General features: G+C 51.6%; 54 protein-coding genes and 2 pseudogenes (1 of these 56 cut by a window edge). 24 read left to right on the forward strand and 32 right to left on the reverse strand.

Annotated features, from left to right (window positions below):
* Positions 1–1,857: the 5' portion of a ferrichrome porin FhuA gene (gene fhuA / locus RAHAQ2_RS18000; RefSeq protein WP_015698597.1), read on the reverse strand. It extends 372 nt beyond the left edge of the window; the window shows 1,857 of its 2,229 coding nt (coding positions 1–1,857); its start codon is at positions 1,855–1,857; the stop codon falls past the left edge of the window.
* A gap of 458 nt (positions 1,858–2,315) precedes the next feature.
* Between fhuA and RAHAQ2_RS18005 the strand changes: the two genes are divergently transcribed.
* Positions 2,316–3,275, forward strand: a complete 960-nt coding sequence (locus RAHAQ2_RS18005; RefSeq protein ID WP_015698598.1) for a nucleoside hydrolase — start codon at positions 2,316–2,318, stop codon at positions 3,273–3,275.
* 20 nt (positions 3,276–3,295) lie between these two features.
* Complete coding sequence (locus RAHAQ2_RS18010) at positions 3,296–4,528, forward strand: NupC/NupG family nucleoside CNT transporter (RefSeq protein ID WP_015698599.1); 1,233 nt, start codon at positions 3,296–3,298, stop codon at positions 4,526–4,528.
* A gap of 74 nt (positions 4,529–4,602) precedes the next feature.
* Here RAHAQ2_RS18010 and RAHAQ2_RS25590 read toward each other — a convergent pair whose 3' ends face one another.
* From RAHAQ2_RS25590 to hrpB, 5 genes are all read right to left on the reverse strand, one after another.
* Positions 4,603–4,758: a MerR family transcriptional regulator gene (locus RAHAQ2_RS25590; protein WP_015698600.1), complete on the reverse strand. Its 156-nt coding sequence runs from the start codon at positions 4,756–4,758 to the stop codon at positions 4,603–4,605.
* Positions 4,759–4,885: 127 nt separating this feature from the next.
* Entirely contained in the window at positions 4,886–5,479 is a 594-nt protein-coding gene (locus RAHAQ2_RS18015) for a hypothetical protein (protein ID WP_015698601.1), read from the reverse strand.
* Positions 5,466–7,748: a hypothetical protein gene (locus tag RAHAQ2_RS18020; protein WP_015698602.1), complete on the reverse strand. Its 2,283-nt coding sequence runs from the start codon at positions 7,746–7,748 to the stop codon at positions 5,466–5,468. The genes RAHAQ2_RS18015 and RAHAQ2_RS18020 overlap by 14 nt, the downstream gene beginning before the upstream one ends.
* Before the next feature lie 471 nt (positions 7,749–8,219).
* Positions 8,220–10,844 (reverse strand): bifunctional glycosyl transferase/transpeptidase, encoded by a 2,625-nt coding sequence (gene mrcB, locus RAHAQ2_RS18025; RefSeq protein WP_015698603.1) that lies wholly within the window; start codon positions 10,842–10,844, stop codon positions 8,220–8,222.
* 207 nt (positions 10,845–11,051) lie between these two features.
* Positions 11,052–13,496, reverse strand: coding sequence for an ATP-dependent helicase HrpB (gene hrpB, locus RAHAQ2_RS18030; protein ID WP_015698604.1), 2,445 nt, complete (start codon positions 13,494–13,496; stop codon positions 11,052–11,054).
* A gap of 96 nt (positions 13,497–13,592) precedes the next feature.
* Between hrpB and thpR the strand changes: the two genes are divergently transcribed.
* From thpR to folK, 6 genes are all read left to right on the forward strand, one after another.
* A complete protein-coding gene (thpR, locus tag RAHAQ2_RS18035; protein WP_015698605.1) occupies positions 13,593–14,135 on the forward strand; it encodes an RNA 2',3'-cyclic phosphodiesterase in 543 nt (180 codons plus the stop codon).
* A gap of 48 nt (positions 14,136–14,183) precedes the next feature.
* Complete coding sequence (sfsA, locus tag RAHAQ2_RS18040; RefSeq protein WP_015698606.1) at positions 14,184–14,918, forward strand: DNA/RNA nuclease SfsA; 735 nt, start codon at positions 14,184–14,186, stop codon at positions 14,916–14,918.
* A 230-nt stretch (positions 14,919–15,148) separates the two neighbouring features.
* Positions 15,149–15,604, forward strand: a complete 456-nt coding sequence (gene dksA, locus RAHAQ2_RS18045; RefSeq protein ID WP_013576943.1) for an RNA polymerase-binding protein DksA — start codon at positions 15,149–15,151, stop codon at positions 15,602–15,604.
* A gap of 62 nt (positions 15,605–15,666) precedes the next feature.
* Positions 15,667–16,548, forward strand: a complete 882-nt coding sequence (gene gluQRS / locus RAHAQ2_RS18050) for a tRNA glutamyl-Q(34) synthetase GluQRS (RefSeq protein WP_015698607.1) — start codon at positions 15,667–15,669, stop codon at positions 16,546–16,548.
* Between the two features lie 513 nt (positions 16,549–17,061).
* Positions 17,062–18,387, forward strand: a complete 1,326-nt coding sequence (gene pcnB / locus RAHAQ2_RS18055) for a polynucleotide adenylyltransferase PcnB (protein WP_037040330.1) — start codon at positions 17,062–17,064, stop codon at positions 18,385–18,387.
* The gene (folK, locus tag RAHAQ2_RS18060) at positions 18,384–18,863 is read left to right on the forward strand and encodes a 2-amino-4-hydroxy-6-hydroxymethyldihydropteridine diphosphokinase (protein ID WP_015698609.1); all 480 of its coding nucleotides are present in this window, start codon (positions 18,384–18,386) and stop codon (positions 18,861–18,863) included. The genes pcnB and folK overlap by 4 nt, the downstream gene beginning before the upstream one ends.
* Before the next feature lie 5 nt (positions 18,864–18,868).
* On the opposite strand, the gene qseC is transcribed toward folK, so the two are convergent.
* Positions 18,869–20,227, reverse strand: coding sequence for a quorum sensing histidine kinase QseC (qseC, locus tag RAHAQ2_RS18065; protein ID WP_193785529.1), 1,359 nt, complete (start codon positions 20,225–20,227; stop codon positions 18,869–18,871).
* A 23-nt stretch (positions 20,228–20,250) separates the two neighbouring features.
* Positions 20,251–20,937: a quorum sensing response regulator transcription factor QseB gene (gene qseB, locus RAHAQ2_RS18070; protein WP_015698611.1), complete on the reverse strand. Its 687-nt coding sequence runs from the start codon at positions 20,935–20,937 to the stop codon at positions 20,251–20,253.
* Between the two features lie 158 nt (positions 20,938–21,095).
* On the opposite strand from qseB, the gene panB reads away from it, so the two are divergent.
* The 5 genes from panB (at position 21,096) to RAHAQ2_RS18095 (ending at position 24,730) form a co-directional block, all read left to right on the forward strand.
* Positions 21,096–21,890, forward strand: a complete 795-nt coding sequence (panB, locus tag RAHAQ2_RS18075) for a 3-methyl-2-oxobutanoate hydroxymethyltransferase (RefSeq protein WP_015698612.1) — start codon at positions 21,096–21,098, stop codon at positions 21,888–21,890.
* Positions 21,891–21,904: 14 nt separating this feature from the next.
* Positions 21,905–22,759: a pantoate--beta-alanine ligase gene (gene panC / locus RAHAQ2_RS18080; protein ID WP_015698613.1), complete on the forward strand. Its 855-nt coding sequence runs from the start codon at positions 21,905–21,907 to the stop codon at positions 22,757–22,759.
* 108 nt (positions 22,760–22,867) lie between these two features.
* The gene (gene panD / locus RAHAQ2_RS18085) at positions 22,868–23,248 is read left to right on the forward strand and encodes an aspartate 1-decarboxylase (protein ID WP_015698614.1); all 381 of its coding nucleotides are present in this window, start codon (positions 22,868–22,870) and stop codon (positions 23,246–23,248) included.
* Positions 23,249–23,396: 148 nt separating this feature from the next.
* A complete protein-coding gene (locus tag RAHAQ2_RS18090) occupies positions 23,397–23,903 on the forward strand; it encodes a transposase (protein WP_015696340.1) in 507 nt (168 codons plus the stop codon).
* Positions 23,903–24,730 (forward strand): IS3 family transposase, encoded by an 828-nt coding sequence (locus RAHAQ2_RS18095; RefSeq protein ID WP_238532073.1) that lies wholly within the window; start codon positions 23,903–23,905, stop codon positions 24,728–24,730. The genes RAHAQ2_RS18090 and RAHAQ2_RS18095 overlap by 1 nt, the downstream gene beginning before the upstream one ends.
* A gap of 55 nt (positions 24,731–24,785) precedes the next feature.
* On the opposite strand, the gene RAHAQ2_RS18100 is transcribed toward RAHAQ2_RS18095, so the two are convergent.
* Positions 24,786–25,556, reverse strand: a complete 771-nt coding sequence (locus tag RAHAQ2_RS18100) for an ABC transporter permease (RefSeq protein ID WP_015698615.1) — start codon at positions 25,554–25,556, stop codon at positions 24,786–24,788.
* Positions 25,556–26,479: an ABC transporter ATP-binding protein gene (locus RAHAQ2_RS18105; RefSeq protein ID WP_015698616.1), complete on the reverse strand. Its 924-nt coding sequence runs from the start codon at positions 26,477–26,479 to the stop codon at positions 25,556–25,558. Before RAHAQ2_RS18105 ends, RAHAQ2_RS18100 begins: the two co-directional genes overlap by 1 nt.
* A gap of 133 nt (positions 26,480–26,612) precedes the next feature.
* On the opposite strand from RAHAQ2_RS18105, the gene can reads away from it, so the two are divergent.
* On the forward strand, positions 26,613–27,269 hold the full coding sequence (gene can / locus RAHAQ2_RS18110) for a carbonate dehydratase (protein WP_015698617.1): 657 nt from the start codon (positions 26,613–26,615) through the stop codon (positions 27,267–27,269).
* Positions 27,270–27,377: 108 nt separating this feature from the next.
* Here can and RAHAQ2_RS26230 read toward each other — a convergent pair whose 3' ends face one another.
* Positions 27,378–27,752: a phage integrase gene (locus RAHAQ2_RS26230; RefSeq protein ID WP_476645823.1), complete on the reverse strand. Its 375-nt coding sequence runs from the start codon at positions 27,750–27,752 to the stop codon at positions 27,378–27,380.
* On the opposite strand from RAHAQ2_RS26230, the gene RAHAQ2_RS26315 reads away from it, so the two are divergent.
* Together RAHAQ2_RS26315 and RAHAQ2_RS18120 are read left to right on the forward strand one after the other, a co-directional pair.
* Positions 27,668–27,958, forward strand: a complete 291-nt coding sequence (locus tag RAHAQ2_RS26315; RefSeq protein ID WP_476645824.1) for an STM2901 family protein — start codon at positions 27,668–27,670, stop codon at positions 27,956–27,958. The genes RAHAQ2_RS26230 and RAHAQ2_RS26315 overlap by 85 nt on opposite strands.
* Positions 27,958–28,272: a DUF1493 family protein gene (locus RAHAQ2_RS18120; protein WP_015698618.1), complete on the forward strand. Its 315-nt coding sequence runs from the start codon at positions 27,958–27,960 to the stop codon at positions 28,270–28,272. The genes RAHAQ2_RS26315 and RAHAQ2_RS18120 overlap by 1 nt, the downstream gene beginning before the upstream one ends.
* Here the strand turns inward: RAHAQ2_RS18120 and RAHAQ2_RS18125 are convergent.
* Positions 28,269–28,705: pseudogene (locus RAHAQ2_RS18125) on the reverse strand (Hcp family type VI secretion system effector); the annotation flags it as partial. The gene RAHAQ2_RS18120 and the pseudogene RAHAQ2_RS18125 sit on opposite strands and share 4 nt — an antisense overlap.
* A 434-nt stretch (positions 28,706–29,139) precedes the next feature.
* Here RAHAQ2_RS18125 and RAHAQ2_RS18130 point away from each other — a divergent pair.
* Entirely contained in the window at positions 29,140–29,595 is a 456-nt protein-coding gene (locus tag RAHAQ2_RS18130) for a DUF5680 domain-containing protein (protein ID WP_015698619.1), read from the forward strand.
* 1,496 nt (positions 29,596–31,091) lie between these two features.
* Here RAHAQ2_RS18130 and RAHAQ2_RS26245 read toward each other — a convergent pair.
* The 10 genes and pseudogenes from RAHAQ2_RS26245 to cueO all read right to left on the reverse strand — a co-directional run.
* Positions 31,092–31,208, reverse strand: a pseudogene (locus tag RAHAQ2_RS26245) (STM2901 family protein); the annotation flags it as partial.
* Positions 31,209–31,460: 252 nt separating this feature from the next.
* A complete protein-coding gene (gene hpt / locus RAHAQ2_RS18145; RefSeq protein WP_015698621.1) occupies positions 31,461–31,997 on the reverse strand; it encodes a hypoxanthine phosphoribosyltransferase in 537 nt (178 codons plus the stop codon).
* Between the two features lie 143 nt (positions 31,998–32,140).
* Complete coding sequence (locus RAHAQ2_RS18150; RefSeq protein WP_015698622.1) at positions 32,141–32,749, reverse strand: hypothetical protein; 609 nt, start codon at positions 32,747–32,749, stop codon at positions 32,141–32,143.
* Positions 32,742–33,515 carry a glucitol operon DNA-binding transcriptional repressor SrlR gene (gene srlR / locus RAHAQ2_RS18155; RefSeq protein WP_015698623.1) on the reverse strand — a complete coding sequence of 258 codons (774 nt, stop codon included), beginning with the start codon at positions 33,513–33,515 and terminating at the stop codon, positions 32,742–32,744. Before srlR ends, RAHAQ2_RS18150 begins: the two co-directional genes overlap by 8 nt.
* A 79-nt stretch (positions 33,516–33,594) precedes the next feature.
* Positions 33,595–33,957 carry a transcriptional regulator GutM gene (gene gutM, locus RAHAQ2_RS18160; RefSeq protein ID WP_015698624.1) on the reverse strand — a complete coding sequence of 121 codons (363 nt, stop codon included), beginning with the start codon at positions 33,955–33,957 and terminating at the stop codon, positions 33,595–33,597.
* Between the two features lie 52 nt (positions 33,958–34,009).
* A complete protein-coding gene (gene srlD / locus RAHAQ2_RS18165) occupies positions 34,010–34,789 on the reverse strand; it encodes a sorbitol-6-phosphate dehydrogenase (RefSeq protein WP_015698625.1) in 780 nt (259 codons plus the stop codon).
* Positions 34,790–34,811: 22 nt separating this feature from the next.
* Positions 34,812–35,174, reverse strand: coding sequence for a PTS glucitol/sorbitol transporter subunit IIA (gene srlB / locus RAHAQ2_RS18170; RefSeq protein WP_015698626.1), 363 nt, complete (start codon positions 35,172–35,174; stop codon positions 34,812–34,814).
* Between the two features lie 9 nt (positions 35,175–35,183).
* Positions 35,184–36,173 carry a PTS glucitol/sorbitol transporter subunit IIB gene (gene srlE, locus RAHAQ2_RS18175; protein WP_015698627.1) on the reverse strand — a complete coding sequence of 330 codons (990 nt, stop codon included), beginning with the start codon at positions 36,171–36,173 and terminating at the stop codon, positions 35,184–35,186.
* 48 nt (positions 36,174–36,221) lie between these two features.
* Positions 36,222–36,770, reverse strand: coding sequence for a PTS glucitol/sorbitol transporter subunit IIC (gene srlA, locus RAHAQ2_RS18180; protein WP_015698628.1), 549 nt, complete (start codon positions 36,768–36,770; stop codon positions 36,222–36,224).
* Positions 36,771–37,027: 257 nt separating this feature from the next.
* Complete coding sequence (gene cueO, locus RAHAQ2_RS18185; RefSeq protein WP_015698629.1) at positions 37,028–38,632, reverse strand: multicopper oxidase CueO; 1,605 nt, start codon at positions 38,630–38,632, stop codon at positions 37,028–37,030.
* A gap of 210 nt (positions 38,633–38,842) precedes the next feature.
* Between cueO and RAHAQ2_RS18190 the strand changes: the two genes are divergently transcribed.
* The 5 genes from RAHAQ2_RS18190 (at position 38,843) to yddG (ending at position 43,390) form a co-directional block, all read left to right on the forward strand.
* Complete coding sequence (locus RAHAQ2_RS18190; protein WP_013576967.1) at positions 38,843–39,190, forward strand: YacC family pilotin-like protein; 348 nt, start codon at positions 38,843–38,845, stop codon at positions 39,188–39,190.
* Positions 39,191–39,403: 213 nt separating this feature from the next.
* Complete coding sequence (speE, locus tag RAHAQ2_RS18195) at positions 39,404–40,279, forward strand: polyamine aminopropyltransferase (protein ID WP_015698630.1); 876 nt, start codon at positions 39,404–39,406, stop codon at positions 40,277–40,279.
* 28 nt (positions 40,280–40,307) lie between these two features.
* The gene (gene speD, locus RAHAQ2_RS18200; protein ID WP_015698631.1) at positions 40,308–41,102 is read left to right on the forward strand and encodes an adenosylmethionine decarboxylase; all 795 of its coding nucleotides are present in this window, start codon (positions 40,308–40,310) and stop codon (positions 41,100–41,102) included.
* Between the two features lie 430 nt (positions 41,103–41,532).
* Positions 41,533–42,408, forward strand: a complete 876-nt coding sequence (locus RAHAQ2_RS18205) for a hypothetical protein (protein WP_015698632.1) — start codon at positions 41,533–41,535, stop codon at positions 42,406–42,408.
* 103 nt (positions 42,409–42,511) lie between these two features.
* Positions 42,512–43,390, forward strand: a complete 879-nt coding sequence (gene yddG / locus RAHAQ2_RS18210; protein WP_015698633.1) for an aromatic amino acid DMT transporter YddG — start codon at positions 42,512–42,514, stop codon at positions 43,388–43,390.
* Between the two features lies 1 nt (position 43,391).
* On the opposite strand, the gene yacL is transcribed toward yddG, so the two are convergent.
* Positions 43,392–43,757: a protein YacL gene (gene yacL, locus RAHAQ2_RS18215; RefSeq protein WP_015698634.1), complete on the reverse strand. Its 366-nt coding sequence runs from the start codon at positions 43,755–43,757 to the stop codon at positions 43,392–43,394.
* Between the two features lie 76 nt (positions 43,758–43,833).
* Entirely contained in the window at positions 43,834–46,431 is a 2,598-nt protein-coding gene (acnB, locus tag RAHAQ2_RS18220; RefSeq protein ID WP_015698635.1) for a bifunctional aconitate hydratase 2/2-methylisocitrate dehydratase, read from the reverse strand.
* Positions 46,432–47,011: 580 nt separating this feature from the next.
* On the opposite strand from acnB, the gene RAHAQ2_RS18225 reads away from it, so the two are divergent.
* Positions 47,012–47,527, forward strand: a complete 516-nt coding sequence (locus RAHAQ2_RS18225) for a hypothetical protein (RefSeq protein ID WP_037040341.1) — start codon at positions 47,012–47,014, stop codon at positions 47,525–47,527.
* Positions 47,528–47,603: 76 nt separating this feature from the next.
* On the opposite strand, the gene RAHAQ2_RS18230 is transcribed toward RAHAQ2_RS18225, so the two are convergent.
* The 8 genes from RAHAQ2_RS18230 to RAHAQ2_RS18265 all read right to left on the reverse strand — a co-directional run bounded on the left by RAHAQ2_RS18230 (position 47,604) and on the right by RAHAQ2_RS18265 (position 56,606).
* Entirely contained in the window at positions 47,604–48,590 is a 987-nt protein-coding gene (locus RAHAQ2_RS18230) for a fimbrial protein (protein WP_015698637.1), read from the reverse strand.
* 7 nt (positions 48,591–48,597) lie between these two features.
* Positions 48,598–51,105 (reverse strand): fimbria/pilus outer membrane usher protein, encoded by a 2,508-nt coding sequence (locus tag RAHAQ2_RS18235; RefSeq protein ID WP_015698638.1) that lies wholly within the window; start codon positions 51,103–51,105, stop codon positions 48,598–48,600.
* An 8-nt stretch (positions 51,106–51,113) separates the two neighbouring features.
* A complete protein-coding gene (locus RAHAQ2_RS18240) occupies positions 51,114–51,827 on the reverse strand; it encodes a fimbrial biogenesis chaperone (protein WP_015698639.1) in 714 nt (237 codons plus the stop codon).
* Between the two features lie 105 nt (positions 51,828–51,932).
* Positions 51,933–52,457, reverse strand: coding sequence for a fimbrial protein (locus RAHAQ2_RS18245; protein WP_015698640.1), 525 nt, complete (start codon positions 52,455–52,457; stop codon positions 51,933–51,935).
* 261 nt (positions 52,458–52,718) lie between these two features.
* Positions 52,719–53,774 carry an extracellular solute-binding protein gene (locus tag RAHAQ2_RS18250; RefSeq protein ID WP_420802819.1) on the reverse strand — a complete coding sequence of 352 codons (1,056 nt, stop codon included), beginning with the start codon at positions 53,772–53,774 and terminating at the stop codon, positions 52,719–52,721.
* Positions 53,775–53,831: 57 nt separating this feature from the next.
* On the reverse strand, positions 53,832–54,668 hold the full coding sequence (locus RAHAQ2_RS18255) for an ABC transporter permease (protein WP_015698642.1): 837 nt from the start codon (positions 54,666–54,668) through the stop codon (positions 53,832–53,834).
* Positions 54,665–55,528, reverse strand: a complete 864-nt coding sequence (locus RAHAQ2_RS18260) for an ABC transporter permease (RefSeq protein WP_015698643.1) — start codon at positions 55,526–55,528, stop codon at positions 54,665–54,667. Before RAHAQ2_RS18260 ends, RAHAQ2_RS18255 begins: the two co-directional genes overlap by 4 nt.
* Positions 55,515–56,606, reverse strand: a complete 1,092-nt coding sequence (locus RAHAQ2_RS18265; RefSeq protein WP_013576980.1) for an ABC transporter ATP-binding protein — start codon at positions 56,604–56,606, stop codon at positions 55,515–55,517. Before RAHAQ2_RS18265 ends, RAHAQ2_RS18260 begins: the two co-directional genes overlap by 14 nt.
* A gap of 229 nt (positions 56,607–56,835) precedes the next feature.
* Between RAHAQ2_RS18265 and RAHAQ2_RS18270 the strand changes: the two genes are divergently transcribed.
* Entirely contained in the window at positions 56,836–57,666 is an 831-nt protein-coding gene (locus tag RAHAQ2_RS18270; RefSeq protein ID WP_015698644.1) for a glycerophosphodiester phosphodiesterase, read from the forward strand.
* Positions 57,667–57,671 lie beyond the last annotated feature (5 nt).

Consider the following 57,671-nt stretch of genomic DNA (forward strand, 5'->3'; position numbering starts at 1 on the left):
GAAATTAGTGTCATGCGTATATTTTGCATCGGTGTAAGTGTAAGACGCCGTGACGTTGATGTTGGCATTCACCGCGGCTTTAGCTTCCAGCTCCACACCGCGCGAACGGATTTCACCGGACTGAACGCTAAAGGCGGCGTCAGACGGGTTGGCTGTCAGGTTTTTGTCTTTTGTCAGCTGGTACACCGCTGCCGTCAGGCTGACCGGACGATCGTTGGGGATGTATTTGATCCCGGCTTCATACTGTTTACCCATTGATGGATCGAACGGCTTACCTTCTTTGCTGGCACCCGCGGTCGGTTCAAAGGATTCGCTGTAGCTGAAGTACGGAGAAACACCGTTGTCGAACAGGTAGTTCAGACCGCCACGCCAGGTAAACTGCTGGTCGTTGATCTGCGATGCGCTGTTGGTAGTACGGGTATAGGTTGAGCTTTTCGCGAAATCGTAACGGCCGCCGAGGGTCAGGATCCACCTGTTCCACTCCGCCTGATCCTGCGCGTACAGACCGGTTTGTTCCTGACGGTTGAGGATCTTATACGGGAAATAGAGCGAAACATTGCCGTTACCGTATTGCGGATTGGCCAGGTTCAGATTACTGGCGCTGCCGTAATCGGCATTAATGTCGTTACGCATACGCATGTAATCGACACCCACCAGCACGGTATGATCGACATCGCCGGTACCGAATTTAGCCTGAGCCTGTGTATCGACATCAAAGTTCGCCAGCTTCTCTTTGGACTGAACATAGCTGCGCGTGATGTTGCCGTTACCCAGGTAACCGAAGCCGTAAACTGATTTATATTCCGTGTCGAGTTTGGTGTAACGCAGGTTCTGGCGAACCGTCCAGGTATCATCAAACTGATGGGCGAAGCTGTAACCGACCATTTTCTGAGTACGGGACATGCGGTTACCCGCTTCACCTTCGTTGAAATCTGTCGGCAACTTATGCGCTTTACCGTTAGCGTCGTAATACGGCACCACGGTCCCTTCACGAGGTAACCATCCGTAGAATCCGGCATCCGGATCGTTCTGGAAATTGCTCAGGAAGGTAAAATCCGTTTTATCATCAGGACGCCATGAGAAAGACGGCGCGATTGAATAGCGTTTCTCTTTCGCCATTTCCTGCTGCGCATCCTGGCTGCGCGCCACGCCGGTCAGGCGGTAGGAATAGACGCCGGCATCATCGATAGCATCGCTGAAATCAAAACCGGTCTGGTACAGGTTATCTGTACCCATTTTGAACTGCACTTCTTTCAACGGTTCAGTGGTCGGGCGTTTGCTGACCATGCTGACCACGCCGCCGGGGTTGCTCTTACCGTACAGAACGGAAGACGGGCCGCGCAGGACTTCAACGCGCTCCAGCATGTACGGATCCATCGACACTTCAGAGTAGTTATCACCCTGAAGTTTGATGCCGTCGAGATACTGGTTGGTGTTAACAGAGGTGAAGCCACGGATGGCCATGGCGTCAATGGTGTTAGAGCTGCCACGACTGGCGAAAACACCCGGCGTATAACCCAGTGCTTCTTTCACCGTCACAGGCTGCCTCATGTCCATTTCTTCGCGGGTGACCACAGAAACAGATTGAGGTGTCTTCACCAGTGGCGTGTCGGTTTTCGTGCCGGTAGCGCTGTGTTTTGCTGCGATGGTGGCCGCTGGCCCCCATGCGGATTCCGGTGCCGCTTCGGCTGTTGCCTGGCTGGTCACGTTAATGGTGTCTTCTTTAGCCGCAGCCGGGGTGGCGGCACCGGCATAAAACGCGGCAGACCCGAGCGCAGCGGTAATGGTTAAAGCTAACGTCCGGCGCCTGAATGCGCCTTGCCGGACTGAGGTTGAAAGCAAGCATTGAGAAACCATTGCATAATCTCTGGAGGAGTAATGGGAATGTAAACGATAATTATTATTATAACCGTCGCATATTATGCTCAATGTCTGGCCTTCTGCAAGTCCATTTAGCAGGTGCAAAGGGTGACAGAATAAAAATTAACCCTATGTGAATCAGGGGTAAAACTGATGAAAGAATGTTCTAAACAGATTGTGATACACATGTGGATATAAGGCGCAGAATGTAAACGATAAGAAGCAATTCTTTCATTCTGTGGTGTCTTCACTTTATTTTTATTCCCGAATTTGAAGTATTCGTCATATTTTACTTTCTGATTTGCGAACAAAATCCAAAATTATCCGATGGGTGAGCGGTAAACTGTCCGTCGGGTAAAAAGTTAAATCATGCCCCCCCCTTGAGTGTCATTAAGCCTTTCGAAAGCAATGACGAGGACATATAACCTCTTATTTTCTACGCACGGAGCATAATAATGAAAATAGTTAACTGGCCTGAATTAACATTAAGTAAAAGAATGAAATTGCTGGAGCCGCCAACGGGAAACGCCATTCCGGTAGTGATTGACAGTGACACCTACAATGAAATAGACGATCAAATAGCGATTGCCTGGGCAATGTTACATCCGAAGAAAATTGATCTGCAGGCACTGTATGCGGCTCCTTTTACCAACAGCTTTTTTGGTAAAGAAAATACCCATACTTATGTCGAGTCTGCCGAACAAGGCATGTCTCTCAGTTTTGATGAGATGCACAAGGTGATACAAAAAGTTCCTCATACTCAAACGCCAGCCATTTTTAAAGGTTCGACTGACTATCTGAAGAATCGTCCTGTCCCCGAAACCTCTCCGGCAGTACAGGATTTAATTGAGCGTGCATTACGCTGTGAAAGCACATTGCAGGTATTATGTATCGCCTCCCCCACCAATATTGCTAATGCGCTTAGCCTTGAGCCTGAAATCATCCATAAAATCCACGTCACCTGGTTAGGGGGGAATAGTTTTGACTGGAAAGATAATAATGAATTCAATCTGATGCAGGACATTTCAGCGAGCCGGGTATTGTTCGACAGTGGCGTGGCATTAACTCATATACCCTGCTTTGGTGTGGCCAATACGTTAGCCACCTCCGTGCCGGAATTACAATATTACTTCGCCAACACCAGTACCATCGGAAAATATATTGCCAACATTGCCCCGAACTGTCCGTGGATCGGTTTTGCCTCGCGTAAAGTTATCTGGGATATCGCCGCTGTGGGTTATATTTTGGATCCCCAATGGTTCACTGCCCGCTTTCATGCCTCTCCGCTTATCAATGATAATTTTAGCTGGAGTTTCGATAACCGCCGCCATCCTGTCCGTGTCATACAGTTTATTGAACGCGATGAGTTGTTTCGGGATCTGTTCCGGAAAATAATCGACGCTGATAATCAATAAATTAAAACATTGAGGATACTATGCCACAAATACTCCTTGTCGCACTGGGCATGATGGTGTTGATTATTATAGCCCTTATATTTTCTGAAAACAGGAAAGCGATAAATTTTCGCACGGTGATCGGCGCATTTATTATTCAGGCGTCATTAGCGGCCTTTGTTCTTTTTTTTCCTGCTGGCGAGAAAGCCTTATTTGAAATATCGGGTTCACTTAGCAGCCTGATGGGTTATTCGGGCGAAGGCATCAATTTTATATTTGGTGATATCGGGAAGTTTAAATTCGGCTTCATTTTTGCATTCCATGTACTGCCCATCATTATCTTCATGTCCGCCCTTTTCTCGGTGCTCTATTATCTGGGTATTATGCAATGGGTGATCCGTATTATTGGTAAAGGCATTCAGGCTTTGCTGAAAACCAGTCCGGCAGAATCGATGTCCGCCACGGCCAATATCTTTGCAGGCAATACCGACGTCTTCTTGCTGATGAAACCTTACGCCGCCAGAATGACTCGCTCGGAGCTTTTCGCCCTGATGACCGGCGGTGTGGCCTCTATCGCCGGCTCCGTTCTCATTGGCTATGCCAGCATGGGCATTGAGCTACGTTATCTGGTTGCGGCAGCCTTTATGTCCGCACCGGGAGGTTTGCTGATGGCAAAACTCCTGTATCCCGAAACAGAGTCGGATCAGATTGCGGATATATCCTTTACCCACACGGACGAGGAACGGCCAATTAATATCGTCGAAGCGGCGACAAATGGTGCCAGCAGCGGTTTAAAGCTGGCAGCGAATGTCGGCGCCATGTTACTGGCTCTGATTGCTCTTATTGCCATGGTTAACGGAATGCTGGGATGGGTATGCAGTGTTTTGGGGTTTGATGGGATCACCCTGCAACTGATCTTCAGTTATATTTTTGCCCCTGTGGCCTGGCTGTTAGGCGTACCGGGCCATGAAATTTTACAGGTGGGCAATTTGCTTGGGCAAAAACTGGTGCTTAATGAATTTGTCGCTTACAGCAGCTTTCTTCCTTTAAAAGATTCTCTGACGGAATACTCGCAAATCATTATCACCATGGCGCTTGCCGGATTCGCTAATTTATCTGCGCCTGCGGCGTTAATTGGCGTACTGGGAGGTTTAGTCCCCGCGCGGAAAAGCTACATTGCTAAAATGGGCATGAAGGTCATTCTGGCCGGTACACTCTCAAACTTAATGAGTGCCGCACTGACCGGATTTTTTTATTTAATCGCCTCTTCATGATCAAGGGATAAATAAATATCCTCCGGCATAGCCGGAGGTTTTCCATATGCGCCTGGGCTTTGTTATCAGCCTGTTCAGGGAATGACAAACTGATTTGTCGCTTTCTGGTCTGTCACGCTTGCGTCAATTTTACCGCCTACCAGCACAAGCTCCCCTCTGGCTATCCAGTCGTAAACAGTCTGACGGCTTACACCTTTGTGCCAGGCGTAGGCGGCTTTGGTCATCAGCATGATTAATTCTCCATATCATTGTTCTATTATTGAACGATTTAGTTTAGGCAGAGTTAAATTGTAAGTAAAAAGGAACAGTGACATTCCTTTTTACTTTATTTTGTCCTTCCTAAAATAAATATTACTATCAATGTCCATAAATAACTTTTGGCTCGGACAAATTACAGCCATTACTCATTTCATTGACTTTATCAAAGTCTGAACCATTAAAGCGATACGTAATCAACCGACATTCAGGAGCTTCAAAATCTCCATTCTCACTCTGTAGCGGTGCGTTAGCGGCCCGGCCTTGAATGGTTAATTCTGCACTGCTTTCTTTGGCGGTATATTTAAATTTCAGCCCCGTAGAAGTACCATCATCAACCGCTTCAACATAGCTATTTCCCCCTTCAGGAGATCGGGGGAGTGTAGCTACAATTTTACCCGTTAACTTGTCAATAACCCATCCACAGACCCAATAATCGTGCAAACATTCACTACCATGCCCTCCAGAGGTAACAAATAGTCGGTAATGACCAGCAAAGTTCACGGGCTTATTCAATTGTAAATTTATTTGTTTTTTCCACCAGCTTGAGTAGGTTTCTTGCTCTGAGTTAAGAGATACTGATTGCGCGAAAGGTCCCTCGCTAATATACACTGCACTTTCAATACTTCTGGCATCTGCCATAACCGAACATAGCAAGAAGAATAGACAGAAAGATATATTCTTATTTTTTCCCATTTTTTGAAACCTCTAGTACTGAAACCATCTCATCTGGCATGATATGGGATCTATTTAAACCATCTCCAGAGTAATAAGATACACCTTCAATGTGAGCAGTGTGTCCTTTACTAATTATCTTACCCTTTCTTACCCCAGCAGAAGCGAACTCCATTGCCCAAGCGTAAATAGCATCTTCTACGCTACCACCACCTTCAAGATAATTAATAATAGGTTCACGCTTAAGTTTAATGAGATATTCTTCAAAGATTTTATCCTGCATTGCCTCGTCATACAGCGCATTCGTATCTAATTGAAGCTTTTCGACCGCTTCTTTTAAAGTCGGTGTTATTATCTGAAAACGTCCGGTCGCGAACATGTCATGATTTTTTTGAGCATCCATAACTTCACCAAGCGTCATTGACGTCAAATTCGTCTTGTAGTGTGCCTCCGCATGTGTGGGATGAGGATGCGGCCATGTTCGGTTATACGCCGTATAGTCATTTTTCGATTCAACATTCCCCAGCAAATCCGCAAACGGTGAATGCGCCCATCCGCTGGCTTTTGGCGCACTGATGGCATCCAGGAACATTATCGGATGCATATGCCATAATTCCGTCGGAAGATTCACCTTCGACTTATCAAGGTCGGGCATCCATACCTCATTTTTCAGCACAGAGTCCCAGTATTCCGCTTCACCAGGCTCATTTTTACGGTAGTCACTCAGATGCTCTTCTTCCCACATGGCATGGCTGAAATAGGCCCATGCGCTGGTATGCTTTATTATCAGCCTGTTCAGGGAATGGCGCAGCATCGGCACATATAACCAGCTCAGAATATGATGGCGGTCATATTCCCTGTCGGCATCAATATCCCGCAGGAATCGCTCATACTCATACTCCATCGCCCCGTATTTCGTCCGCTGCTCCTGTTTAGAAGCAAAATGCAGCACTTCCATCAGCTTATGAATAAAACCTTTGCGTGAGCGATTCTCACCCAGATATTTAAAGCCGGTGGTGGGAATATCCACCCGCTCAAAACCCTGACCGGCAAGGTCATAACGGGAGAGTTTTTTCGTGTCTTCATCCCGTATCCAGTCCATTTTCTGGCCCGAGCACCAGTAAAGCTGTCCTGTATGACCGTCTTTTGCACTCCGGGCCTCATCTGCCAGCCGTTGCACCGCATCCAGTGTGCTCGGTGCCTTGCGGGGTTCAAACTTCATAGGCCAGTCGCTGTAATCGTAAGCAGTCACGCCCGGAATAAATTTAAGCCAGGCGGGTTTATCATTGCCCACCTGCTCCGGGTTTGTCAGGAAATGCGCCAGATTGTCATCCGCCGTGAAGCACTCGATATGTACCTGATACTGCCCTTTATGCTTCATCGAGAAGCGGCTGTTTGACAGATGGCCCAGATAACCCAGATGACCAATAGCATCACCCGCTTTAACCGGGACAGGGTCAGGGCAAACCACTTTATCCAGCTCCAGCGTATGCTGGTGGAGAGGCAGCAGCGTTTCCCACCAAACGGGGCGCTTCGCCCCGCTAAATTCAGGCTTAAGGTTGGCGGCATCCCTGACGGATATCCAGACTTTATCCCCGCTCTGTAAATCCATATCCGCTGTGTGCACATTCTGCTGCAGGGTGACGAGCCCCATCACGGTGCCGCCCTCGTCGCTTTTCAGCGCCGGGTCGGTATTGTCCCAGGTGATTTTTGTTCCGCGAGGGAGGGTGCCCGTTTGCCAGGCTCTGGATTTATCCGCAAAAGACTTTAACCCCGAAGGCCAGTTAACGGTCCAGTTATGCGCATTGTCGTTTGTGTAGGCACTCCAGGGCGCAAGGTTCATGTACAGCGTGTAAAACGTCAGGCCGCTTTGCGTCGTTTCACCTGGCTGTACATAGTGGCGAATAAGCACAAAAGAGCAGGCGTGTGGAACGGGGTTCCCCCACCAGCTGGCTTCTTTCAGATCGCTGCATACCCGGCAGGCAACCACTTCACCGTCCGCCATATTGCGCAGCGGTTGCTGCCCGGTGAACGGGGTCGGGTGACTTTCCTGCTCTGCCACTGAGGGGCTGCTCAGTGCACACCACGGGGCGGACGCATGGGTGATATGGATAGCACCGTGCCACAAACCATTACGGCCCACGGGCCAGAATCCCCCGGCTTCGCTGTTGTCCAGATGGTCAAGAAATTCTTCGCAGTGTGCAAACTCGCCGCCCTTTTCGTTTTTTGCTACCGGAAAACGAAAATGCAACGGGACACGGGCTGTTTTTCCCCCGGCTTTATCGGTCATATGTTGATCCTTTAACATTCTATATACGGGTATTCATCAGGGAAAATCAGTCAGAGGGCTGGCGCTTTTTGATATTTTCCTGTCGACCGGGTTCCCTTACTGCGTATTTCGCTCTATTCGAACATGGATTGGCATCGAAGTTCGATCAGCGATTCGCATTTATTCGATCAACCGGGAACTCAACTTTTCCTACTGCTTTTTAACCTGTTTTTTCCTCGCTTTCCTCTATCCGTGAGTTTTTCCTCATCGATTCATCCTGCAGGACCACTCTGGATAGGTGCCTTCGACTTCAGCGGAGGAATGCGATGAATACTAAGAAAGATCACCAGCGGAGGAGAAAGTTCAAAAAAATCCCCGGCAGTAAGGCCGGGGATTTGTGTATAAGAGACAGAGCTAGGCTGTTTTTTTTATAGCCAAAAAAAGAGCGCGATCCTCATCGCGCTCTTTATGACTCATCGGCTCTGGCTGAACTTAATTACCTGAACCGAACATATCCTTAATCCAACCCGCAACACCGTTGCTGTCTTTCTTCTCATCCTGAGGCTGTTGCTGTTGCTGCCCGGATGGCTGCTGTTGTTGCTGTTGCTGCTGGATTTGTTGTTGCTGCTGTTGCTGAACGGCGCTCACAGACGCCTGACACATGGCGTCCGGTGAATCAGTCCAGACCGGAATTGAACGCACCGCGCCACTTCCGCCCAGCAAGCCACCGCTGTTGCCACAGACAAAGTTACCGCTGCCATCAATATTCATCGTACTGATGCCCTCCGGCATTTGCAGATCCAGTGGCTGCGGTGTGCCGTTTTCCAGATAGCGTCCGTAAAGTACCAGCGCACCGGTAGAACCCCACAGTTTGGACGGGCCGTTGTTGTCACGACCTACCCAGGTGATCGCCACCTGATTGCCATCGATGCCGGCAAACCAACTGTCACGCAGTTCGTTCGAGGTCCCGGTTTTCGCCGCCAGATGCAGTTTCGGGAACTTGTTCGCCAGCGCACGGGATGTGCCTTCCTGCACCACCTGCTGCATCGCATACAACGTCAGATACGCTGCCTGCGACGGGATCACACGAATCGCCTGCGGGAAGCTCTGATAGAGCACCGTGCCGTCTTCCGCAATCACCGAGCGCACTGCGGACAGCGGCGCTTTGTTGCCGCCGCTGGCAATGGTCTGGTATTCCTGCGCGACTTCCATTGGCGTTAACGCAATGGCACCCAGCAACATGGATGGCGTCTGGTTCAGGGATTCTTTAGGGATCCCCAGATCAATCAGCGTCTTGGTGATGTTGTCGAGACCAACGGCCATCCCCAGATTGACCGTCGGGACGTTCATCGAACGCGCCAGCGCATCCACCAGCAGAACCTGACCACGGAACTGATGGTCATCGTTTTTCGGCGACCATGTCTGGCCGTTCGCCAGTTTCAACGTCAGCGGCTGGTCAGCCAGAATGGTGTTCAGACGGTATTTATCCGGCTGAGACAACGCGGTCAGATAGGTCGCCGGTTTCGCCAGCGAGCCGACCTGACGTCGCGCCTGCATGGCACGGTTGAAGCCAGCAAACTGCGTTTCCGCGCCGCCGACCATCGCCCGCACTTCGCCGGTATAACGGTCAACAATGACCATCGCCGTTTCAATGTCATTCAGGCCGCTTTTCTTACGCAGTAACGGAATGCCTTCCTCGACCGCTTTTTCCGCCGCATCCTGAGAAATCGGATCCAGCGTGGTGAAGATTTTCACCCCGGACATGTCCTGAACTTTATCGCCCAGTTTGGCCTGCAGTTCCTGACGCACCATCTGCATAAACGCAGGCTGTGGCGAAATCACCCCGCCTTTCGGCTGCACGCCCAGCGGACGCGCGCTCAGCATGTCATACAGCTCCTGATCGATAACTTTCTGCTCAACCAGCAAACGCAGCACCAGATTACGGCGTTGCAACGCCATCTGCGGGTTACGCCACGGGTTATACAGTGAGGCACCTTTCACCATGCCCACCAGCAATGCCTGCTGATCCAGACTCAGTTCATTCACCGGACGGCCAAAGTAATACAGGCTTGCCAGCGGGAAACCGCGGATCTGATCAGAACCGCTCTGGCCGAGATACACTTCGTTCAGATACAGCTCAAGAATGCGATCCTTGCTGTAATCCGCGTCCAGCAGGATTGCCATCACCGCTTCACGCGCTTTACGGCTCAGCGAGCGTTCGTTGGTGAGGAACAGGTTTTTCACCAGCTGTTGTGTCAGCGTGGATCCCCCCTGCACCGCATGACCGGCGGTGAGGTTAGCCACCACGGCACGGCCGATAGAATAGAAGTTGATACCGTCATGCTCATAGAAATGACGGTCTTCCGTAGCCAGCAGCGTATCGACCAGCAAATCCGGGAAGCCGGAACGCGGCACGAACAGACGCTGTTCCCCGTTAGCGTTAGACGCCTGCAACATGGTGATCAGACGCGGATCAAGGCGGAACAACCCGAAATCACGCTGGTTATCCAGGTTTTTAATCTCTGACAGGCTGTTGCCGTCAAACATCAGGCGGGCATTGACCTGCCCTTCTTTCCCTTCCGGGAAATCAAACGGACGGCGCAGCAAATCAATATAATTCGCGTGAACCGTAAACTCGCCCGGCCGGGTGATGCGCGTCACTTCGCGATACTGCGTGCCTTCCAGCAAGCCGACCATTTCCGCTTTGCTGATTTGCATGTCCGGTTCAAGATTGACCTGACGGCCATACACCGCCGCAGGTAACTGCCAGACTTTACCGCCATCGATGCGGTCATGAATTTGCTTATTGAGATAAACCGCGTAAATCCCCAGCAAAATCAGGAAGACGACAAACAGTTTGACTAACAACCAGAACAGACGGCGCTTCTTGCTTTTCTTCCCGCCTTTGTTCGCTTTACGCGGCGGGGCTTTACGGCTCATGCGCGACTCCCGTTCTTCTTCGTAGTCATCATCATCCTCATACTCGTCATCGATTTCCTCTTCGTATTCTTCGTAGTCGTCATCCCGGCGGCTACGACGAACGGGACGAGCCCGCGCAGGCTTGCGCCCGGCAGGTTTACCTTTACGGCCAATCGGCTCGCGATCATCGCCAGACATCAGTCAATCTCCCCACGTGCTGCTGTGTTCGTCATAATGATTCTGCTTAGCTGAGTCATTTTCATTTTTTATTTCAAAAAACACTATATTTCAAAAGGATAGTCTATCTGGCCTGAAGTTCAGGCCGCAAGGCGCTTACTCTGTGCCCCGCTTTAGGTTTCGCCCAGAAGAAATGTCTGAAAAATAGTTCTTTCCCTGCACATTTCATCATGGCGCTGAAGACTTCTTGGTACGGCGCGTCGGCAATGCCTCCGCCGGATTGTCCGGCCACGGATGTTTCGGGTAGCGGCCTTTCATTTCTTTCTGCACCTCGCGATAAGATCCCAGCCAGAACGCCGCCAGATCGGCGGTGATCTGCAATGGCCTCTGCGCCGGTGACAGCAGTTCCAGTACCACAGCAACGCGCCCTTCCGCCAGTTGCGGACTGCGCTGCTCGCCGAACATCTCCTGCATCCTCACCGAGAGCGCCGGTGGCTGGTCTGCATGATAACGGATTGGCAGACGACTGCCAGTCGGCACGGTGTAATGTGTGGGCAACGCGCTGTCCAGACGCTGGCGCTGTTGCCAGTCAAGCAGCCTTAACAAGGCATCATGTAAATCAACCTGTTGCAGTGATTTTAACGAACGGACACTCTGCAAAGACGGCTGCAACCAGCGCTCTAAACCGTCGAGCAATGCCTGCTCGTCAACCGCTGGCCATTCAGCCTCCGGCAGCCATTTCGACGCGCACATCAGCCGCACGCGCAATTGCTCCGCCGCGACCGACCAGTTCAGCGCCTGCAACCCCTGCGTGCGGATCCAGTCGATCAGCGCCTGTTGCAGCTCTTCATCGTCCGGCTTTGCCAGCGGACTGGCTTTCAGCACCAGACGCCCGATCTGCCAGCGTCGCCAGGCGCGGAGCGTGCCTTTTTCTTCATCCCATTCCACCGCCGTCTGCTCTTTTACGACACCGGGCAGACGCGACGGCAGTTGCGTGATATCCAGAGCCATCGCCAGTAAAATTCGGGCATCCGGACTGTTGTTGCCCTGCAATAACTGCGGGGCGACCAGCCACGGCGCGCGGGTTAATCCGTCATCCTGCGGCAAAGATGCGCCCAGCCCGTTCGCCAGTAGATAGCGGCCATCGTCGCCGCGCCGCCGGGCAATACGGTCACTGAATGCCTGCGCCAGTAACCACGGCGCGAGCGAGGCATCCGGCGCACCGGCGTTCCCGCCGGTGCGCTGCGCCAGTTGTTTTGCCCGGCGCTGCCAGTTGCCTTGCGGGCGGCTGAACCAGTAATCCATATCCGGTAATCCGCCGCGTGGGGGTTCTTCGAGCATGGCCGCCAGCAGCGCCGCGGTTGCCAGCGCATCGGGGCTTTGTGCTGCCGCAGAAATCAGCATCGCCGCCAGCCGTGGATCGCAGCCCAACTGCGCCATACGTTGTCCGGCAGCGGTGAGCGTGCCCCGCGCATCGGTCGCGCCGAGCTGTTGTAACAGGTTTTTGGCGGCAGACAGCGCGGCAACCGGCGGCATATCCAGCCACTGTAGCTGTGCCGGTTCCTGACAGCCCCACTGTAATAATTCCAGCCAGAAACTGCTCAGGTCGCTTTGCAGAATTTCGGCTTCCGCCTGTGCACTGGCGCGTTCTGCCTGATCTTTGCTGAACAAATGCCAGCACAGGCCCGGTTCCAGACGCCCTGCACGACCAGCACGTTGGGTCATTGACGCCTGACTGATACGTTGCGTCACCAGCCGTGTCAGGCCGCTGCGAGGGTCAAACTGCGCGCTGCGTTCCAGACCGCTGTCGACGACCAGACGGATACCTTCGATGGTCAGACTGGTTTCGGCAATATTGGTCGCCAGTACCACTTTGCGACGTCCGGCAGGCGAAGGCTGAATGGCTTTTTGCTGCTGATCTAATGACAACGCGCCGTACAGCGGGCAGAGATCGACATCCTGCGCCAGCCTGCCGGTCAGCAGATTTTGTACGCGGGTGATTTCCGCCACGCCCGGTAAAAACAGCAGCATCGAGCCATGATTTTCGCTCATCAGACGGCTGACAACACGCGCCACGCCCTCGTCCAGCCGTTCATGCGTGGCCAGGGAAAGGTACTGGCGATCCACCGGAAAACTGCGGCCTGCGGATTCAATCACCGGTGCATCCGGCAGCAAGTTCGCTAAACGCAGGTTGTCGAGCGTGGCCGACATGATCAGCAGTTTTAAATCGTCGCGCAGGGCATTTTGCACATCAAGCAATAATGCCAGCGCCAGATCGGCCTGCAAACTGCGCTCATGGAATTCATCGAGGATCACCATCGACACACCGGTCAGTTCAGGATCAGCCTGTACCATGCGGGTCAGAATGCCTTCGGTCACCACGTCAAGGCGGGTCGCCGCGCTGGTTTTGCTTTCAGCACGCATGCGATATCCCACCGTCTGCCCCGGCGTTTCGCCCAGTTGCTGTGCCAGACGGAAAGCGACGTTTTTTGCCGCCAGACGGCGCGGTTCAAGCAACAGGATCTTGCCCGGCAGATTGGCCTGTTTCAGCAACTGCAACGGCAACCAGGTGGATTTACCGGCACCGGTCGGTGCCAGCAGCAGGACCTGCGACGCCTGTTGCAATGCGGCTAAAAGCGGTTCGAGTACGGCGCTGACCGGCAAAGAAGACAATGAATTCTCCATGAGAGTTAACTTTAAACGGCGGGCATTGTAGCATTTAGCCCCTAATCCGGCATGTTGCCGTGATGTGTCTTCACAGGAAACGCTATGTCTGCCGAACGCCGCCTGTTTTTCGCCTTATCACTGCCCGCAAAAATGCAAAAGCAGGTGATTAAGTGGCGTGCGGACAACTTCCCGCCGGAAACTGGCCGCCCCGTGGCTGCCGCTAACCTGCACATTACGCTGGCGTTTCTGGGCGAAATCAGTGATCTGAAAGTCCGGGCACTGACCGGCGTCGCCGGGCGCATTCAGGCGCAAAAATTCAGCCTGCAACTCGATGATATCGGCCACTGGCCGGGGTCCGGCGTCGTGTGGATGGGGACAAAGCGCGCGCCGAATGCACTGTTACAACTGGCGTCCGTATTGCGATCACACGCAGCGCGTAACGGGTGTCACCAGAGTACACTGCCGTTTCATCCGCATGTGTCGCTGTACCGCAGCGCGACCCGTCCGGTCGCGGTTCCTCCGGCCACACCTGGCTGGCAACTGGACGCCACAGAATTCAGTTTGTACGAATCCCTGTTTGAGCGGGGACGCCCCCGTTATCACTGCCTGCAAACCTGGCCGCTGGGCGATGCGCAGGAAACCTGATCCCTTTTAGCCCTCTTTTTAACAAGAGCATTTCACACGGAAACTTTCATGGACTTCGAGCCTGCGCTTCAACCGGCCACGCTGATCAAACGTTACAAACGGTTTCTTGCCGACGTGATCACGCCAGACGGCACCGAACTGACCCTGCACTGCGCCAACACCGGCGCGATGACCGGTTGTGCGACACCCGGCGACACCGTCTGGTATTCCACTTCGGACAATCTCAAACGCAAATATCCGCACAGCTGGGAGCTGACCGAAACCCAACAAAAGCACTGGATTTGCGTGAATACGCTGCGGGCCAATCAGCTGGTACGCGAAGCGATCAATGAACAGCGAATACCGGAATTATCCGGTTACAGTAAATTAACGACCGAAGTAAAATACGGCGCCGAAAACAGCCGTATAGACTTGATGTTACAGGCAGAAAATCAACCTGACTGCTATATTGAAGTGAAATCTGTCACGTTGCTGCAGGAGGGGCTGGGATTCTTCCCCGATGCAGTCACTCTGCGCGGTCAGAAGCATTTACGCGAGTTACAGTCAATGACAGAGCAAGGGCAGCGCGCAGTACTTTTCTTTGCTGTTTTACATTCAGGTATTGAAAGCGTATCCGCTGCACACCATATTGATCCGCGTTATACCGATTTACTGAAGTATGTACAAAACAAGGGTGTTGAAGTGATGTGCTACGGTGCTGAACTTTCTGCTGAGGGTATGCGCCTCACAAAAAGAGTACCGCTGCTGACACTGTCAATCAGTGAACATAAAACGTTCGGATAACCCTGTAATACCCTGTCGGCGGCATAAAAAACCGGTCGCGAATACGCTTTTCCTCACAGGCTTGTCAAGCACCTGCGAGGAATAATTGCCAACCTCGTTGCCTTCTGTTATTTATAGCGGCCTGATTTTTTCCCCCGTTGGGGATCGAAATGTTCGAAGCCTGCACATTGCGGCCATGCCGGAATGTGAAAAGTGGATGAACATAGTGCGTGTTATGTAGGAGAAGCATCATGCAAGAAGGCCAAACCCGTAAGACGTCGTCCTTGAGCATTCTCGCTATCGCTGGGGTGCAGCCGTATCAAGAGAAGCCGGGCGAAGAGTATATGAACGACGCTCAGCTGGCTCACTTCAAAAAGATTCTTGAAGCATGGCGCAATCAGCTCAGGGATGAAGTCGATCGTACCGTTTCACACATGCAGGATGAAGCCGCAAACTTCCCTGATCCGGTCGACCGTGCCGCTCAGGAAGAAGAATTCAGCCTCGAACTGCGCAACCGTGACCGTGAACGTAAGCTGATCAAAAAGATTGAAAAAACACTGAAAAAAGTGGAAGACGAGGATTTCGGTTATTGCGATTCCTGTGGCGTTGAGATTGGCATCCGCCGTCTTGAAGCTCGTCCTACCGCTGATTTGTGTATCGACTGTAAGACTCTGGCAGAAATCCGCGAAAAGCAGATGGCTGGCTAAGTCCGGGGTTCCACGCGGTGCGTCATGCACCGCGTTCCCTTTTAACGCTGTCCCCCATTCTTATGCCGCAAAAAAAATACACAGGCCGTTTCGCCCCCTCACCTTCCGGTGACCTTCATTTCGGTTCGCTGATTGCCGCGCTTGGCAGCTATCTGCACGCCCGTTCGCAAAACGGCACCTGGCGGGTACGCATCGACGATATCGATCCGCCGCGGGAAATTCCCGGTTCTGCTGACCGAATCCTGAGAACACTGGAACGTTACGGACTGGAATGGGATGGCGACGTGCTCTGGCAGTCAAAACGTCACGGCGCTTATCGCGAGGTGCTGGACTGGCTGTATCAGCAGCAAAAAAGTTATTACTGCACCTGCACCCGCCAGCGTATTGCGCAGATCGGTGGCACCTATGACGGCCACTGTCGCGACCTGCAACTTAGCCAGGAAGATGCAGCCATCCGCCTGCATCAGACGCTGCCCGTGTACGGTTTCGACGATGATTTTCAGGGGCATTTGCAGGCCAGCCATAAACTGGCCGAAGAAGATTTTATTATCCGCCGCCGCGACGGGCTGTTTGCCTATAATCTGGCGGTGGTGGTCGATGACCATTTTCAGGGCGTGAATCACATTGTGCGCGGTGCGGATCTGATTGAACCGACCGTGCGCCAGATTTCGCTGTACCGGCATCTGGGTTATCCGCAGCCGGGATATCTGCATTTACCCCTGGCGGTGAATGCGCAGGGCGATAAGCTTTCCAAGCAGAATCACGCACCACCGCTGCCGGCAGGCGATCCGCGGCCGGTTATCATTAACGCACTGAAATTTTTAGGGCAAACGCTGCCGGAAAACTGGCAGGATTACACTTTACCTTTATTATTACGCTGGGCGACAACGCACTGGACGCCGTCGGGGATACCCCGTCAGAGCGCTAATGCGCAGCAGATGTGACTTCGGCATTCTCAAAGCGTCTGTCGTAAGCTATGATTAGCCGCTGTTTTTGCGTCACGCCAATTTTTTCCGTCACTATCGAGGTGTACCATTTTTACCCGAGTAGCCAATTTTTGCCGTAAGGTGCTAGTTCGTGAAGATAAAGTCGTTCGTGAAGAAAAGGCTGTTCATGACGAAGCCGCGCTTCATGGAGAACCTAATCGCGAGGAAAATTCCCGTCGTGATCCGTCTCCTGTAGCCGAAGGCAATGTGAAGGCAAACAATCCTGAACGTCGTGAGAATCGCGGCCGTCGGGAAGACAATGCGAACAGAGGCGAGCGCCGCAATAACAACAACCGCCGCTCTTCTTCATCTTATCCGCCTCGTGGTGAACGCAGCGATAGCCGGGGTGATCGTAATAACGACCCGCGCACTGACCGCAACCCGCGCAATGAACAGCGCGCTCCGCGCCCTTCTGTCGAACACATACAGAAACCGCGACCTTCATTCGATTACGCCGGTGAAACCCGTGCGATGACCATTATTCCCCGCGATGAGCACAACATCTCTCGTCGTGATATCAGCGAAAACGCCCTGAAAGTCTTGTACCGCCTGAACAAGTCTGGCTTTGAAGCCTTCCTGGTCGGCGGCGGCGTGCGTGATTTGCTGCTGGATAAAAAACCTAAAGATTTCGACATCACCACCAACGCTACACCGGATCAGGTACGCAAGCTGTTCCGCAACTGCCGTCTGGTGGGGCGTCGTTTCCGTCTGGCCCACGTCATGTTTGGCCCGGAAATCATCGAAGTGGCGACGTTCCGTGGTCACCACGAACAGCACGAAGAAACCGATGATAAAAACGTATCCCAGCAGGCCGTGAACGGCATGCTGCTGCGTGACAACATTTTCGGCACCATTGAAGACGACGCCCAGCGCCGTGACTTCACCATTAACAGCCTTTATTACGGCGTCGCAGACTTCACCGTGCGCGATTACACCGGCGGTCTGCGTGACCTGGAAAATGGCATCATCCGCCTGATCGGTGATCCTGAAACCCGTTATCGTGAAGATCCGGTGCGGATGCTGCGCGCGGTACGTTTCGCGGCCAAACTGGACATGAAAATTAGCCCGGAAACAGCCGGGCCAATTCCGCGCCTGGCGACGCTGCTACAGGAAATTCCGCCAGCACGTCTGTTTGAAGAGTCGCTGAAGCTGTTGCAGGCCGGTTACGGCTTAGAGACGTATAAAAAGCTTTGCGAATACCAGCTCTTCCAGCCGTTGTTTCCGCTGATTGCCCGCCAGTTTACTGAGCAGGGTGACAGCCCGATGGAACATATTCTGCTGCAGGTGCTGAAAAATACCGACCACCGTCTGCATAACGATCAGCGCGTCAATCCGGCGTTCCTGTTCGCTGCGATGCTGTGGTATCCGGTGATTGAACATGCACAGAAACTGGCGCAGGAAGGCGGACTGACCTATTACGACGCCTTCGCACTGGCAATGAATGATGTGCTCGATGAGCAATGCCGTACGCTGGCCATTCCGAAACGTATTACCACGCTGGTACGTGATATCTGGGCGCTGCAACTGCGTCTGTCACGTCGTCAGGGCAAACGTGCGCACAAGCTGATGGAGCATCCTAAGTTCCGCGCGGCGTATGATTTACTGGTCCTGCGCGCTGAAGTAGAACAGCACCGCGAGCTACAGAGCCTGGCGCAATGGTGGGGTGAGTTCCAGGAAGCGACACCGGCATCACAGAAAAGCATGCTCGGTACGCTGGGTGACGACGCTGTACCGGCACGCCGTGCACGTCCGCGCCGTCCGCGCAAACGGGCTCCGCGTAAGGACGGCGGTCAGTGATCCGCGTTTACCTGGCTCTGGGCAGTAATCTTGCCCGTCCGCTTGACCAGGTAAACTGCGCACTGGAGGCGCTGGCACATCTGCCGCGCACCCGATTTGTGGCCGCCTCCCCGTTTTACCGCAGTAAACCGCTGGGGCCACAAGATCAACCTGATTATCTGAATGCGGTGGTGGCGCTCGATACGCTGCTGCCACCGGAACAGTTGCTCGATTGCACACAAGGGATCGAGCAAAATCAGGGACGCGTCCGCAAAGCTGAACGCTGGGGGCCGCGGACGTTAGATCTCGATATGCTGACTTACGGCAATCAGGTGATCAACACAGAACGTTTAACGGTACCGCATTACGACATGAAAAATCGCGAGTTCATGCTGTACCCGCTGGCCGATCTGGCACCGGAACTGGTGTTCCCTGACGGTGAAACCTTGCAAAGCCTGCTCGCCCGCGTGCCGCTTAACGGTCTGACCCGATGGTAATTCGCTCAGCGACTGACCCGCACTTCCAGCCCGCCTTCTGCTTTATTGTGATAAACAACGTTCAGATGATGTAACTGCGCGATCCTTTGTACGATGGAAATCCCCAATCCGCTGCCGGTTTGTTCCTGTCCCGGTGGCCGGTAAAAACGTTCCCCCAGCCTCGCCAGATGTTCGGCGCTGATGCCCGGCCCCTGATCTTCCACCGTGAGTCCCCGCTCATCGAGCCGCACCGTGACACAGGTTCCGGCAGCAGAATAGCGAATGGCATTATCCAGCAGATTACGCACCATCAGCGAAAGCAGCAGCGACTGGCCACGCATTGCGGGCGACGTTCCCTGCTCCTCAAACCGTAATTCAATGCCTTTACCGTGCGCGCGGTAATCCTGCTCTGCCAGACTTTGCGCGATCAGCGTCGGCCAGTCGATGCGCTCCAGCTCTTCAGGCGTGGAAAAGCTTTCCAGCCGCGAAAGCGTCAGCAACTGATCCACCAGCCGCGTGGCGCGATCGATACTGGTCGTCAGATTTTCCAGCGCATGTTCGCGCATCTCACTGTCATCGCCGGAAAGCTGTACGACTTCGGTTTGCACACGCAAAGCCGCCAGCGGACTGCGCAGCTCATGTGCGGCATCAGACGTAAACCGCCGTTCGCGCACCAGCATTTCACGGGTGCGGTCAAACAGGGAATTGAGCGCATCTGCCAGCGGCAACACTTCACCGGGCAACTGATGCGTCTCGATGGGCGTGGCATCTTCCGGCGAACGCTGACGCAAGCCTTCCGCCACGCGTCGCAGCGGCCGCAGTTCCAGCGTCACCATGATAATCAGCGCCAGCAATAATACAGGCAGAGAGGCCAGCCACGGCGTCAGTTGTCCGCTCACCAGGCTCCACGCCATATCATTGCGGTAATCCTGTTCCTGCCCGACGGCAACGCGATATTGCCCGTCCGGCGAGGTCAGCCAGACCATACGCCAGGCGTCGCTGTCCCCTCTCAGCCCGACATCGTTAAACCCTTGCGTGTCACCGTCAAAACGGATGCGTTTGCCATTCTCACCATCATTGAGCAACATCTGCCCGTGACGATTGAAGATGGCAAATGTCAGCGCGTCATCATCGGTGTGGCCGCGCGATCCTTTGCGGACCATTTTTTTGGTGTCCGGCAGCTCAGTGTCTTTTTGCAGATTGAGCCGGTCGCCTAAGCCGGTGGCGGCCAGACGCTTGGCGAACAGCATCTGCTGGGTATCGAAAACTTCATTGATATGTTTGCGGGTCTGATGCCACGCCACGCCGCTGGCAATCAGCCAGGTCAGCAGCGCCAGCAGGGAAAAAAGCAGGATAAGACGCAGACGCAGGCTGAGATTCTGCAGTTTTTTCAGTTTATTAAGCCGCCTCACCCTTCCCCTCCCTGGCCTGGTTTTATCTCGTCCCCGAGCGTGTACCCCACACCATGAACGGTGCGAATAAAGCCTTTGCCGAGTTTGCTGCGCAGATGGTGAATATGCACTTCCACCGCGTTGCTGCTGACCTCGTCGTCCCAGTTGTAGAGCTTTTCCTGAATAAGCGTACGCGCCAGCACGCGGCCTTTGTTGTTGAGAAACAATTCCAGCACGGTGACTTCACGCGGTGTCAGCGTCACGGTTTCTCCGTTGAGTGTCACACTGCGGGCAGCGGGATCAAATTCCACAGCACCGTGGGTGACTTTCGGCGTTATCACCCCGTGGCGACGGCGGATCAGCGCCTGCAACCGTGCGGCGACTTCCACCAGCGCGAACGGCTTACACAGATAGTCATCGGCACCGGCCTGCAATCCGCTGACGCGCTCTTCCAGCGCATCACGCGCGGTAAGGATAAGCACCGGTGTATCCCTGCCAGCCTTTCGCCACTCGCGCAAAAGCTGCATACCGTCCATGCCCGGCAGGCTTAAATCGAGGATCACAGCATCGTAAGGCGCGCTGCCGAGTGCGGCCTTGCCGGTCAGCCCGTCGGTAAACCAGTCGAGCGTAAAACCCAGTTTCGCCAGCCCGGCTTTGATGCCGTCACCGATCATTTTGTCATCTTCAACTAACAGAATTCGCATGGTTCCCTCCGTTTTTGCCATTATAGCCGACGCTTCTTAATCACTTCTTAAGACACTGATTAACCAGCCACCTGTCGAACTTACTGTCTGACTTTCGGCTCATACAGTAGAATACTGGCATCATATTCATCCGATGAATTATTCAAAGGAACGTGTTCATGAAACCAACCACGCTGAGCCAGCTTCGCCAATGGAAGCAGGAAAAACATAAATTTGCGACCATTACCGCGTATGACGCCAGTTTCGCACAGCTGTTTGCTGAACAGGGCATCTCTGTAATGCTCATCGGCGACTCGCTGGGCATGGTCGTTCAGGGCCAGGACTCCACGCTGCCGGTCACCGTAGAAGAAATTGCTTACCATACGCGCTGTGTACGCCGTGGCGCGCCACACGCGTTGTTACTCGCCGATCTGCCATTCATGAGTTACGCCACGCCGGAGCAAGCCTTTGAGAGCGCAGCGGTGCTGATGCGCGCAGGCGGTAACATGGTTAAACTGGAAGGCGGCGGCTGGCTGTGTGATACGGTCAGAATGCTGACCGAACGCGCCGTGCCTGTCTGTGGCCATCTGGGGCTGACGCCACAATCGGTCAATATTTTTGGCGGCTATAAAGTGCAGGGGCGCGATGAAGTGGCCGCGAATCAGCTGATCAAAGACGCGATGATGCTAGAAGAAGCCGGTGCGCAGTTGCTGGTACTCGAATGTGTGCCGGTCGATCTGGCGCGTCGCGTCACCGAAGAACTGAGCATTCCGGTGATCGGCATTGGTGCGGGTAATGTCACCGACGGCCAGATCCTGGTGATGCATGACGCCTTTGGCATTACCGGCGGCCACACGCCGAAATTCGCCAAAGACTTCCTCAGCGAAGCGGGTGATATTCGTAGCGCAGTCCGTCTGTATGTTGATCAGGTCGCGCAAGGCGTGTATCCGGGTGAAGAACATTCCTTTAAATAATCGGGAGAAGGCTGGTGTTGATAATTGACAGCGTGGCGCTGCTGCGTCGCGAAATCCGGGATTTTCGCAAGAACAATAAACGTATCGCGCTGGTGCCGACCATGGGCAATCTGCACGAAGGCCATATGACGCTGGTGGAGGAAGCCAAAGCCCGCGGCGATGTGGTCGTGGTCAGCATTTTCGTCAACCCGATGCAATTCGAGCGCCCGGATGACCTCGAGCGTTATCCGCGTACTTTGCAGGAAGACTGCGAGAAGCTGAACAAACGCGGCGTGGATCTGGTGTTCGCACCGTCACCGGCGGAGGTGTATCCGAAAGGTCTGGCGACCCAGACGCAGGTCGATGTGCCGGTGATTTCCACCATTCTGGAAGGCGCGAGCCGTCCGGGGCATTTCCGTGGCGTCTCCACCATCGTCAGCAAACTGTTCAATCTGGTGCAGCCGCAGGTGGCCTGTTTCGGGCAGAAAGACTTCCAGCAACTGGCGCTGCTGCGCACCATGGTGGAAGACATGGGCTACGATATTGAGATAGTGGGCGTGCCGATTGTGCGCGCCAAAGATGGTCTGGCACTGAGTTCACGTAACGGCTATCTGACTGCCGGGGAACGTAAACTCGCGCCACAGTTGAACAAAATCATGAATGCGCTGGCTGAACGGCTGAGCCAGGGCGAGCGTCATATCGACGAAATGCTGCAGGAAACCGCGCAACAACTTCGCGAAGCAGGTTTCACGCCAGACGAACTGTTTATCCGTGATGCGAAAACCTTGCAGGAATTGTCCGTCGACAGCACATCGGCGGTGATCCTGATGGCGGCCTGGCTGGGTAAAGCCAGACTGATTGACAATCAGGAGGTTGATCTGACGCAGTAGACAGCGCAGGTCAAATCGGCAACTATGTTGGCCGCCGGAAAACCTCGGAATTTTAGACTGTCCGACCGGCGTATCCCCAGACTTTTTACGCACGAAGGGTCACACGCAATGGTACGTACAATGCTGCAAGGCAAACTGCACCGGGTTCACGTCACTCAGGCAGATTTGCATTACGAAGGCTCCTGCGCCATCGATCAGGACTTTCTCGATGCCTCAGGCATTCTGGAATACGAAGCAATTGATATTTATAACGTTGATAACGGTCAGCGTTTCTCGACGTACGCCATCGCGGCAGAACGCGGTTCGCGTATTATTTCGGTCAACGGCGCGGCAGCGCGTTGTGCCTGTGTCGGCGATCTGCTGATCATCTGTTCTTATGTGCAGATGTCAGATGAACAGGCCCGCCAGCACCAGCCGAAAGTGGCCTATTTCGAGGGTGAAAACCAGCTGAAACGCACCGCCAAAGCCGTGCCGGTTCAGGTGGCCTGATAATACGCCTTCCCCTCGCAGGGGAGGCAGCTAATCGTGTTTCGCACTCGGCTGCAATAAAACCTGAACTGATTTTGGTTTTGCTCCTCCCCCTGCGATGAACTGAACCCCGAATGTTGGACGTTTTAATCCTCATTCGGAGTTTAGTATGAAGTACGATTTTCAAATCAAAATGATAGCCGTCAGGCACTATCTTGACGGCCACGATGGCTTCAAAATTACCGCCCGCAAATATCACGTTCCGGCATCCTCACTTCGTGCATGGACTGCTGCCTATCAATTTCACGGTGAGCAGGCTTTTCGTAAGGCGACTCGCATCTATTCCGAACAGTTTCGTGCTCATGTCGTCGATGTGACTCTTCGCGAACATCTTTCTATGCGTTCTGCCGCCGCCCGATTTAATATTGCTGATTATCAGACAATCAAACGCTGGATCCTGGCTGCTAAAAACTCAGCTTTTCCAGCTCTGAAAGAGAGGAATAACATGGCGCAGAAAACGCAAAAACCTGAGATAAAGCCTGAAGACATGACGCCTGCCGAGCTTCTGGAAGAGGTGCGCTATCTGCGTGCTGAACGCGCTTACAACGAAAAGCTCGACGCCCTGATGAAGTCAAAAACAGAACGGAAGAAAAAATCCACGCCATCAGGGCATTAATCGGAGAACACCGTCTCCAGGATCTGTTGAAATCTGCGAGGTTGCCACGAAGCACCTGGTACTGGTGGCAATCGCGGGAGCAAGCCGGGGATGACGTGACGTTATGTGACGCCATCGGGCAACTGGCCGTCCGCCACAAGCGGTGCTATGGCTATCGCCGCGTCACGTTAGAACTGCGCAATCAGGGCGTGCGGGTCAATCATAAAAAGGTGTTCCGCCTGATGCGGGAAATGGATGTACAGGCGCGGGTGCGGCCTAAAAAATACCGGAGTTATAAGGACGATATCGGGATGGCGCCAGCGCCCAATCTGCTGAGACGGAAATTTAACGCCTCCGGACCGGGGGTAAAGCTGGTGACGGATGTTACCGAGTTCAATGTGGGCGGGGATAAACTGTATTTATCGCCGGTCATGGATTTATACAATGCAGAAATCATCGCGATGAGTATAGGTACGCGGCCGACTTTCGAGCTGACTGAAAAGATGCTAAATGATTTACTTACATCAGGTTACGTCAGAAAAAAAGCCATTCTACATAGCGATCAGGGCTGGCAATATAGGATGCCTTCGTGGCAAAAAAGGCTCAAAGAGGCAGGGATAAGACAGAGCATGTCGCGAAAAGGCAATTGCTATGACAATGCCGCAATGGAAAGCTTTTTTGCGGTGTTGAAGACGGAGATGTTCCACGGTTATAAGTTCGAGAGCAGGGAAAAACTGGCTGAGTCGATAGAAGCGTATGTCGCTTACTATAACCACGATAGAATAAAGATGAAGTTGGGTGGAATGAGTCCAGCAGATTACCGGACTCAAATGTTCCCCCTGCACTAACCTGGTGTCCAAGTTTAGGGGTTCAGTTCACGAAGGGGGAGGGAGCACAGAAAAATCAACTACGTAAACCTCTGCCGCGTTCGATCAGATACCACGCCAGCAAGTAGAACACCGCAATAAACGCCACCAGCACGCTCATGGTAAATACCAGCGGCACGTCAGAAATCCCGAGGAAACCGTAGCGGAAACCGCTGATCATGTAGACGATCGGGTTCAGCTTGGAAATCGCCTGCCAGATGGGCGGCAGCAGGGAAAGCGAGTAAAACACGCCCCCCAGATAGGTCAGCGGCGTCAGCACGAAGGTCGGGATCAGGCTGATGTCGTCAAACGTGGTTGCAAACACGGCGTTCAGCAAACCGCCCAGCGAGAACAAAATTGCGGTCAGCAGAAGCGTCAGCGCAATGATCCACCAGGAGTGGATCACCAGCGGTACGAAGAACAATGAAATCGCCGTAACCAGGATCCCCACGCAGATCCCGCGCGCCACGCCACCGCCGACATAACCGGCGATCACGACATGCGTCGGCACCGGCGCTACCAGCAGTTCTTCAATATTGCGCTGAAATTTGGCGCTGAAGAACGACGAGGCCACGTTGGCGTAGGAGTTAGTGATCACCGCCATCATGATAAGCCCCGGCACGATAAACTGCATGTAGGTGAAACCATGCATATTGCCAATCTGTGCGCCGATCAGATTACCAAAGATGATGAAATACAAGGTCATGGTGATGACTGGCGGAACCAGTGTTTGGATCCAGATGCGACCAAAACGGTTGATCTCTTTCAGCCAGATACTTTTGAGTGCCACCCAATACAATTGCGACATTATTTCTTTTCCTCGCTGCCGTTCACCAGCGTGACAAACAGCTCTTCCAGACGGTTCGCCTTGTTACGCATACTCAATACCTGCACGCCCTGCTTGCTCAGCTGGCTGAACAGGGAATTCAGTCCCTGCTCGCGCATCACTTCCACTTCCAGCGTTGACGTGTCTGTCAGCTTACTGCGATAACCTTCCAGCACCGGCAGCGGGCTTTTCGTCCCTAAATCCAGAATAAAGGTTTCGGATTTCAGCTTCGACAACAGTTCTTTCATGCTGGTATTTTCCACCAGATGGCCGCCCTGAATAATGCCGATATTACGGCACAGCATTTCCGCTTCTTCCAGATAGTGTGTGGTCAGAATGATGGTGGTGCCCTGCGCGTTCAGCTCTTTCAGGAAGCCCCACATGGAGCGACGCAATTCGATATCGACCCCTGCCGTTGGCTCATCAAGGATCAACAGTTTGGGCTCGTGCATCAGCGCACGGGCGATCATCAGACGGCGCTTCATCCCGCCGGACAACATGCGCGAACGCTCATTGCGTTTGCCCCAGAGATCCAACTGCGTCAGGTATTTTTCTGCACGCTCAAGCGCCAGCGGACGCGGCACGCCGTAATAACCGGCCTGATTGACCACCACCTGCATGACGGTTTCAAACGGGTTGAAGTTAAATTCCTGCGGCACCAGCCCGAGCTGACGTTTGGCATTGACGATATCTTTATCGATGTCGTAGCCAAACACCTGCACTTTGCCGGCAGTCTTGTTGACCAGTGAACTGATGATACCAATGGTGGTGGATTTACCCGCACCGTTCGGCCCAAGCAGGGCATAAAAATCGCCAGCTTCGACGCGCAGATCGATTCCACGCAAAGCCTGTACACCACCGGCGTAAGTTTTGGTTAACTTTTCCAGTTCCAATGCATAATTCATAAAGGGAGCGTACCTTCTTGTGAAAACCCTGTTGTAAGAATGAGTAAACGGAGATGCCGAATCAGCTTGAAAAGTCGGGGCATTGCCCTATATTACCCCATCGCAGTTAGCTCGCTACAGGCTATTAACCTCCATGAACGACATAGAAAGACTCATCGCTAATAACGCAGCCTGGTCCAAAACCATGATTGATGAAGATCCTGGTTTCTTTGAGCGGCTTTCCCAGTCTCAAAAACCCCGTTTCCTGTGGATTGGCTGTTCTGACAGCCGTGTTCCTGCCGAGCGCCTGACCGGCCTGGAACCGGGCGAACTGTTTGTTCACCGTAACGTTGCCAACCTGGTCATCCATACCGACCTTAACTGCCTGTCCGTTGTGCAATATGCTATCGACGTGCTGGAAGTCGAACACGTGATTATCTGCGGTCACTACGGCTGTGGCGGTGTGCAGTCGGCGGTTGAAAACCCTGAACTGGGTTTGATTAATAACTGGTTGTTGCATATCCGGGACATCTGGTACAAACACAGTTCCCTGCTGGGCGAACTGTCGCCAGAGAAGCGCCTCGATAAGTTATGTGAACTGAACGTGGTTGAACAAGTTTACAACCTCGGCCACTCCACCGTGATGCAATCGGCCTGGAAACGCGGCCAGAAAGTCACGCTGCACGGTTGGGTTTACGGCATTCTGGACGGACGTCTGCGCAACCTCGAAGTTGACGCCACCAGCCGCGAAACACTGGAACAGCGCTACCGTCAGGGCGTCTCCGCCTTGCTGAACGGCGACCCGCAATAACAAGCCGCCCTACTCTACAGAAATTCAAAAAACAAAAGGCACAAAAATGTGCCTTTTTACCCATTTATTTTTCCTGCACTTACAACGCGATCACTATAAATCAATGAGTTATATGCGGTGTAAGCAGCTACAAACCCTATAAAGATGCTCAGGTGTGGACACTATGTGGACACTCCAGCCCCGCTTTTCCGTTGTTGCCTTAACGCCCTTCGCCAATCTCAAAGACTTAAATTTTGTAATAGCCAGGCTATCAATTTGGAAAGAACACGGGTCATCCATCAGGTTGCAGATGAATTCCAGTTTGGCTTTGTCGGGCTTGCCGTATTTCACGTTCTGCCCGTGACAGAGCCACCACAGTTCTATCAGCCCGGACAGACACTGCCGCCGTGAGGGCGATTGTGGCGCGTATACGGGAAGAAACACCGAAGGTGAGTAAGTTACAGCGAAGTTTTGACCCAACAAAAACCCGGGATGTTGCTCCATCGGCGAGATTGACTGCTGAGGAACGGGCGCGATTGCCTGAGATTGAACGGGAATTGATGAAATGCAAAATCACTGCTGCGCGCTGGGTTCCGTATTTAGGCTACGCTCAGGCGGTAATAATTTGTGCATTCGTGGCAAAGGATACACGCGATAAATACAACCTAATCGCCTACCCTCAAGACCGTATTGCGTGGACGTATTTCTGATGGAAGTAGATGAAAATGAGATTCTTCAATACATCACGGAAAAATACAGTGAGTGGAGAAGACCAGTTAGTAAGGGCTGGACGTTTCAGGAACACTTTAATTTAGTGACGGACGAATTAGGGGAAATGCTGATTGACCTGTTCACTCGGTATGGCATCAGCTATGACAATTTTAATCTCGACAATTATTTTGAGCCTGAATTGCCGTGGTGGTGGTTTCGGCTTAGGAGAGAGTACAAAAACAAGGTGTACAAGCCTCTTACGGTCGAAATGATTATCGAGTCAGCCAAAGCTGGTAAGTGGTTATACGATTAAGGGGCGCTATGCCCCTTTTCACATGATGCTGTCTGGCGGTCATTCCACGAATCAGCAAAAATAATGTTGCCGTCGTTATGCTTCCACGTGATTTTTTCGTAGCGTAGCTCTACGGTTTCCAGATGGTTATCTTGCGTATTGTCACAGTTGCCATAGCTGGAGAAATGGACACTATCCGAACCTTTTCTAACAGCATGTTGAAATACTCAACTTCCTGCCCTGCGTCGTTAATCCGATACCATTTTATTTCAACCGATTCCAGATTCTGACCCGTTGCCACAGCTTTATAGATGTATGGGCTTGAGCAGTCGAAATCTTTCACGATTAGCAATGGTGAATGCATTCGTGTACCGGTGACTTTGCCCGTAGCGTTGTCAGTAGGAATCATTAGGTTGTGATGGAAACCTTTAACCTCAATGCTGTATTCCCTATCTTAGTGCATTAATCAACAGGGAGCAGGTCATCATGAATGTGCTGATCTGATCATGATTGCGGCCAAAAGTCCGATTTATTCAACAAAGCCAGGAATGGTGTTAAAAGCTTGTATCCAGCCATAGGGGTAATTGAAAAAATTGAATGCACAAGGAATTATTAGTAATGAGATGTATTATTTAGATTGATTTTGTAAAAAAAAGCTTCAAATAAATTCTGTTCTTAAGGTTTTTCTAAGGTTACTCATGCATAGTTAGCATCATGAGTAATACGGACTCTCATAGTTGACGTAAAATTTCATGGGAAACGAAAATTCCGACATATTTATAAAACAACTTTTATGAATGTTAAGTATTTTTAAATTTCATATTTTTTAATGCATTGACAATTCTAAGGACTTATTATCTGCATGAGATTAAAATTTCGAGAGTGTAAATGGAAGAGTTTTTAATAAAAGCAAATCGTTTTCTTTATAGAAACCCTGAAAATGTAATCATAAAGTCATTAACAGGGGGTGATATGAAAGTCATTGAGTATAATGATGGTGGCTATACCTATAGAAATTACTTTACGGAGGGGAGGAATATTTACGGGCAAGTAATCATTTCATTTAAAAAATTCCCCATATGGGTTATGCAGTATCAAGGTGGTGCAACTAATGATAGAGTTGATGAAATAACCATTCGTAAAATGAAAGTTTTATCAATGAAAAATCAAGGTCTTGCAGATGAGATCTATCCTATCAGAGGGCCTCGGGAAAATAAATCTTCGGGTTTCTTTTATTCCAATACTCTTTTTGGTTCTATCCAAAAATTCCAGGGGCAAGAAACAATACAATTTAATGACGAAACATATTACAATCTGATTTTATCAGGAGGGATGCTAGTATAATTCGCTCCTCTTCACTAAGGTTAGGCTACATTACTTCTAACAACAATCTGGCGTCTTACGGTGAAATAAAAATTCAAAGAAACAGTTACTGGATATTCCATAGCGAAACTTCCTAATCGAGGCTCACTGGATGAGCCAATGTCCGAGTTTTTAGAATATCCTCACCGGCTCGAATACCCTATTCTTCCTCGCTTGCTACAGCCACCACACCCATATTTAAACGAGTATTTTTTCTGATTCTGTGTTGACCTCAGAAATGGATTAATTCTATTTCTTACTTTAATGAAGTTCCACTCTGTTGCTCGGCTCGTTCCTGTGTGAAAAAGCAGACTACCCGCATTTTTTAAAAACCTTCGTATGATGCGAAAGTATCCTAAGAGAAAAAGTGAGCGGCTTTGTTGAATAAATCAGATTTAGATAACAAATCCCCTGTCAGTCAATTCTTAAAATAATCGGTACACTTTCTGGCATACCCACACACGTCACTTTGTTCAAAGCAGGATCATGGAGATAGGCACTGAGGTGGTCATGTGAGGTTGGGGTGACAGATGAGAAAGGAAGGATCAGTGTTTTTATTTTATCTGTCTGCAGGTGTAGTCAACAGGGTATTAAACAAAAATTTCATACAGCACCCTCACTAGGAAAAATCTTAGTTACAATTTATATTTAAAAACGCATTATCCTGTTAGTACAAGGATTATATATAAAATTTTAAAATAAGAAAAATCCTGGTCAGGAAATTCATCACCAAAAACGAACAAAACCCTTACATATTCACTTAAGATTGGTAAAAAAATCCCCTTGCAAATTTTAAAAGAAGTTATGTAAAGTACAATTGAAATAAAGAGTAGTCATTAGGATAATAAAATTAAATGAATAACATTTAGCAATAATTCATAAACAGCAAAAGTCAGTTCGAGAGGTTTACGTGAAAAGTAATCATATTGATGAGCATGCCACATGCGGGTTCTGTGACAGTAAATTAAAGGAAAACAGTACCCTATGCCCTTATTGTGGTGCTGAAATGATTATAGGCTATATTGATAAACCTACGAGGAAGTTAATTTTATATTTGCGGGTAATATTGGTTTTTATTTCGACTATTTTAATCCTGTTCCTCTACCAAAATTATAATCTTGTTAATCTCTCTGTCATTTTAGCGATACCTTTATTCTTACTTGCCTGGGTTATGCCATGGTTATTTTTCAGAATAAAAAATAAGGATAACTACATTTGGAGGAAAAAAAACCCGCTGATTTAGTTTAAGATATTTTTTGTAATATAAGGCGCTGAGGTTATAGCACTATGATTTAGTTACCTCCTCTTTCTACCCTCTTACTTTATTCAACCAGGCAACATTTTTTGCAGACGCAGAGGTCGCTTTGAGCCTGAAATCGTAACGACGGTAAATGAGGAGGTTACTTGAAGTTATTTTCCTGGGAAAACCACTGCATTCCAACCCCGGCTTTATGGAGGAGAACTGCATGCAGTACCCGCAAGGATTTTTTATTAATGACATTTTCACAGCAAATCATGAAAAATAATTTTCCTGCAGTCAGGTTCGATTTTCCTGCATAGAAATAAGTACCATTAAGTTCCTCAACTGTATCCATTCTTTTATCTTTTCGTCCCTGATGATTTTCATTAACTTATTTATTCTATTAACTGACATGCGTTATATGAAACTATAATAATCCATGTAAATATTAAAAATAACCTATACCTAAAAAGCAGAATTTTCAATTGAACCGGGTATAGAGCAGATAAGTTGAATAGATAATTTATGATTTAAAATGAATATAAAAAAGGCCTCCGAATCTGAAGGCCATTTTTTATATTCCTGCTGCCTGGGGCGTAGCCGCTCTTTACTCGTCCAGCATCACAACCTTGCCGACATACGGCAGATGACGGTAACGCTGAGCGTAGTCGATGCCATAGCCGACAACGAATTCGTCGGGGATCGGGAAACCGACGTATTCGACTTTGACGTCCACTTCGCGGCGCTCGGGTTTATCCAGCAGGGTACAGATGGCCAGAGATTTCGGGCCGCGCAGTTGCAGGATTTCACGCACTTTGCTCAGCGTGTTACCAGAGTCGATGATGTCTTCGACGATCAGCACATCTTTACCGCGAATGTCTTCGTCGAGATCTTTGAGGATCTTAACGTCGCGGGTGGAGGACATACCGTTACCGTAGCTGGAGGCGGTCATGAAGTCGACTTCGTGCGGCACGTCCACGGCGCGGCACAGGTCAGCCATGAACATGAACGAACCGCGCAGCAATCCAACCAGCACCATTTCGCTGCCGCTGTCGCGGTAGTGTTCGGTGATTTCACGGCCCAATTCGGCAATTCGGGTTTTGACTTCCTGCTCGGAAATCATGACGTCAACGCGATGTTTCATATAAAGACTAACCACCTGATTTAAGAATATTTATCGCTGTTTTTCAGAAAAACAGCGACGATATAGTGGAAAGGATTATATCAAAGAACCCGCCGATGAGTAACGCTGGCGTCGGCTGCATGTTGCAACAGGGCCAGCTAAACTTAATCGTTAGAGACAGCGATATTTTTTATCCCAAAAGCCCCATTTTTCAAAAACATAACCAGTGCATTCCGCCATTGAACAGGCATCTGAGCACCCGTAGGGCAAAAGGCAGATGTTTTAAAAGCCGTTGCACGAGAAAAACTATGATTAACAACGAAGCCGGGTTTATCGCCATTTAAAGAAGTCGATGTCGTTTTCATCTGAGCAAAATTGTTATTGATTTTAATAAGAGCAAAACCTAATGAACTTTCTTTAGAAAAACCTGATTCCAAAGCAACCGCCATATGATGCGTCATTCCTGCGGGCCTGTTCTTTAAAAAATCGGGCATGATTGAGCGCCCCCATTTTTCTCCCTCAGCCCCGGAAGCATAACGGTTCATTCCTTGCTGAGACTGGTTCGTAAGTGTTTGCTCATCTAAATGTCCCATTGAACGATCGAAAACATTCACCGGAACGAGTGAAATCATTTTTTTGGACGTATCAAGAACCCCGATAAACCATTGACCCGGGCTGGCTGATTTCCAGTCAATCAAACTCCTGCCGACATAACCCAATCCTGAGGTGCTTTCCAGCGTTTCACGTCTGTAATTCAGCACTGTGTCATTCATCGTCTTCCCCGACTAAAATAATGCGGATCCCCAATTTTTCGATGGCATCACGGTACTGACTGCTAAGCCCGCTGTCAGTGATCAGCGTATCGACCTTGCCTAAATGGCACACCACATTCGGGCTTTTGCGGCCAAATTTTGATGAATCCACCAGCAGGAAAATACGCTCAGCCGCTTTACACATCGCCTGACTGACGCCGTGAACTTCGTTGAATGTAGTGACACCACCGTCGAGATCAACACCATCTGCGCCGATAAACAGCTTGTCGAAATTGAATTTATCAAACGCGCTTTCGGCCAGACTGCCGTGGAAGGAGGAGGATTTTTTGCGATAAGTACCGCCCGGCATCAGGATGGTCTGGTCGTTATCCAGTTCCACCAGCGCATTGACGATATGCAGACTGTTGGTCATGACGGTGATGTTATTAAACTGACTGAGGAAAGGCACCATCTGCATCACGGTGCTGCCCGCATCAAAAATCAGCGAGTCGCCGTCCTGAATTTCCTGAATGGCCGCGCGGGCGATGCGCAGTTTTTTGCCGGTATTGATGTGGGTTTTACGGTCGATAGGCTGGTCGCCTTCTTCACGGCTGAGCACTACGCCGCCGTAAGTGCGGATCACTGCGCCCTCTTCTTCCAGCAGGGTGAGATCTTTGCGGATAGTGGTGCCGGTTGTGGCGAAATGCGCGGCGAGATCGTCCACCGCCGTCTTGCCAAATTGCTGCAAATGCGCCAGTATCGCCGCCTGCCGTTGCTTAGGTTTCATCACGATTTTCGCTCAAATTTTAAGATAAATTCACCGCTATCATTCTTTTTGAAAGATAATAGCTTTTAAAGTGAAAATATCATGATTTCGGTTCAATCGCTAATGATAGTGCAGTTTGAATATTCGGATCTTTCGGGAAGATCACACCTGTCATCAATTGTTCCCGGCTCATACCCTGAAGTGACGTGACCGGCTGAGGGCGGGCGAAAATCGTCAGGCCACGCAGTAAAAATCCGTCACAGACTTTTTCCTGTTTATCGAAAGCCAGCGCCATTACCACTCTCGGTTTGAAACGTCCGCCGGAACGCCCGACGCCCACCTTTCCCTGCATACACAACCTGTCAAATGCCCGGTTAAAGCGCTGCAACTGCCACCAGCCGAGCGCGATTTGTGCCACCCAGGCCAGTACCGCACAGAGTATTAATGCCGAAGTCGGGGTCATTATCTTCTCCTTTATGTCAAAAATCCGCCCCTGTAAACAGAGGCGGAACACCTCAAAACATCACCTGACCGCCGGTGATATTGATCGACTGACCGGTGCAATAAGAGGCTTTATCGCTGGCATAAAACAGCAACATATCCAGCACATCCTGATAATCGCACCCGCGTTTCAGCGGCACTTTATCGATGTAATACTGCTCCACTTCATCGGCCTTAATGCCCAGTTTTTTGGCATATTGCGGCAGTAATGACTGGAACATCGGCGATTTGAGTAAATTGCCAAGCATCAGCGAATGCACGGTAATCCCGTACTCCGCCAGATCCAGCGCCAGAGACTGCGTCAGCCCGACGCCGCCGAATTTGGCCGCGCTGTAACCGGCATTATGTTTGCTGCCCACTTTGCCGGATTTGGAATTGATCTGAATAATGCGCCCCGGAATGCGGTCGCGGATCATCAGGCGTGAAAACTCACGGGCGCAGAGAAAATACCCCACCAGATTGACCTGCAACGAGAGATCAAAATCATTGAGGGCAAAATCCGTGATGGGCGATGCCTTCGCCATCCCGGCACTGTACACCAGCAAACTGACCCTGCCGAATGTCTGATCCACCGCTTTCGCCAGTTGTTCTACACTGGCTTCATTGGTGGCATCGACAGCAAATCCGAACGCCCTTTCCTCACCAAACTGCCGGTTAATCTGCTCTGCTACCGACGCGGCATTTTTCTCATTCAGATCCGCCACCGCCACGCGATAGCCGGATTCAGCCAGCCCCTGACAGAGAAATGCGCCCAGCGTCTGCCCTCCGCCGATCACGACTGCAACCTGTTCCATAACTGACTCCTGACTCTGATAGTTAATCGATAAATTTCAATATGCTGCCCAGCGGAATATCGTCGGGCGTGGTGCCTTTGACATGTACGCTGCCGGGAAACTCCGCCTCGGCACTGCCGTCAAAACGCAACGTGATATGCCCCAGTTCGCGCAGATTTTGCATCGCCACCTCTCCCACGGCGGTCACCGGATAACGCACATCTGACAGTTCCATGTACGCGCCACGGTGCAATTCTCCTTCGGTTTTTCCGTGCTGATGAATGAAGCAATAATCCTGAATATCTGCCGGTGCGCCTTCGCGGAAGGTGATCAGCATCTGGTCGGTGAGCGCCTCGCGGGCGAAGTCACCGATGTGCGTAATCGTGGTTTGATAAATGGTTCGCATGATGACGCCTTACTGATAGATGAAAGCGGAAGCGGCCCAGGCGATAAGTACCGTCGGTGCGCCGGTCAGAAAACGGCTGACCAGCACCGAAGGCACGCCGACACGCACGGTGTCTTGTTTGGCTTCAGCCAGTGAAAGCCCGACAGGAATGAAATCGCACGCCGCCTGAGCGTTGATGGCGAAAAGTGCAGGCAGCGCCAGATGTGGCGGGATATTGCCCAGCCCGATCTGCACCCCCACCAGCACACCGATGACCTGGGCGATCACCGCGCCCGGGCCGAGGAAAGGAGAAAGCAGCGGGAAGGAGCAGATCAGCGCCAGCAACACCAGCCCGACGGGGCTTTTCGCCAGCGGCGTCAGCCCATGCGCCACCAGGTCACCCAGCCCGGAGGCCATAATGATGCCGATCAGCGCCGCCACGAATGCCATAAACGGCAGGATGGTTTTGAGCACGGTATCGATAGTGTCGCGCCCGGCCTGGAATAAAACGGCCACGCCGGAGCCCATGCCCATGCCGACTTTCGCCAGCAGGCCGTCGCTCTGTTCGGTGATTTTTTTTGTGGTGTCGTAATCACGCCCTGCCCCAGCCGGTGCGGGTTTATCCGCCGCCGTGACCGGTTCAGCGGCGTCTGCATTTTCCAGCACAATGTCATGCTCACGGACACCGGAAACATAAATGTCTTCGGTAATAAACTGTGCCAGCGGGCCTGATTTACCGGTCGAATGGATGTTAACGGTCGGGATGCGTCGTTTTGGGTAGATGCCGCAGCGCAGCGTGCCGCCGCAGTCGATCACCGCCACACCGATTTCTTCTGCCGGTGGTTCACCTTCTTTAAAACCGTCTACCGTTTCCCAGCCGGTCAGTTCTGCCAGCTTGTCGACGATCGCCGGGCGCGTGCCCGCCGTGATATACATCACTTTTTTGCCGGGCACCGCGTCAATCAACAACGGCCCACCCCAGCCACCTTCACCCCGGTTAATGCGGATCTTAACGCTCATTTTCTGCTCCGATTTTTTAGAATTGGATCTGATTAGCATGGGTTCTGTTTACAGCTGAACCTGACGATCAAGCTGGATGCCCATCTTGCGTTCGAAGATGCGGGTGGTGAGATCCGTGACCCAGCCACGGAAGAAGTTAGTCACCATGCCCACCAGGAAATAACTGACAGCCAGCGGCCCGAGCGGTAAGCCCAGTGTGGTAAGCCCGCTCGCCACGCCGAGATACACAAACAGTTCACCGGGATTGATGTGCGGGAACAGGCCGTTCATGGAATGGCAACTGTAGGAACCTGCGGCGTAATAGCTGGGTTTGTAGATTTCAGGCATAAAGCGCCCGAGGCTGAGGGTCATCGGATTACAGAAAACAAAGGTGCCTGCCACCGGTAACAGCAGATAACGTGAAACCGGATTTCCACCGCAACGCTGCGCCAGGCGTTCTATCCGCCGCTGTCCGACAAACACGATCAGCGCGTTCATGACCACCAGCAAACTGATTAACAGAGGCAGGATGCCGGTGACCATCCCGACAAACACCTCTCCCCCTTTTTGAAACAGGCCGATAAACCACCCGGCACCGTGCGTTATTATCTCGATCATCATCTTCTCCTGTAGGGATACGTGGGTTTACGCTTTCATGTTTTGTCACTCCACGCTGAAAATATAATCATTATGAATTTATATTAATTATATATTGATCACATTTTGAAAGTTTAATCTTTCAAAATGAAAGATTAATGATCATGAGGTAACGCAAGAGGAAAAGGCACGGCAAGAAGAAGGGGAGAAACTGACCGGAGGATCGTCCCGGTCAGCAGGTTTTTAGAAATGGCAGAAAGGGGATCAAAAAATGCCGGTTACCTGGATACCGTGAAACCGAGCATCATGCCGGTGTCTTCATGTTCCAGCAGATGACAGTGCGCCATATAAGCATGTTGTTTATCGGCCAGGTGGTTAAAGCGCACCAGCACTTCACTGCGGGCGCCTTCAACGCGCACGATGTCCTTCCAGCCCTGACGATGGGGCGCGACAGGCTGACCGTTTTCAGAAAGAATACGGAACTGCGTGCCATGGATATGGAAAGGATGCAGCATCATGTCGCCTTCGCCCGAAATAGTCCATTTCTCATACTGGCCTTGCTTCACATCGAAAGCAGGCACGTTCATGTCGAAGGCTTTGCCGTTAATTTTATTGCCCTGCATGAAATCATAGCTGGCAGATGATTTACTCATGTCCATCCCGGCCATGCTGCCATGACCGTCATGGCCGGCATCAGACATTCCCGGCATTGCTGCCATCTCACCGTCACCGTGATCCATGCTCATGCCTGCCATTGCATTGTGGCCGTAGCGTTTCATCAGCGCCGCCATGCCCTGCTGATCAAGCTGCGGATCCATCATCAGTTGCAGCCAGCGGGTCGGCAAATTATCCACTGAAACCAGTGCCGGGAGCGGCACCAGCGTGTCCGGCAATGAACTGCCGCTTTGGGTCAGTGTCGGCTGAATGCGCAACACCGGCAATGGTTTGTCGAACGGCGGCAGCGTCATGCCCATTTGCTTCACCGGCAACGTGACCAGATCAAAGGCTTTGCCGTCGCTGCAATCAATCAGCACTTCAAATCGCTCGCCCGTCAGCAACGGCAAATCGCTGACTTTCACCGGCTCAGGCAGGAAACCACCGTCACTGGCGATGACATACATCGGCCGCTGATCGCTGGTGGCGATATGCAGCGAGCGTGCATTACAGCCATTGAGTAAACGAAAACGTACCCAGCCACGGGAAATCCCATGCTGCGGATATACTGCGCCGTTGGTCAGCATATGTTGCCCGAACCAGCCGACGGCGGCAGTCATGACGTCCATCTGATAATCGATTTTACCGGCGTCATTCAGGCGCTTATCCTGCAAAATAACCGGAATATCATCCACGCCCCAGCGTTTGGGGATCTGTAACAGGTCACTGCTTTCATCTTCAATCAACACCAGCCCGGCGAGCCCCATCGCCACCTGATAACCGCTGGTCTGATGCGGATGCGGGTGGAACCAGCAGGTCGATGCAGGCTGATCAAGTTGCAAAGTGACTTTACGATCCTGGCCGGGCTGAATTAAGCCCTGCGGCCCGCCATCCACCTCACCGGGAATTTCCAGGCCGTGCCAGTGAACGGTGCTGGCCACATCCAGCCGGTTATTGATGGTCACGCTGACCGGTTTGCCGCGACGGATACGCAGCGCGGGGCCGAGAAGATGACCGTTTATGCCCCAGGTTTCGGTGTTCACGCCGGGCAGAAACTGGCTCTGACCGCGCTGTAATGTGAGGGTAATGGCGCTGCGGATATCCGGTTCAAGTAACGCCGGAACAGGCAATGCCGGGCGGTCAGCGGCGAGCGCGAAGCGGCTCCAGCCAGGCAGCGTAGTGGCAGCGCCCATCAGGGTCGTCCACTTCACGAAATCGCGACGGTTCATTTTTCGGTCCTTATGATGGGTGATAACCAGACGGATGGCGCAGACATGCCATAATAGTACGACAGCCTACCCCTTCCCCTAAGGGGAAGGTCAAGCGGCCCGGCGGCAAAAGAAATTTAGTGCCGCTCAGGGCAAATATGGTAACGTCCTTTTAACTGTCTGTGAGCCAAGTCTTTCTGACTTTCAATCTACAAGAACAAGAACACACCCATGAAAAAAACAACACTGTGTTTGTTATTACTGTCGCTGCTCGGTTTCTCCTCCGCCAGTCAGGCACTGAGTGAATCAGAAGCGGAAGATCTGGCGGATCTGACGGCCGTCTTCGTTTATCTGAAAAATAACTGCGGTTACGAACAACTGCCGAACACCCAAATCAAACGGGCTATCGTGTTTTTCGCGCAGCAAAACCGCTGGGATCTGAGCAATTACAACAGCTTTAACATGCAGTCGATGGGCGAAGAAAGCTACCGTGATCTGAGCGGGATCGCCGTGCCTAAACCGACAAAATGTAAGTCTCTGGCGCGCGACTCGCTGAGTTTGCTGGCCTACACCAACTGAACCCTGTCCTCCGCTTCTCAGCCGTGTGCTCCGTCATTCCGATGCCGGAGCAGGTTCTCTTTTCCCACTTCCCCCGACTTTTCGCGCCACGCCTGCCTCGTCTACACTTAACCTACATTCACCTGTCTGAAATTCAACCGTGCATGGACAGGCAGAGTTAGCTATCATGTGCGCCCATTTTTATGGCTGCGATTGATCAGGAGAAACAACGACATGTCCCGGAACTCGTCATCCAAAGAAATATGGTATGAGACGCTGCACGCCCATTTTGGCCAGTACTTCCGCGTCGATAAAGAATTATACCGTGAGAAAACCGATCATCAGGATCTGGTGATTTTCGAGAACGCGGCGCTGGGTCGCGTCATGGCGCTCGACGGCGTGGTGCAAACCACCGAGCGTGATGAATTCATCTACCACGAAATGCTGACCCATGTGCCTTTGTTCGCCCACGGCCACGCTAAAAGGGTATTGATCATTGGCGGCGGTGACGGTGCCATGCTGCGTGAAGTGTGTCGTCACCAGGGCGTGGAAGCGATTACGATGGTGGAAATTGATGCCGGCGTGGTGGAGTTCTGCCGCCAGTATCTGCCCAACCATAATGCCGGTGCGTATGATGATCCGCGTTTCAAACTGGTGATCGACGACGGCGTGAATTTCGTTAATCAGACCACCGACACCTTTGATGTGATCATCTCCGACTGTACCGATCCGATCGGTCCCGGAGAAAGCCTGTTCACCTCAGCGTTCTACGAAGGCTGTGCCCGTTGTCTTAATCCGGGCGGCATTTTCGTGGCACAAAATGGTGTCTGCTTCCTCCAGCAGGATGAAGCGGTGAACAGCCATACCAAACTGAGTCACTATTTCAGTGATGTCAGTTTCTATCAGGCTGCGATCCCGACCTATTACGGCGGCATCATGACCTTCGCCTGGGCGACTAACAGCCCGGAATATCGCCAGATGGATAACAACATATTGCAGGCGCGTTTCGACGCCGCAGACATCACCTGTCGTTATTACAATCCGGCGATTCATCACGGCAGCTTTGCCCTGCCGCAATATTTACTGAATGCCCTGTCAGCCGCGCGCTGATACTGCATCCATAAGGGGGTGAACTAAATTGCAAAAGCTGAAACTGCATGGCTTCAACAACCTGACCAAAAGCCTGAGTTTTTGTATTTACGATATCTGCTACGCCAAAACGGCAGACGATCGTGAAGGCTATATTGCCTACATTGACAAAGAATATAACGCCAACCGTTTGACGGAAATTCTCACTGAAACCTGCTCCATTATCGGTGCCAATATCCTCAACGTCGCGCGACAGGATTACGAACCACAGGGTGCCAGCGTCACGATTTTAGTGAGCGAAGAGCCGATAGATCCGCGGGATGTGGACAACACCGAGCATCCGGGCCCGTTGCCGAATTCCGTGGTTGCGCATCTGGATAAGAGCCATATTTGCGTGCACACCTACCCGGAAAGCCATCCGGAAGGCGGGCTGTGTACCTTCCGCGCCGACATTGAAGTCTCGACCTGTGGTGTAATTTCGCCGCTGAAAGCGCTGAACTATCTGATTCACCAGCTTGAATCCGATATCGTCACTATCGACTACCGTGTGCGTGGTTTTACCCGCGACGTAAACGGCGTTAAGCACTACATCGACCATTCCATTAACTCGATTCAGAACTTCATGTCGCAGGATATAAAAGCGCTGTACGACATGATGGATGTCAACGTGTATCAGGAAAATATCTTTCATACCAAGATGTTATTGAAAGAGTTCGATCTGAAGCATTATTTGTTTAATGCCAAACCGGAAGAACTCAGTGCCGCAGAGCGCCAGGAAATCACCGATTTGTTGTACAAAGAAATGCAGGAAATCTATTACGGCCGCAATCTGCCGTCAGTCTGATCAAAGCGGAATAAAGAAAAGGCCGGGCATTTATGCAATGTCCGGCTTTTTTTTGTATAGACAAATTTTGATAATGAATATTACCCCCGCCCAAAACTCAATAAGCATTACTTAAGTAAAATATATTTACGTGCAGGAATACCCGCTATACTCCTTAAGGCAAATTAACACGCTTACAGCCATTAAATATTAATTTAAGCCAAATTTTACGGCTAAAGATCTGCAAATTAAGTCAAATTATAAAAATAACATACAGACACTAAATCAAATAAAATCTATATATAACTAATAATTTAGCTTATGGAAGATCAAAAGATCGCTTTTTTATGAAAAAGCAATAAATAACTTTAACTATCCCCCTCCGGACATTAGCATCGTCTTATTGCTTACTAAGCAACCAGCTCCATCCACCCGCAAGCAGAAATAAAACATGAAAATGATTAAATTAAAGACCGTATCCAGCCTGCTGGTCGCGAGTTCTTTATTGGTTTCCGGGGTTTCCCGGGCCGGGGAAAATTTGTTAAGCAGCAATACTGAAGGGATGCGGCACTATGTGAGTTATGGTGCTGAATATTATAAGTGGGACGAATCCGTCAGTAATATGGACGGTAAATATGTTGCTGAACATGGCCCGCGCCTGCGTGTTAACTTCGGATCCAATAACTATCTCGATACCCAAAGCGGCTTATTAAAAGCCTGGGACATGAGTGTGATGTTCGGGATCGTCCGTTATAAAGGCAGTACGCTTGACGATCAGGCCAATGTGCCAAACGGATCGCTGAAGGGCAAAACCTATTACACCGGCTACAGCACGGACATGACCCGCGGCTACCGTTACCGGGCATCCGACAGCGTGTCTTTCGATATGAAAGGCGTACTCGGCGGCCAGGCATGGGTGCGAAATATCCGCTCTGACGATGTATATATTGCCTCTCAAAACACCACGCGGCAGTACACCGCCGTTGAAGTGTCTTTACAGCCTTATGCCAAAGCATCACTGGGAGCGAACTGGCAAATGACCGCAGATTCACGTCTGAGTCTGGAAGGCGGAGCGCTGTATCCGATTAAAACCTGGACGCACAGCAATCAGGGTTCGGTCTGGCTGGAGCCGAAATCCAGGCTTTCGCCATTTACCAGCCTGACCTGGAATATCAACAAAGATGTGTTTGTTAAAGCCAGTTATGTGCACCAGAAATACGGTAAGTCGGACGAGAAACAAGGTGATCTGAACGGACGCACCGTCGGCTATTATCAGCCTGCGACTACCACTTCCACTGTGGGTCTGGAAGCCGGTTTCTACTTCTGATGATTTCAGACAATAAGCGCCTCTCAAGCGGATTGTTCCGGTGTAAATAACCGGAACAATCGCTTATCTTAAAAGTCTCCTTTTCCCGAGGCTTACCTTTCTTATGGATCGTTTTGCAACACTGTCTGGCGTTCTCGCCATTTTATTGTGGAGCATGAGCGTGGCGCTCACCCGCAGTTTGTCCGAATCTCTGGGGCCCTTTGGTGCGGCCGCGTCTATTTATACTGTCAGCGGAATTTTAGTCTGGATGGTCGGTACAAAACCGACGTTGCGCGGAGAATCCGCAGCGTATCTGATCATCTGCGGTCTGCTGTTTATCTTTTATATGGTGGCGTTTTCACTGGCGATTGGTCTGGCGCATACCCGCCAGCAAACGCTGGAACTCGGGTTGATCAATTATTTGTGGCCAAGTCTGACGCTGCTGTTTGCGGTACCGCTGCTGAAATTACGCGTGCGCTGGTGGATCTGGCCGGGTGCAGTGCTGGCCTTTGCCGGTGTGTTGTGGGCGATCAGCGGCGGGCACGGGCTGGATATTCATCAACTGATACGCAATGTGCGCAGCAATCCGGTGGCCTACGGTCTGGCGCTGGGCGCAGCCGTTTCGTGGGCGCTGTATTCCAATCTGGTGCGCGTATTGTGTAAAGGCAAAGGCGTGCTGCCGTTGTTTCTGCTGGCAACCGGCGGCGTACTGTGGGTGCTTTACTTCACGTATTCCTCCAGCCGTATCAGCCTGACGCTACCCGCCATTCTTGAATTACTGGCGATGGGCGCGGTGACGGCTATTTCGTATCAGTGCTGGGATATCGCGATGAAAAAAGGCAATGCGACGCTGGTGGCCGCGCTGTCGTATTTCACGCCGCTGTCATCAATTCTGATTGCCGGATTGTGGCTGCACACGTTGCCGGGCGCCAGTTTCTGGCCGGGCGTGCTGATGGTGGTCGGCGGTTCGCTGCTGTGCTGGACCGCCTCGCGGGGCAAATAACTCAGCGGTTAGTCATCACAAAAGAACGGTATTTGGCGAGGACTTGCAAAAAGTCCTCGACGCCGCAAAATGCCAGACTCTCTTCGTCGTAATAGCTCATCCCTTCTTCAATCTCATCGCCGTCGAAATCCAGCTGATTGGCACGGATCATCACTTCATCGTCGGCTAACAGCAGCGTGTATTCATGGCCAACCATTTGCGTCTGACGTTCGCTGCCTTTCAGCCCGCTCAATGCCGCTTCGACGTTATCGAGCACGCTCAGGTCGCCCTTCACTTCTTCATTCAGCCAGTGACCGAGCACTTCATGGCCCATAGAAAAACGCACTTTGACCTCACCGGTGATGTCGCGCAAAAAATCGTAATCCATGGTGCAGTCCTCTGAAAAAATCACAATAAAAAAGGGAGCCGAAGCTCCCTTTCAACACTGGCGCAAATATAGCGATTTAGACTGCGGTTTGGAAGATCACGCCGTCAGCTTTATCGGTATATTCACTCAGCTTGTCGAAGTTCAGATAACGGTAGGTATCCACCGCCGTCTTATCCACTTCCGCCATGTAACCCAGATATTCTTCCGGCGTTGGCAGACGGCCCAGCAGGGATGCGATCGCCGCCAGCTCCGCCGAGGCCAGATAGACATTAGCGCCATTACCCAGACGGTTCGGGAAGTTACGGGTAGAGGTGGAAACGACGGTTGAACCGTCCGCCACACGCGCCTGGTTACCCATGCACAGTGAACAGCCCGGGATCTCAACACGCGCGCCGCTCTTACCAAAGACGCTGTAATAACCCTCTTCAGTCAGCTGAGCCGCATCCATTTTGGTCGGTGGCGCAACCCATAAACGGGTTGGCAACGCGCCTTTATGGCTGTCGAGCAGTTTACCCGCCGCACGGAAGTGACCGATGTTGGTCATGCAGGAACCGATAAAGACTTCATCGATTTTGCTGTTCTGTACGGAAGACAGCAGACGCGCATCATCCGGATCGTTCGGCGCACAAAGGATTGGCTCTTTGATGTCCGCCAGATCGATTTCGATCACGGCCGCGTATTCGGCATCCGCATCCGCTTCGAGCAGGGTAGGATTCGCCAGCCACTCTTCCATGCCTTTGATACGACGCTCGATGGTACGACGATCGCCGTAACCTTCAGAGATCATCCACTTCAGCAGCACGATGTTAGAGCTGAGGTATTCTTTGATCGGTGCCTGATCCAGTTTGATCGTACAACCTGCCGCTGAACGTTCTGCGGACGCATCCGCCAGTTCAAACGCCTGTTCTACTTTCAGTTCCGGCAAGCCTTCGATTTCCAGAATACGGCCAGAGAAGAGGTTTTTCTTACCTTTCTTCTCAACGGTCAGATGGCCTTCTTTGATCGCGTAGTAAGGGATCGCATGCACCAGATCACGCAGGGTGATGCCCGGTTGCATTTTGCCCTTGAAACGCACCAGAACGGATTCCGGCATATCAAGCGGCATCACGCCGGTCGCCGCAGCAAACGCCACCAGACCGGAACCCGCCGGGAAAGAAATCCCAATCGGGAAACGGGTATGGGAGTCACCGCCGGTGCCGACAGTGTCAGGCAGCAGCATGCGGTTCAGCCAGGAGTGAATAATGCCATCGCCAGGGCGCAGTGAAACACCGCCACGGTTCATGATGAAATCAGGCAGCGTGTGATGCGTGGTCACGTCAACCGGTTTAGGGTACGCGGCGGTATGACAGAATGACTGCATCACCAGATCGGCGGAGAAGCCCAGACACGCCAGGTCTTTCAGTTCATCACGGGTCATCGGACCGGTGGTGTCCTGAGAACCCACGGACGTCATTTTTGGTTCGCAATATTCGTTCGGACGAACACCGGCAACGCCACAGGCGCGCCCCACCATTTTCTGCGCCAGCGAGAAACCTTTATTGCTTGCCGCGACAGGTTTCGCAATGCGGAACACTTCGCTCTGCGGTAATTTCAGCGATTCACGGGCTTTGGTGGTTAAACCACGGCCGATGATCAATGGAATACGGCCGCCTGCACGCACTTCGTCGAGCAGTACGTCGGTCTTCAGTTCGAAAGTCGCAAGCACTTCGTCGGTTTCGTGATGACGCACTTCACCTTTATACGGATAGATGTCGATAACATCGCCCATGTTCAGGTCAGACACGTCCACTTCGATCGGCAACGCACCGGCATCTTCCATGGTGTTGAAGAAGATTGGCGCGATTTTACCGCCGAGCACCACACCGCCACCGCGTTTGTTTGGCACATGAGGAATGTCATCACCCATGAACCACAGCACGGAGTTAGTGGCCGATTTACGGGATGAACCGGTACCGACAACGTCACCCACATAGGCCAGCGGGAAGCCTTTTTTGTTCAGTTCTTCGATCTGTTTGATCGGACCGACGCTGCCCGGTTGATCCGGATGGATGCCTTCACGTTCATTTTTCAGCATTGCCAGCGCGTGCAGCGGAATGTCTGGACGGGACCAGGCATCTGGAGCCGGTGACAAATCATCGGTATTGGTTTCGCCGGTCACTTTAAACACAGTGACAGTGATTTTCTCAGCCAGTTGCGGACGTGACAGATACCATTCGGCATCGGCCCAGGACTGGAGGATTTTTTTCGCGTGCTCATTGCCCGCATGTGCTTTTTCTTCCACATCGTAGAAGTTATCAAACATCAGCAACGTGTGGGACAGCGCTTTCGCGGCAATAGGTGCCAGCGTGTCGTTATCCAGTGCGTCGATCAGCGGGTGAATGTTGTAACCGCCCTGCATGGTGCCCAGCAGTTCAACAGCTTTTTCAGGAGTGACCAACGGAGAGGTAGTTTCGCCTTTGGCGACGGCGGCCAGGAACCCGGCTTTAACATAGGCGGCTTCGTCGACGCCCGGTGGAACACGGTTAATCAGCAGGTCTAACAGTGTGTCTTCTTCGCCTTGCGGCGGATTCTTCAGGGACTCAACCAACGCTGCCATCTGTGAAGCATCAAGTGGCTTAGGGACGATGCCCTCTGCAGCACGCTCGGCTACGTGCTTACGGTATTCTTCTAGCACGACTTTCTCCTCGCTCTCATTGTCATTTATTATGCCTGGCTTCCATCATCAGCCTCGCGTCATGCCTGTAGGGACAGGGGAATTCAAGCGGTCTGATGAATCGGTGACACTGCGGGTATGGGGGTTTCTTGGTCTGAAACGATACGTCCTGAACCTGAGCACAGTGCCCTTTAGCGCCCGGGCAGCATAGCAGGATTTTGCCCGCTTGTTAATTCGTTCACATAAAAGCAACATTAAATCTTTGCTGAATCGTTGAGCACAGACGGATCGGCTGTTCATCCCGATTCGCCCTCCAGATCATCACAACAACCCTGATCATACAAGGGAATAAATGGCAGTAAATGCAGAAAAAAACACCCAAAAACCGCCCAAAAGGACGGTCGATTTGTCTCTTCGATGTGCTGGCAGATAAGTGCTTCCTGAACAGAAAGTGAGTGAAAAGCAATCTTATAACTGCCGAACTTATCTTCGGATCGCAAAACACAACATTGGCAGGAAATACTTATTGCTCGGGAAAATAACTTCGCTATATGTTTTTGAATATTGATTTATTACTGATTACTCAGAAAGAAAGTTAAATATGAAAAAAAGCCTTCTGATGCTTATGCTCACGATAACATTCTCTTGCTTTGCGCATATCAATGAAGACATCGAATATAGCCGTGATAAGTACCTTTTAGCCTACAAGAACCTCAACACTAAACTAGAGGAATGTTTGACAGAAATGAAATCCCTGCCGTTTATTACTTCTGCGGATATCAAGGGTTTTGATAAACGAACGGTAAGCATAGCCGTTTTATACCTTGGCACAGCCCAAATCGATCAATGCGCCGGGGATGAACATCATCAGTTTATGATCAGGGCATTTGACTACTACGCTGCACTTACAGAAGTCAGCGTCTACAGCCAACAAATAAAAACACTTCATAATGACATCTTTGCCCTTTTGCCTGCCGGAAATATAAGATTAGAAAGAGAATATGAAAGCTTTCCTTTAAAAACCAGAACGGAGCTTGAAGCACGCTTAAAAAATAAAAACCTCCGATCCTACCCCTCATTTCAAAGCAGCCCGCAGTATGATTTTGATGATAAATAGGCCGACGCCATCGTACATATCGGATTTTTTTATCAGAACAAACCTCACTTCAGGTCGTCTGCAAAGGCGACCTTTTTCAGTAATAAATCATCGTAAACGTCGCCGTGCCATTCGCACTACCGCTGCTGAGTGTTTGCCCGTTGAGATAGTAGCGGGCAAAAAAAGGAATACTCAGGTTTCCTTCACTGGCCGAAGGGGTGATTGCCCATTGTTGCCCGAGGCTTACAGGCGTTGTGTCGCCTTTCAGTATCTGAATTCCGACCCCGGACGCCTGTCCTTCCGTGCCGCTGCTGATTTTAATGACGCCTGCGGCCAGCGAATCGTCAGCAGTGCCATCGATACGGATATTCACATTCGCCCCGGCATCACAATTAAGTTCAATGCTAAATGGTACGTCCGGCGTGACGCCGCCAGCGGTTGTACCCGAAAAGAGCCCAGGCCAGACAGTGCCCAACTGTACGTCGATGGTTTTATTCAACACGTCGCAGCTTTCGGTTCTGATCAGGATATTTCCAGTATAAGAAAGTGTGTTTGTCCCCCCGCCACTTCCCAGACCCGATTTACCGTACACACCCAGTCCGAAACGGGTCTGGCTTTGCTGCAATGCCGTATCCGAAATATCATTGGCGGTTTTTACCAGCGAGAGCGTGACGCTGATCTGATAGCTCTTATTAGTATCAAGCGTACCCAAAGAAGTATTGCGCGTATCGCAGTTCTGGCTGGCACCGATAACGCGTTGACCCGAGGAATTAGTCAGTGCAATACCGATCCCCTCGACGCCCGTGGTGTAAACGCCCGGAAATCCGGCAATTTCGGTACCGGTACCGTAATAGCAGGCAATGATCGGATCACCGGCAACTTCATCGCTGCCGCTGGCTCCACACGTTCCGCTCAGGCTGAAAGTATGCTGGCTTCCCGGAATATCACTGCCAGGTGGCAAAGAGGAGGTGACGGCAATCGAACTTAAATCCCAGGACTGCGGCATGGCTGGCGTTGCAGAACAGCTTGCCCAGAGCTTTCCTGAAAATAATAACAGGCAGGCCATCAGTATTATCGCTTTCATATCAACCTCACTGGCACACGCTGGCTGACTGAAATACCGTCACTTTTTGCGTATTTTGTAATGTAAAAGGTGCCTGGCACTGCCCTCCGCGCCAAATCACCTGGATGTTTCCCTGTTGCGCAAGTCCACTGAGATATACCTGGCCGTTGTCGCCCACGATGGCACGGTTGCGCTCATCACCTGCGACGAAGGCTTCTGCACCGAAAGGCACGGGCTGCCCGTTATAAGTAAGGGTGAGTAACAATCTGCTGCCGGCGCGCGTGGTAAAGGAAGCCATGACCACGGCACCGGAAGTGGGCACCACTGACAACACGTTGTCATCGATATCGATATTTTCATCCAGCGAGGTGGTATCCAGCGCCACGCGGGTGCGCTTGTAAGGACTGAGATAATTCACCACCGCGTAGCCGCGCCAGTCGGTATACACGCCGGTGTTATTTTGCAATTTAACCCCCGCCGCGCCCGGTGCACGGACGATCGCAATCGCGGACACATCACTCATCAGCGGCTGGGAGAACGTGACGCCGTGCGGATGTCCGACAACAGCGCCTTGCCAGCCGTAGTTGAGTTGATGACTGGTCTGGTTATAGTTGTATCCCCCGCTGAGCTGAGCGGCGCTGCCCAGATAATTCAGGCTGGCACTCCCGCTGTTTCCCTGTCCGTCGCTGCCATAGCCTTCACTGACCGCATAAGAGAGATTGTTATCTTCAAGAAGTGTGCCGTTAATGCCGGTCTGGTAGAACGCCGGGCCGTTTTGCGCGCTGTTCATACTGGCCGTAGCCCGCGCGTTCGGCAGCCATCGGCTGAGGGGGATACTGATGTTAAAAGCGATCTGCCGGTCATTCTGGCCATCGACGGACTGGCTGTCCGTCAGAGATAAAGCGTAATCAATACTGGCGATATTGACGTTATAACTGAAGCCGAAACTTCGCTGACGGGTCTGCGTGTATTTTTGCTGATAGTAAGACAGTGAAAGCGATCCCCATTCCCCGTGGTTGAGTGTCTGGGTCAGGTTCAGACGAAATTGCCCGCGCTGCCTGCCGTATGGCTGCCCGTTGCTTTCGTCCTGTCGCCCGTTACTGGCATCGCTGAAATGATAAAAATCCCCTCGATAGCGGATCCCCGCCAGCGACAATGTCGAGCCGGTAGCCGCCACACTTTTGGCATATTGCAGCCGGTACGCCTGCCCGCCTGCGTTGTGATTGTCCGTCAGCTGGCTGTCGGCAAAGGTGGTATCCAGCGACACAGAGCCAAGATCACCCATCATGCTGCCCATACCGGCATTCGCGGCGTGGTAGTTTTCCGCCATCTGACTGCCGCCAAACAGCGTGACGCCATAGCCCAGACCGTAAATCAGTGATCCCTGTACAAAACCCGGTTCATCGCCACCGTACTGATACGCCCGGTATTTCCCCAACGTCAGGGCGTATTTCAGCCGGCCTTCACGTTGCATGATCGGGATGGCAGAAAAAGCCTGCGTGAAATGGCGCTCTTCGCCATTGCTTTCCCTGATCGTGATATCCAGATCGCCGGATGCCGACGTCGGGTATAAATCATTAATGCTGAAGGCGCCCGGCGGCACATACGTCTGGTAGATCACTATTCCGCTTTGTTTAATCGTCACCTGCGCATTGCTTCTGGCAATGCCGCGGATGACCGGCGCAAAGCCGCGCAGGCTGTCAGGCAACATATTGTCATCGGAAAACAACTGCACGCCACGAAACGCGAAGCTGTCAAAGATATCCGCAGGCGTGGTGCTTTCCCCGGCGATAAACTGCCCTTTGATCACCGGTACGTCTCGCTGAAGGAAACTGTATGCCGAGTCCCAGTCCTGCTGTGACTGTCCGTCAATGTTGCGGCTGTAACGCCATGTGCTGTAGTTGCGCAGCCGCCAGCCGCCCCAGTTAGCGCCACTTCTCAGGCTCAGAAACTGGTTCTGGTCACTGCCGCCCGCGTTTTGCCAGGTACGGGCGCCGCTAAGGTTGTAGTTGAGCAGCAAGGCCGGTGCGCCTTCATCCCATAATTCCGGGCTGACCGCGCCCCTTGCCAGCGTGTCGAGTAATTCCTGAGGGATGGTGATCAGTAATTTCTGATGGGAAAAATCAAAATGGCCGACCACGCCGGGCATCAGGGTGGCGAAATCCTCCACCGGTTTCTGTGCCGGCCAGTGGCGTAATGCCGCAATGCTGCCGGTTTTCAGCCCCAGGGTCTGCCATTCTGCCGGGGTGAATAACGGCGACAGCGTCTGGTCCTTCAGGGCGATAAAGGTCACATCCTGCCGCCCTTTCAGCATGTCGTTGACCCACACATCTACACGGTAAATACCCGGCGTCTGTCCGCCCGCACGGGAAAATTGCGACACATCCACCGGCCCGCCGGGATGTTCAATTTCCAGCGCCTGCACGTTAAAACGATCATCCGCCCTGACCTGCGTTACGCCAAACGCAAAACTCACCAGCAGCCATGACGGCAATGCGAGTAATGAACGGTGCATAAAGACATGATTTTTCTTCATAACATGCCTCAGCGCAGCCGGTTTTTTTCCACTGAACTGGCGCCACCATAATCATTCACCACTTGCCAGCTGACGTCATTCCCCGTCGCGCCCTGCGGCCAGGGGTAACGGGCTTCCCCAAAGGGCGGAACCATGGTGTTACCTGTCGCCACACGGTTGCTGCCAAGGTTTAATCTGAAAAATGTGAAGTAATAAGGTGTCGGATTGGTCACCCGCAGCGTTGAACCCTGACGGGAGAACTGCAGTTGCCGCCAGGCGCTTTGCGCTGCGGGGGCGAGCAACGCCACGGGGCGATAAAACAGTTTGAGGCGGGTCTTGACCACGATTTGCAATAAACCGGCAGGGGCTTCTTCAGGCAGGCGGGGAATGGCTTTGATATTCAGCCAGAACAGGGATTCGCGATCGTCGGGTAATATGCCGCCGGTGCGGATAATCCGCAGGCTGTTATCTTCTCCGGCATTCAGGCGGAATAAAGGTGGCGTGACAATAAAAGGCGCAGCAGCGGAAGATTTTTGCAGCCCGTCAGGCCCGTTATTATCAACCCAGGACTGGATCAGAAAAGGTTCTGCCTGTTTCCCCAGATTACTGACGGTCAGTGAGGCTTCTTTTTTATTGCCCTGATATATCACCCGCGTTGCCTCAGTAATTACCCCCGCATAAACCGGCATTCCGGAAAAGAGAATAAATAACATCCCGGATAAAATAACAGGAAGACGCCGCATATTTCCTCTCATATTTCCGTTAATAAAAATAAAAGACACCCACGTCTGGCGTTCTGGCATCCTTGCCAGTTTTAAAATTATGCTGCGATTATTTTGTGGTGCTTATTATTGGTAATTGATGGTGAACTGAGATGTCGCATTTGCCGCACCCTCGCCCACGGTTGCCGCTGTACTTTTGTAGCGGGCGATAAAATTCATATCTACCCCTTCAGCGGTCGCATCAATGGGATAAAAACGTGAAGCCGTATAAAGAGGAATTGGCGTGCCCTGATTGTCGGCGATTTCAATGCCGACGCCGGTTGCGCCACCCGTCACTTCCAGTAGCTGATTGTCAACCGCATCGGCGGTACCATCGAATTTGACGGCCGCAGCTGTGAAGGTTGTCGGGCAGTTGGTGAGTGAAATAGTAAAGGCTGTCGGAGAAGATGTCGCACCAGCAGCCGTGAAAGATGTCGCGGCGACCGTGCCTAAATCAACGTTAATGGCATCAGTCGTTCCGCCATTGACGTCGCATGTCGTGGCAACAATTTGTCCGGTGAAATTAATGGTACCATCGGCAGCATGCGCCACTGAATGGCTAAAGCACAGCATGGTGCCGAGAAGTAAAATAAAAGAATTACGCTTATTCATGAATAAAATACCTGAGATTAAAAGTAAACAATGGCCGCCAGTTTTAATCAACGAGGCTGGCGATATGCATTCACTTTAAACCGGGGTATTAATTTGCTGTAATCACATCACCTCATATTATTTTATCGATATTATTGAGCGGTAGAAAATAAATGAATGAGGATGTAATGAGATAAATGAGAACGGGTATGGAGTGTGTCACAGGTAAAAAAAGCAAAAAACCGGAAATGAGAAATATTTCCGGTTTTAGACATGGACGGTTTATTGCATAGAAACCTGGCGCACAAACTCTTTTCTGAGCTGCATGCTGTATTCCTTGCCGTAAAACTGCGTGGCAATGTCTGGCTGCACCACGTCTGTTTTCACTTGTTTGTTCATCGGCACCGCGCCGAAAGCGACATTCAACGCCCGCTGGGTTTCAGCTTGCGTTAACCAGTTCAGGAACACCGCCGACGCCGCCGGATGTGTGCTGTTTGCTGCAATAGCCGCAATATTCCCCCCTCCCGGCATACCAAAAGCCGGAATATAAAATTTCAGGCGACCGGTAATCGCCCCGGATTTTTGCAAGCCCGCCAGATGATCTTCCCAGGCAGGCACCAGCAATAATTCGCCATCATTCAGACGGGTCAGGCTATCTGCACCCGATGCGGTCTGGGTGATTTTTTCTTTATTGCCGACAAACCATTCCCAACCCTTTTTCCAGTTTTTAATAATGGCAGGATCGACTTGCGTCGCATCGGCATCAAATGTGTCGGAGGAGAGGGTGACCACGCGCTGAATAAAGGCTTCGCCTGCCCCGCCGTTATTCGGATCGTTGTAACCAAACTTCTTAGGATTCGCATCGATAAAGTGTTGTAAATCATCGAGTGATTGCGGCAAAGGTTGATTGCCCATCTGTTGCGGATCGTAAGCCATACCGGTTTGGTTGCCCCAAAAGGCAACCGCATATCCTTCGGTATTCACGCTTTGCAACTGATGCACCGCATCCCCGTAACCCGGCAGCCAGTCTACCTGCGCCAGGGCATTTGCTTTACGGATGATCGGTAACTGCGCCACCGACAAGGCCACCACGTCCATTTTACCTTTCTCGCGGCGAGCTTCCGCCAGCAGTTTATTCATATTGCCATCAATCGACCCTTCCGGAATACGCACTTTAACTCCGTACTGTTTCTCAAAATCAGCAACGAAACTGCGCCATTGCGGTTGTAAATACCAGACGTTGAAGGTGACTGAGCCTTCTTTTTTGGCCTGTGCGACGACAAGATCCCAATCTTGTTGTGCCAGTGGCGTGGCGGTCGCTACCCCGCTCAATAACATGCCACTGAGAAATAAAACCGTGCCTGTTTTCATGTTGAATAACTCCCTTATCAAGGATCACGCCTTGCCGGTTGACTGTGACAGATAATTCCCTTTCAACAGCTTCTCGATAATGACCATCAGGACTACATTCGGGATCACCAGGATCATTGAGACTACCGCCGCATCCGGGCGCACAAAGGAATAGCCGAGAAAAGAATAAAGAATGGTCGGCACGGTAATAAAATCTGGCGCGCCCAGGACGTATGAAATACTGAACTCTTCCAGACTGCGCACCAGACAAAAAATCAACGCGGCCAGGAAACTGGGCTTGAGCATCGGTAAAAAAGCATTGCAGAACGTTCCCCAATGGCTGGCACCGAGATCGCGGCTTGCATCAATTAAATCCTGCGGCACCGCTTTAAAACCTGCGGACATAATGCGGATCGAGTAAGGCAGCGTCAGCACAGTGTGCCCTAATACGATGCTGATAAACGGGTTACTGATGTTCAGATTCATCAGCATGGCGCTAAAGAATATCCCGATGATCATTCCGGGCATGACCAGTGGGATCAGCGTGAGCATTTCCGCAACGGCTTTCCCGCGAAAAGTCATGCGCCCAAACGCATAAGCGGTGGGTAACGACAGCAGTAAACTCAGCGTCGCCACAGCGGGCGCAATGGTGTAGCTGTTAAAGAGGGCTTCTGATAGCGAAGTTTGCTGCCACACTTGTATCCAGCGGTTAACCGACAACACTTGCGGGAATAAGTCCGGGTAGCTCCACGGGTGTTGCGGGTCAACCAGCGACCATAAGATAGCCATTGAAAATGGCAGTCCAAGCCAGACCAGATTGACCAGAATAAAGAACAACAGTGAAATCCAGACGATCAGGCGTCCATTCGCCGTGCGGTTCATTTGACCTCTCCTTTGCGGGTGGCGAGCGGTGTCAGGAGGATGGCAATAAGCAAGGTACCCAATGCCGCCGTCAGCATGATAATTACGGCAATAACCGCAGAGTTATTCCATTCACCGTATTCCATGGCCGTGGCCTGCATCAGGCGGGCCAGCGAGTAGGTATTGCGCGGGCCAGCGACCGAGAAGAAGGCAAAGTCGCCCAGCGCACCGATAAAAATAAGGATCAGTGACACCTGCACGGCGGGTAACGTCAGGGGAAAGATAACGTCTCGAAAACAGCGCCAGCGGCTGGCACCCAGGTTACTCGCCGCGTCCAGTACATCGGTACGGATTGCGTTAACTGAGCCACCGACCAGAATCAGCGCGAACGGCAGATTCTTCCAGATTTGTAAGATAACAACGCCCCAGCCAAAGTCATCGTTCTGCATACGCAGCGGTTGATCGATAACGCGCAGGGCCAGCAATAGCTCATTGATCACGCCGTGATAAGCAATGATATTGATGAACAGAAATGCCGCCACGAGGCCGGGAATAAACATCGGCGCACGCAGCACGGCAACAATACCTTCTTTCGCCACCAGCGGCTGACGGAGCCACAACGCCAGCGGGTAAGAGAGCAGCACCGCACCGAACGCCCCCAATATTGAGACTTTAACCGAATAGATCAGCGCGCCGTGCAGTACCGGATCTTGTAATACGTTTTGCCAGTATTCGAGCGAAAACTGGCTGTCGCCGGAAAGATTGAAATAGCCGATGCTTTGTACCAGCACCACGTAAAAGGTCGATCCCATCAGTAACACAATGGTACCTAGTCCACTGATCATCAGCAGCCAGGCGGTCAGCTCATTACGCCATTTCATCGTGCCCCTCCACTACTGGCTCGAGGAAGTGAATCGCATCCTCGGGTAAACGGAAGCAAACCCGCGCCCCGCTTTCGGCCTGCGGTTTTTTAACCAGTTGCAGACGCACCGACAATTTACCGTCATCGTTATCGCCCCATGCTTCGGTCAGGTTGCCCATAAACGCCATTTTGCGCAGCGTAAGGAAGAAATGGTTATCGCCGGTTTGTGGCTGCGGCACAAAGCGCGCATCTTCAGGCCGCCAGCAGATATAGCAATGCTCAGCGAGCGGGGGACGCGGAGAACGTACGTAAAACTCACCCAACTGGCAGCGAACCCGATAAAAACCAGGCTGTTCCGCAGGAGTGATGTGAGCGATATCGATATTGGCCGCACCAATAAAATCGGCGACGAAACGGTTAGCAGGACGGTAATAAATCTCTTCTGGCGGCCCAATTTGCTCCACGTTACCCGCATTGAGCACCACGATCTTATCGGACATGGTCAACGCTTCGGCCTGATCATGGGTGACATAAATGGACGTGAGTTGATATTGCCGCTGTAACTCCTTGATTTCAAAACGCACACTTTCACGAAGTTTGGCATCCAGATTAGACAGCGGCTCGTCAAACAGCACCACATCCGGGCGCGTAACCATCGCTCTGGCCAGCGCCACCCGTTGCTGCTGCCCGCCAGAAAGTTGCACCGGCATTTTCAGGTGCTGATCCTGCAATCCAACCTGCTTCAGAGCCTCTGCCAGACGCAGTTGCTGCTCGGCAAGCGGTAAGCGTTTTTGCTTCAAACCAAAACAGATGTTGTGCGCCACATTCAGGTGCGGAAACAACGCGTACGACTGAAAACACATTGCGGTATTGCGCTTTTCCGGCGGCAAATTGTTAACGGATTGCCCGTTAATCAGAATTCGTCCGCTGTCTGGCTGATGAAACCCGCCGATCATTTTGAGTAGCGTGGTTTTACCACAGCCGCTCGGGCCAAGCAGGGTGACAAATTCACCTTCCTCGGCGGTAAAGGAAATCTCGCGGGCAGCGTAAAACGCGCCAAATTGCTTTGTAACCTGTTCCAGTGAAAGTGTTGACATAGTGTACAAATCCTGTGTTAAAACTCCGACTATTAAATTTACATACTAAATATAAAATTTATGTGACAAAGATCCTTAAAACCAAAAGCAACACTGAAAGCAAACGTAAAATACATATAAATCAATTAATTAATATGAAAATATTGACGCGATATAAATTTCGCTTTTCTAATTAAGTTTAAAGAGTAAATTTAATATTGAAATTTTTGGAATCACATGAGGAACAACCATGGCGTTTAACTTTCATCAGGCCGTACAAGGCATCGTGCTGGCAAACAGTCACCGCGGCTACTCCAGCTGTTATCCGGAAAACACTCTGCCCGCGTTTATCGGGGCAAAAGAGGCAGGGACGCATTGCATTGAGTTAGATATTCATCTGACCGCAGATAATCATCTGGTGGTCACACACGATCACCGCATTGATCGCGTTTCGACCGGCACCGGTTTTGTCGAGCAAATGACGCTCGCGCAGTTACGGCAATTTGATTTCGGCGTTAAGTACCATGCGCAATTTGCAGGCACACCGATCCCGTTATTGCAGGATATTCTGCGTTGGGCGGTAGAGAATGGCATGGGTCTGATCGTGGAAGTGAAGCAACGCCGCCGACATGACGAATTTGTGCATCATCTGGTTGCCTTGTTGCAGTCAATGCCAGAGGCGCTGTCACATATTCAGTTGCTGGGGTTTAATCATGTGTTGATTAACCGCGTCAAAGCCATGATCCCAGAATTAGCATTGCAGGTCGTGACGCTGGAGCGTTACAACAATCAACTGGCCGCCGTGCAGCATTCCCATGCCAGCTGCGTCTGTTTTGAATATGAGTTCGCCCATGTTGACGATCTTCGCGCCTATAAACAGGCGGGACTGGGGGTACGCATGTACTTACATGAAGTCAAAAACGGCATGACGCCACTGGAGCAGTATCAGTATAAATTCGGGTATGATAGTCGCCCCGAGATTCTCGGCTGGCTGCGCGAAGGTCTGATCGATATGCTAAGCCATGATGATCTCCCCTATGTGCAGGCACTGATCGAAGAGGCTGGACTGCGCTGGGCCTGATAACA

This window comes from Rahnella aquatilis CIP 78.65 = ATCC 33071 (assembly GCF_000241955.1).
GTDB lineage: Bacteria > Pseudomonadota > Gammaproteobacteria > Enterobacterales > Enterobacteriaceae > Rahnella > Rahnella aquatilis.

Coding starts and splice junctions, on each gene's coding strand:
- cueO (WP_015698629.1), bottom strand. CDS start 38,632: ATGAACCGTCGCGATTTCGTGAAGTGGACGACCCTGATGGGCGCTGCC.
- srlA (WP_015698628.1), bottom strand. CDS start 36,770: ATGATCGAGATAATAACGCACGGTGCCGGGTGGTTTATCGGCCTGTTT.
- speE (WP_015698630.1), top strand. CDS start 39,404: ATGTCCCGGAACTCGTCATCCAAAGAAATATGGTATGAGACGCTGCAC.
- gutM (WP_015698624.1), bottom strand. CDS start 33,957: ATGACCCCGACTTCGGCATTAATACTCTGTGCGGTACTGGCCTGGGTG.
- RAHAQ2_RS18225 (WP_037040341.1), top strand. CDS start 47,012: ATGAAAAAAAGCCTTCTGATGCTTATGCTCACGATAACATTCTCTTGC.
- srlE (WP_015698627.1), bottom strand. CDS start 36,173: ATGAGCGTTAAGATCCGCATTAACCGGGGTGAAGGTGGCTGGGGTGGG.
- RAHAQ2_RS25590 (WP_015698600.1), bottom strand. CDS start 4,758: ATGCTGATGACCAAAGCCGCCTACGCCTGGCACAAAGGTGTAAGCCGT.
- RAHAQ2_RS18270 (WP_015698644.1), top strand. CDS start 56,836: ATGGCGTTTAACTTTCATCAGGCCGTACAAGGCATCGTGCTGGCAAAC.
- RAHAQ2_RS18020 (WP_015698602.1), bottom strand. CDS start 7,748: ATGACCGATAAAGCCGGGGGAAAAACAGCCCGTGTCCCGTTGCATTTT.
- RAHAQ2_RS18230 (WP_015698637.1), bottom strand. CDS start 48,590: ATGAAAGCGATAATACTGATGGCCTGCCTGTTATTATTTTCAGGAAAG.
- pcnB (WP_037040330.1), top strand. CDS start 17,062: ATGACCATTATTCCCCGCGATGAGCACAACATCTCTCGTCGTGATATC.
- yacL (WP_015698634.1), bottom strand. CDS start 43,757: ATGGATTACGATTTTTTGCGCGACATCACCGGTGAGGTCAAAGTGCGT.
- RAHAQ2_RS18235 (WP_015698638.1), bottom strand. CDS start 51,105: ATGAAGAAAAATCATGTCTTTATGCACCGTTCATTACTCGCATTGCCG.
- srlB (WP_015698626.1), bottom strand. CDS start 35,174: ATGCGAACCATTTATCAAACCACGATTACGCACATCGGTGACTTCGCC.
- RAHAQ2_RS18120 (WP_015698618.1), top strand. CDS start 27,958: ATGGAAGTAGATGAAAATGAGATTCTTCAATACATCACGGAAAAATAC.
- qseB (WP_015698611.1), bottom strand. CDS start 20,937: ATGCGAATTCTGTTAGTTGAAGATGACAAAATGATCGGTGACGGCATC.
- gluQRS (WP_015698607.1), top strand. CDS start 15,667: ATGCCGCAAAAAAAATACACAGGCCGTTTCGCCCCCTCACCTTCCGGT.
- RAHAQ2_RS18005 (WP_015698598.1), top strand. CDS start 2,316: ATGAAAATAGTTAACTGGCCTGAATTAACATTAAGTAAAAGAATGAAA.
- RAHAQ2_RS18240 (WP_015698639.1), bottom strand. CDS start 51,827: ATGCGGCGTCTTCCTGTTATTTTATCCGGGATGTTATTTATTCTCTTT.
- hpt (WP_015698621.1), bottom strand. CDS start 31,997: ATGAAACATCGCGTTGACGTCATGATTTCCGAGCAGGAAGTCAAAACC.
- dksA (WP_013576943.1), top strand. CDS start 15,149: ATGCAAGAAGGCCAAACCCGTAAGACGTCGTCCTTGAGCATTCTCGCT.
- RAHAQ2_RS18260 (WP_015698643.1), bottom strand. CDS start 55,528: ATGAAATGGCGTAATGAGCTGACCGCCTGGCTGCTGATGATCAGTGGA.
- RAHAQ2_RS18130 (WP_015698619.1), top strand. CDS start 29,140: ATGGAAGAGTTTTTAATAAAAGCAAATCGTTTTCTTTATAGAAACCCT.
- sfsA (WP_015698606.1), top strand. CDS start 14,184: ATGGACTTCGAGCCTGCGCTTCAACCGGCCACGCTGATCAAACGTTAC.
- panD (WP_015698614.1), top strand. CDS start 22,868: ATGGTACGTACAATGCTGCAAGGCAAACTGCACCGGGTTCACGTCACT.
- RAHAQ2_RS18205 (WP_015698632.1), top strand. CDS start 41,533: ATGAAAATGATTAAATTAAAGACCGTATCCAGCCTGCTGGTCGCGAGT.
- srlD (WP_015698625.1), bottom strand. CDS start 34,789: ATGGAACAGGTTGCAGTCGTGATCGGCGGAGGGCAGACGCTGGGCGCA.
- RAHAQ2_RS18105 (WP_015698616.1), bottom strand. CDS start 26,479: ATGAATTATGCATTGGAACTGGAAAAGTTAACCAAAACTTACGCCGGT.
- RAHAQ2_RS18100 (WP_015698615.1), bottom strand. CDS start 25,556: ATGTCGCAATTGTATTGGGTGGCACTCAAAAGTATCTGGCTGAAAGAG.
- RAHAQ2_RS18190 (WP_013576967.1), top strand. CDS start 38,843: ATGAAAAAAACAACACTGTGTTTGTTATTACTGTCGCTGCTCGGTTTC.
- RAHAQ2_RS18150 (WP_015698622.1), bottom strand. CDS start 32,749: ATGAATGACACAGTGCTGAATTACAGACGTGAAACGCTGGAAAGCACC.
- can (WP_015698617.1), top strand. CDS start 26,613: ATGAACGACATAGAAAGACTCATCGCTAATAACGCAGCCTGGTCCAAA.
- RAHAQ2_RS26230 (WP_476645823.1), bottom strand. CDS start 27,752: ATGGAGCAACATCCCGGGTTTTTGTTGGGTCAAAACTTCGCTGTAACT.
- RAHAQ2_RS18245 (WP_015698640.1), bottom strand. CDS start 52,457: ATGAATAAGCGTAATTCTTTTATTTTACTTCTCGGCACCATGCTGTGC.
- thpR (WP_015698605.1), top strand. CDS start 13,593: ATGTCTGCCGAACGCCGCCTGTTTTTCGCCTTATCACTGCCCGCAAAA.
- RAHAQ2_RS18010 (WP_015698599.1), top strand. CDS start 3,296: ATGCCACAAATACTCCTTGTCGCACTGGGCATGATGGTGTTGATTATT.
- RAHAQ2_RS18250 (WP_420802819.1), bottom strand. CDS start 53,774: ATGTTATTGAGCGGGGTAGCGACCGCCACGCCACTGGCACAACAAGAT.
- panB (WP_015698612.1), top strand. CDS start 21,096: ATGAAACCAACCACGCTGAGCCAGCTTCGCCAATGGAAGCAGGAAAAA.
- RAHAQ2_RS18265 (WP_013576980.1), bottom strand. CDS start 56,606: ATGTCAACACTTTCACTGGAACAGGTTACAAAGCAATTTGGCGCGTTT.
- RAHAQ2_RS18255 (WP_015698642.1), bottom strand. CDS start 54,668: ATGAACCGCACGGCGAATGGACGCCTGATCGTCTGGATTTCACTGTTG.
- srlR (WP_015698623.1), bottom strand. CDS start 33,515: ATGAAACCTAAGCAACGGCAGGCGGCGATACTGGCGCATTTGCAGCAA.
- mrcB (WP_015698603.1), bottom strand. CDS start 10,844: ATGTCTGGCGATGATCGCGAGCCGATTGGCCGTAAAGGTAAACCTGCC.
- RAHAQ2_RS18015 (WP_015698601.1), bottom strand. CDS start 5,479: ATGGGAAAAAATAAGAATATATCTTTCTGTCTATTCTTCTTGCTATGT.
- RAHAQ2_RS18090 (WP_015696340.1), top strand. CDS start 23,397: ATGAAGTACGATTTTCAAATCAAAATGATAGCCGTCAGGCACTATCTT.
- yddG (WP_015698633.1), top strand. CDS start 42,512: ATGGATCGTTTTGCAACACTGTCTGGCGTTCTCGCCATTTTATTGTGG.